51 protein-coding genes and 1 pseudogene (2 of these 52 cut by a window edge) are annotated in these 56684 nt (G+C 72.6%); 32 read left to right on the top strand and 20 right to left on the bottom strand.

The annotated features are described in order from the left end of the window. Together OG875_RS28685 and OG875_RS28680 are read left to right on the top strand one after the other, a co-directional pair. A protein-coding gene (locus OG875_RS28685) for an alpha-mannosidase (protein WP_330177134.1) crosses the window boundary here: on the top strand, positions 1-153 show its 3' portion. It extends 3039 nt beyond the left edge of the window; 153 of the gene's 3192 nt are visible here — the last part of the coding sequence; the start codon falls outside the window, past its left edge; it ends in the stop codon at positions 151-153. Then, entirely contained in the window at positions 146-2536 is a 2391-nt protein-coding gene (locus OG875_RS28680) for an ROK family protein (protein WP_330177133.1), read from the top strand. The genes OG875_RS28685 and OG875_RS28680 overlap by 8 nt, the downstream gene beginning before the upstream one ends. A 98-nt stretch (positions 2537-2634) precedes the next feature. On the opposite strand, the gene OG875_RS28675 is transcribed toward OG875_RS28680, so the two are convergent. After that, on the bottom strand, positions 2635-3906 hold the full coding sequence (locus OG875_RS28675; RefSeq protein WP_330177132.1) for a glycoside hydrolase family 71/99-like protein: 1272 nt from the start codon (positions 3904-3906) through the stop codon (positions 2635-2637). A gap of 486 nt (positions 3907-4392) precedes the next feature. Between OG875_RS28675 and OG875_RS28670 the strand changes: the two genes are divergently transcribed. From OG875_RS28670 to OG875_RS28650, 5 genes are all read left to right on the top strand, one after another. Beyond that, the gene (locus OG875_RS28670; RefSeq protein ID WP_330177131.1) at positions 4393-5076 is read left to right on the top strand and encodes a DUF5134 domain-containing protein; all 684 of its coding nucleotides are present in this window, start codon (positions 4393-4395) and stop codon (positions 5074-5076) included. Between the two features lie 149 nt (positions 5077-5225). Beyond that, the gene (locus OG875_RS28665) at positions 5226-6161 is read left to right on the top strand and encodes a M56 family metallopeptidase (protein ID WP_330177130.1); all 936 of its coding nucleotides are present in this window, start codon (positions 5226-5228) and stop codon (positions 6159-6161) included. A gap of 56 nt (positions 6162-6217) precedes the next feature. Further along, positions 6218-6922, top strand: coding sequence for a phosphatase PAP2 family protein (locus tag OG875_RS28660; protein WP_330177129.1), 705 nt, complete (start codon positions 6218-6220; stop codon positions 6920-6922). A 19-nt stretch (positions 6923-6941) separates the two neighbouring features. Beyond that, positions 6942-7637, top strand: a complete 696-nt coding sequence (locus tag OG875_RS28655; protein WP_330177128.1) for an HAD family hydrolase — start codon at positions 6942-6944, stop codon at positions 7635-7637. Between the two features lie 711 nt (positions 7638-8348). Then, the gene (locus OG875_RS28650) at positions 8349-9698 is read left to right on the top strand and encodes a M14 family metallopeptidase (RefSeq protein WP_330177127.1); all 1350 of its coding nucleotides are present in this window, start codon (positions 8349-8351) and stop codon (positions 9696-9698) included. Between the two features lie 141 nt (positions 9699-9839). Here OG875_RS28650 and OG875_RS28645 read toward each other — a convergent pair whose 3' ends face one another. After that, positions 9840-10748 carry an aminoglycoside phosphotransferase family protein gene (locus OG875_RS28645; protein WP_330177126.1) on the bottom strand — a complete coding sequence of 303 codons (909 nt, stop codon included), beginning with the start codon at positions 10746-10748 and terminating at the stop codon, positions 9840-9842. Between OG875_RS28645 and OG875_RS31080 the strand changes: the two are divergent. The 5 genes and pseudogenes from OG875_RS31080 to OG875_RS28625 all read left to right on the top strand — a co-directional run. After that, a pseudogene (locus tag OG875_RS31080) lies at positions 10714-11226 on the top strand (AfsR/SARP family transcriptional regulator); the annotation flags it as partial. The gene OG875_RS28645 and the pseudogene OG875_RS31080 overlap by 35 nt on opposite strands. Before the next feature lie 36 nt (positions 11227-11262). Next, positions 11263-12417 carry a BTAD domain-containing putative transcriptional regulator gene (locus OG875_RS28640; protein ID WP_330177125.1) on the top strand — a complete coding sequence of 385 codons (1155 nt, stop codon included), beginning with the start codon at positions 11263-11265 and terminating at the stop codon, positions 12415-12417. A 304-nt stretch (positions 12418-12721) separates the two neighbouring features. Further along, entirely contained in the window at positions 12722-13156 is a 435-nt protein-coding gene (locus tag OG875_RS28635) for a hypothetical protein (protein WP_330177124.1), read from the top strand. A gap of 30 nt (positions 13157-13186) precedes the next feature. Further along, complete coding sequence (locus OG875_RS28630) at positions 13187-13594, top strand: hypothetical protein (protein WP_330177123.1); 408 nt, start codon at positions 13187-13189, stop codon at positions 13592-13594. Between the two features lie 457 nt (positions 13595-14051). Beyond that, on the top strand, positions 14052-14597 hold the full coding sequence (locus OG875_RS28625) for a TetR/AcrR family transcriptional regulator (RefSeq protein WP_443079217.1): 546 nt from the start codon (positions 14052-14054) through the stop codon (positions 14595-14597). 62 nt (positions 14598-14659) lie between these two features. Here the strand turns inward: OG875_RS28625 and OG875_RS28620 are convergent, their stop codons facing one another. Then, on the bottom strand, positions 14660-16159 hold the full coding sequence (locus OG875_RS28620) for an LVIVD repeat-containing protein (RefSeq protein WP_330177121.1): 1500 nt from the start codon (positions 16157-16159) through the stop codon (positions 14660-14662). A 187-nt stretch (positions 16160-16346) separates the two neighbouring features. Here OG875_RS28620 and OG875_RS28615 point away from each other — a divergent pair, with 187 nt between their 5' ends. Continuing rightward, positions 16347-17027: a DUF305 domain-containing protein gene (locus OG875_RS28615; protein WP_443079216.1), complete on the top strand. Its 681-nt coding sequence runs from the start codon at positions 16347-16349 to the stop codon at positions 17025-17027. Positions 17028-17076: 49 nt separating this feature from the next. Here OG875_RS28615 and OG875_RS28610 read toward each other — a convergent pair whose 3' ends face one another. Next, complete coding sequence (locus tag OG875_RS28610; RefSeq protein WP_443079215.1) at positions 17077-17856, bottom strand: DUF6214 family protein; 780 nt, start codon at positions 17854-17856, stop codon at positions 17077-17079. Positions 17857-18208: 352 nt separating this feature from the next. Between OG875_RS28610 and OG875_RS28605 the strand changes: the two genes are divergently transcribed. The 4 genes from OG875_RS28605 to OG875_RS28590 all read left to right on the top strand — a co-directional run bounded on the left by OG875_RS28605 (position 18209) and on the right by OG875_RS28590 (position 21964). Beyond that, complete coding sequence (locus OG875_RS28605; RefSeq protein ID WP_330177120.1) at positions 18209-19123, top strand: aldo/keto reductase; 915 nt, start codon at positions 18209-18211, stop codon at positions 19121-19123. 146 nt (positions 19124-19269) lie between these two features. Continuing rightward, on the top strand, positions 19270-19932 hold the full coding sequence (locus tag OG875_RS28600; RefSeq protein WP_330177934.1) for a uracil-DNA glycosylase: 663 nt from the start codon (positions 19270-19272) through the stop codon (positions 19930-19932). Continuing rightward, the gene (locus OG875_RS28595; RefSeq protein ID WP_330177119.1) at positions 19929-20948 is read left to right on the top strand and encodes an N-acetylglucosamine kinase; all 1020 of its coding nucleotides are present in this window, start codon (positions 19929-19931) and stop codon (positions 20946-20948) included. Before OG875_RS28600 ends, OG875_RS28595 begins: the two co-directional genes overlap by 4 nt. A 95-nt stretch (positions 20949-21043) precedes the next feature. Beyond that, entirely contained in the window at positions 21044-21964 is a 921-nt protein-coding gene (locus tag OG875_RS28590; RefSeq protein ID WP_330177118.1) for a sirohydrochlorin chelatase, read from the top strand. Between the two features lie 91 nt (positions 21965-22055). Here OG875_RS28590 and OG875_RS28585 read toward each other — a convergent pair whose 3' ends face one another. Together OG875_RS28585 and OG875_RS28580 are read right to left on the bottom strand one after the other, a co-directional pair. Beyond that, entirely contained in the window at positions 22056-23147 is a 1092-nt protein-coding gene (locus tag OG875_RS28585; protein ID WP_330177117.1) for a lactonase family protein, read from the bottom strand. A 274-nt stretch (positions 23148-23421) separates the two neighbouring features. Continuing rightward, entirely contained in the window at positions 23422-24354 is a 933-nt protein-coding gene (locus OG875_RS28580) for an SDR family oxidoreductase (protein WP_330177116.1), read from the bottom strand. A gap of 137 nt (positions 24355-24491) precedes the next feature. Between OG875_RS28580 and OG875_RS28575 the strand changes: the two genes are divergently transcribed. Together OG875_RS28575 and OG875_RS28570 are read left to right on the top strand one after the other, a co-directional pair. Then, entirely contained in the window at positions 24492-25172 is a 681-nt protein-coding gene (locus OG875_RS28575; protein ID WP_330177115.1) for a TetR/AcrR family transcriptional regulator, read from the top strand. A gap of 328 nt (positions 25173-25500) precedes the next feature. Further along, positions 25501-26223 (top strand): HAD family hydrolase, encoded by a 723-nt coding sequence (locus OG875_RS28570; protein ID WP_330177114.1) that lies wholly within the window; start codon positions 25501-25503, stop codon positions 26221-26223. Between the two features lie 53 nt (positions 26224-26276). On the opposite strand, the gene OG875_RS28565 is transcribed toward OG875_RS28570, so the two are convergent. The 5 genes from OG875_RS28565 to OG875_RS28545 all read right to left on the bottom strand — a co-directional run bounded on the left by OG875_RS28565 (position 26277) and on the right by OG875_RS28545 (position 28696). Then, positions 26277-26687, bottom strand: coding sequence for a cytidine deaminase family protein (locus tag OG875_RS28565; protein WP_330177113.1), 411 nt, complete (start codon positions 26685-26687; stop codon positions 26277-26279). A 10-nt stretch (positions 26688-26697) separates the two neighbouring features. Continuing rightward, positions 26698-27180, bottom strand: coding sequence for an SRPBCC family protein (locus OG875_RS28560; protein ID WP_330177112.1), 483 nt, complete (start codon positions 27178-27180; stop codon positions 26698-26700). Further along, positions 27177-27542 (bottom strand): ArsR/SmtB family transcription factor, encoded by a 366-nt coding sequence (locus OG875_RS28555; protein ID WP_330177111.1) that lies wholly within the window; start codon positions 27540-27542, stop codon positions 27177-27179. The genes OG875_RS28560 and OG875_RS28555 overlap by 4 nt, the downstream gene beginning before the upstream one ends. Positions 27543-27593: 51 nt before the next feature. Then, entirely contained in the window at positions 27594-28070 is a 477-nt protein-coding gene (locus OG875_RS28550; RefSeq protein WP_330177110.1) for a VOC family protein, read from the bottom strand. A gap of 206 nt (positions 28071-28276) precedes the next feature. Then, complete coding sequence (locus OG875_RS28545) at positions 28277-28696, bottom strand: TOBE domain-containing protein (RefSeq protein WP_330177109.1); 420 nt, start codon at positions 28694-28696, stop codon at positions 28277-28279. Positions 28697-28894: 198 nt separating this feature from the next. On the opposite strand from OG875_RS28545, the gene efeO reads away from it, so the two are divergent. The 3 genes from efeO to efeU are packed head-to-tail and all read left to right on the top strand — an operon-like array spanning position 28895 to position 32273. Beyond that, positions 28895-30046 (top strand): iron uptake system protein EfeO, encoded by a 1152-nt coding sequence (efeO, locus tag OG875_RS28540; RefSeq protein WP_330177108.1) that lies wholly within the window; start codon positions 28895-28897, stop codon positions 30044-30046. Positions 30047-30055: 9 nt separating this feature from the next. Then, positions 30056-31402, top strand: coding sequence for an iron uptake transporter deferrochelatase/peroxidase subunit (gene efeB / locus OG875_RS28535; protein WP_330177107.1), 1347 nt, complete (start codon positions 30056-30058; stop codon positions 31400-31402). A gap of 34 nt (positions 31403-31436) precedes the next feature. Beyond that, the gene (gene efeU / locus OG875_RS28530) at positions 31437-32273 is read left to right on the top strand and encodes an iron uptake transporter permease EfeU (protein ID WP_330177106.1); all 837 of its coding nucleotides are present in this window, start codon (positions 31437-31439) and stop codon (positions 32271-32273) included. A gap of 76 nt (positions 32274-32349) precedes the next feature. Here the strand turns inward: efeU and OG875_RS28525 are convergent, their stop codons facing one another. After that, entirely contained in the window at positions 32350-32760 is a 411-nt protein-coding gene (locus OG875_RS28525; RefSeq protein WP_330177105.1) for a cold shock domain-containing protein, read from the bottom strand. 134 nt (positions 32761-32894) lie between these two features. On the opposite strand from OG875_RS28525, the gene OG875_RS28520 reads away from it, so the two are divergent. Then, entirely contained in the window at positions 32895-33875 is a 981-nt protein-coding gene (locus tag OG875_RS28520) for a YihY/virulence factor BrkB family protein (RefSeq protein ID WP_330177104.1), read from the top strand. A 194-nt stretch (positions 33876-34069) separates the two neighbouring features. Here the strand turns inward: OG875_RS28520 and OG875_RS28515 are convergent, their stop codons facing one another. Then, on the bottom strand, positions 34070-34645 hold the full coding sequence (locus tag OG875_RS28515) for a TerD family protein (RefSeq protein ID WP_330177103.1): 576 nt from the start codon (positions 34643-34645) through the stop codon (positions 34070-34072). A 277-nt stretch (positions 34646-34922) separates the two neighbouring features. Here OG875_RS28515 and OG875_RS28510 point away from each other — a divergent pair, with 277 nt between their 5' ends. The 5 genes from OG875_RS28510 to OG875_RS28490 all read left to right on the top strand — a co-directional run bounded on the left by OG875_RS28510 (position 34923) and on the right by OG875_RS28490 (position 40886). Next, the gene (locus tag OG875_RS28510) at positions 34923-35393 is read left to right on the top strand and encodes an ATP-binding protein (RefSeq protein ID WP_330177102.1); all 471 of its coding nucleotides are present in this window, start codon (positions 34923-34925) and stop codon (positions 35391-35393) included. A gap of 95 nt (positions 35394-35488) precedes the next feature. Next, positions 35489-36106: a 2Fe-2S iron-sulfur cluster-binding protein gene (locus tag OG875_RS28505; protein ID WP_330177101.1), complete on the top strand. Its 618-nt coding sequence runs from the start codon at positions 35489-35491 to the stop codon at positions 36104-36106. After that, positions 36103-37131 carry an FAD binding domain-containing protein gene (locus OG875_RS28500; protein ID WP_330177100.1) on the top strand — a complete coding sequence of 343 codons (1029 nt, stop codon included), beginning with the start codon at positions 36103-36105 and terminating at the stop codon, positions 37129-37131. The genes OG875_RS28505 and OG875_RS28500 overlap by 4 nt, the downstream gene beginning before the upstream one ends. Further along, the gene (locus tag OG875_RS28495; RefSeq protein ID WP_330177099.1) at positions 37128-39227 is read left to right on the top strand and encodes a xanthine dehydrogenase family protein molybdopterin-binding subunit; all 2100 of its coding nucleotides are present in this window, start codon (positions 37128-37130) and stop codon (positions 39225-39227) included. Before OG875_RS28500 ends, OG875_RS28495 begins: the two co-directional genes overlap by 4 nt. A gap of 153 nt (positions 39228-39380) precedes the next feature. Beyond that, the gene (locus OG875_RS28490) at positions 39381-40886 is read left to right on the top strand and encodes a phosphoesterase (RefSeq protein ID WP_330177098.1); all 1506 of its coding nucleotides are present in this window, start codon (positions 39381-39383) and stop codon (positions 40884-40886) included. On the opposite strand, the gene OG875_RS28485 is transcribed toward OG875_RS28490, so the two are convergent. From OG875_RS28485 to OG875_RS28465, 5 genes are all read right to left on the bottom strand, one after another. Beyond that, complete coding sequence (locus OG875_RS28485; RefSeq protein WP_330177097.1) at positions 40887-42854, bottom strand: helix-turn-helix domain-containing protein; 1968 nt, start codon at positions 42852-42854, stop codon at positions 40887-40889. A 7-nt stretch (positions 42855-42861) separates the two neighbouring features. Further along, positions 42862-44268 carry an MFS transporter gene (locus tag OG875_RS28480; protein ID WP_330177096.1) on the bottom strand — a complete coding sequence of 469 codons (1407 nt, stop codon included), beginning with the start codon at positions 44266-44268 and terminating at the stop codon, positions 42862-42864. 144 nt (positions 44269-44412) lie between these two features. Further along, a complete protein-coding gene (locus OG875_RS28475; protein WP_330177095.1) occupies positions 44413-45189 on the bottom strand; it encodes a 3-hydroxybutyrate dehydrogenase in 777 nt (258 codons plus the stop codon). 119 nt (positions 45190-45308) lie between these two features. Further along, positions 45309-46772, bottom strand: coding sequence for a 3-hydroxybutyrate oligomer hydrolase family protein (locus OG875_RS28470; RefSeq protein ID WP_443079214.1), 1464 nt, complete (start codon positions 46770-46772; stop codon positions 45309-45311). 71 nt (positions 46773-46843) lie between these two features. Beyond that, positions 46844-48409: an extracellular catalytic domain type 1 short-chain-length polyhydroxyalkanoate depolymerase gene (locus OG875_RS28465; protein WP_330177094.1), complete on the bottom strand. Its 1566-nt coding sequence runs from the start codon at positions 48407-48409 to the stop codon at positions 46844-46846. 383 nt (positions 48410-48792) lie between these two features. Between OG875_RS28465 and OG875_RS28460 the strand changes: the two genes are divergently transcribed. Continuing rightward, on the top strand, positions 48793-49494 hold the full coding sequence (locus OG875_RS28460) for a beta-glucanase (RefSeq protein WP_330177093.1): 702 nt from the start codon (positions 48793-48795) through the stop codon (positions 49492-49494). A 24-nt stretch (positions 49495-49518) separates the two neighbouring features. On the opposite strand, the gene OG875_RS28455 is transcribed toward OG875_RS28460, so the two are convergent. Beyond that, positions 49519-50922 (bottom strand): HEXXH motif domain-containing protein, encoded by a 1404-nt coding sequence (locus OG875_RS28455; RefSeq protein ID WP_330177092.1) that lies wholly within the window; start codon positions 50920-50922, stop codon positions 49519-49521. Between the two features lie 246 nt (positions 50923-51168). On the opposite strand from OG875_RS28455, the gene OG875_RS28450 reads away from it, so the two are divergent. Genes OG875_RS28450 through OG875_RS28440 form a run of 3 tightly spaced genes read left to right on the top strand, consistent with a single transcriptional unit; the run spans position 51169 to position 56339 of the window. Then, positions 51169-51417: a hypothetical protein gene (locus OG875_RS28450; RefSeq protein WP_330177091.1), complete on the top strand. Its 249-nt coding sequence runs from the start codon at positions 51169-51171 to the stop codon at positions 51415-51417. 43 nt (positions 51418-51460) lie between these two features. Beyond that, positions 51461-55300 (top strand): FxSxx-COOH system tetratricopeptide repeat protein, encoded by a 3840-nt coding sequence (gene fxsT / locus OG875_RS28445; protein ID WP_330177090.1) that lies wholly within the window; start codon positions 51461-51463, stop codon positions 55298-55300. A gap of 40 nt (positions 55301-55340) precedes the next feature. Then, positions 55341-56339, top strand: coding sequence for a hypothetical protein (locus tag OG875_RS28440; RefSeq protein ID WP_330177089.1), 999 nt, complete (start codon positions 55341-55343; stop codon positions 56337-56339). On the opposite strand, the gene OG875_RS28435 is transcribed toward OG875_RS28440, so the two are convergent. Further along, positions 56320-56684, bottom strand: partial view of a hypothetical protein gene (locus tag OG875_RS28435; protein ID WP_330177088.1) — the final stretch only. Its footprint extends 2008 nt past the window's final position; only the last 365 of its 2373 coding nucleotides appear in the window; its start codon lies off the right edge, out of view; it ends in the stop codon at positions 56320-56322. The genes OG875_RS28440 and OG875_RS28435 overlap by 20 nt on opposite strands.

Raw genomic sequence — 56684 nt, 5'->3', positions numbered from 1 at the left:
GTCACCGCCGTGCACGAGACGGACCTGCTGGAGGACCCGCTCACCGAGCGGGCGCACGAAGGCCGTTCGGTGGCGCTCACGTTGCGGCCCTTCCAGATCCTCACGCTGCGGCTGGCCCCCGGGGGCGGCCCGAAGGGAGGCGCGGGTGGCTGACACCGGACCGGACGGGCCCGCCGACGGCGGGTTGTCGCCCGATTCGCGCGCCGTCCTGCGCCGCTGGGCGGACGAGGGCGGTCCGCTGGCGACGAGGGCGCGGGTGGTGCTGCTGGCGGCCGACGGGCTGCGTGACGCGGAGATCTCGCGCCGGCTGGGGGTGTCGCGGCAGACCGTGGGGAGCTGGCGTCAGCGCTGGACGAGCGCGGGCATCGACGGTCTGGAGCACCGGCCGCGCACCGGCCGGCCGGCCACGGTCGACGAGGCCGAGGTCGTCACGCGGACGCTGCTCGCCCCCGGCGGCAGCGGCGCGTCACGGGCGGTGGCACGGGAGTTGGGGCTCTCGCACGCGACGGTCGCCGGTATCCGCCGCCGCTGGCGGCTGGTCCCGGACGAGCCGGTGTCCCCTTCCGTTCCGACCCGGCCACCGCTGCCGGGCGCCGACGTGTGGGTGATGGGCCTGTACGTGGACGCCCTGCGCGGTGTGCTGCTGGCGGGCACCCGGCTGAACCCGGGCCCTCCGGCGACGGCGGGCACGGTGATCGGCGCGGACGTCCTGGCGGGCATCGACCGCTCCCTTGACGCGGCCCTGGCGTCGACAGGGGCCGGGACGGGCGGGCGTACGGCGCAGGCGGGAGCCCGCACGGGCGGGGGTCACGGCACCACGGGGGGAACCGAGTTCATCGTCGTCCGGGCAATCCCGGACGCCGCCGGGCGCGAAACGGCCTGTGACGGCGCCGCGTCCGACCGTGCGCTGGCCGGGTATCTCGCACAGGCGAGCCGACGGCACCCGGAACTCGCGCTGCACGCGATCACCTTGTGGGACGGCGCCCCCGACGGTGCTCCCGCCCCGGCCGACCGGTCCTCCCAACCTCCCGACGGTGGAACGGACGTGACGCTCCATCAGCTGCCCGCCCGGTCCACCTGGCGGACGTTCCTGCGGGCCATGATCGCTCTCGACAGCACCAGTCATCCGGAGTCCTCGCGGCGCGTCTATCTGGATCTGGCCGCCGAGTTGGAGCGGTACGCGTCGGGCCGGCCCGACGACCCGTACCGGGGGGTGCGCTGGCTGCGCGAGAACGTGGCCGGTCATCTGGGCACCGGCGCCGGTGGCCCGGCGGCCGGCGCCGTACGCGGCCACACCTGGAGCGGCGTCAACCAGATCGACCTGGGGTCGTTCAACGAGTGCGTGGTCATCGAAACCGTCCGGCTCTCCGGCACCATCACACGCGGCGAGATCGCCCACCGCACCGGCCTGACCCAGCAGTCCGTGTCCCGTATCGCGCGTTCCCTGCTCGACCGGGGCATCCTGATCGAGGACGCGCAGCTGCGCGCCACCTCGGGCAAGCCGCGTACGCCGGTACGGCTGCGCGGCGCCGCCGCCCACGCGCTGGGCATCCATATCGACCCCGAGCTGCTGACGGCGGTGGTGATCGACCTGGACGGGGCGATCGTCCACACCCGCACCCGGTCCGTCAGCGCGGACACCGACCCGGCGGAGTTCGTGGAGCGGGTGGCCGCGCTGGGCCGCGAGACGCTGGCCGACGCGGCGGACACCGTACGGCCCGAGGGGTTCCTCGGCGTCGGGGTCGCGGTGCCGGGCCCGGTGGACATCGCGTCCGGGACCGTGCTCGGCCCGCCCCTGATGTCCGCGTGGGGCGATCTGCCGCTGCTGTATCTGCTGAAGGACCACTTCCCGTGCCCGGTCATCATGGAGAAGGACTCCACGGCCGCGGCGGCGGGCGAGCGCTGGATCGGCCGGGACCGGCGGGCGAGGGACTTCGCGTACCTCTACCTCGGTACGGGCGTCGGCACCGGCCTCTATCTGAACGGTGACCTCTACCGGGGTGTGAGCGCGAACGCGGGCGAGTTCGGGCAGCTCTGCGCGATCTCCCTGGGCCGGGTGGACGAGGACGGCCGTCCGGAGATGATGCCCGAGTGCAATCCGCCGGTGTCCGTGCCGGAGCTGGCGGCACGCGGCGGGCTGCGCCCGGCGGCCGCGGCGAGCGGCGGCACCGCCGCGTACCGGGCGGTGGGCCGGGCCGCGGCGGCGGGTGACGCGGCGGCGGTCGCGGCCGTACGGGAGGTGGCGCGGGCGGTCGGACGGGGCGCGCTGGGGCTGGTCGACCTGCTGGACATCGATCTGATCGTCCTCGGCGGGCCGTTCTTCACGGACGACGTGGCGGATTTCTACCTCACGGAGATCGCCCGCACGGTCAACGAGTTCCCGACCGCCCGGCGGCTGCGCCGGGTCGAGGTGGAACCGTCCGTGCTGAGCGCGGGGGCCGCCGCCGTCGGGGCCGCGTCCACGATCTTCCACGCGACGTTCACGCCGAGACTGCGGGGGCGGGAGAGCCGGGCGCGGCAGCCGCCCACCGGCTGAGGGCGCGCCCCACGGGGGCACGGCGGGACGCGAGTGCCGCCGGGAGGTCCGAGGTCCCGGCGGCACACGCGCGGACAGGGCCCGCTATCGCGTCGGCGTCACCGGGTCGGCGTCGGCCGGGTCGCGGTGAGCGCGATCTGCTTCTTCAGCATGCGCCCGCCGTCGCCGGTGAGCCGCAGGTAGTAGTCCGAGGAGCACGGGGTGCCGTCCTCGTCCAGCGCCCAGATGCCGGATCCGGACGGAACCTGCGACCCGTTCTCGGCGGTCTTGGCGATCTGGTTGCCCTCGTTGTACTCGTCGAACATGGAGATGTAGATCCCCGCGACGTTCAGCCGGCACATGTTGTAGAACTGCCGCCACATGAAGTCGCCGTGCGCGCGGTGCCGGGACTGGAGGTCCCCCGGCATCACACAGGGCTGGTAGTCGATCCCGTGGGCGTTGCAGTCGGCCTGGTCGGGGGTGTTGACGTCCCGGTAGAACTGGTCGGCCTGGGCGACGGTGCCCATCCGCCCCACCATCCACGGCGAGATCATGTTGAACGCGTGGTAGACGCCGGAGAAGCCGGGCCGGGAGTCGCTGACCCCGGTGCGCCAGTGCGTCGGCACCCCGCCGATCACGTAACAGCCCTGGGCCTTGAACCAGTTGACGACGTCCAGGCACTCCGCGGGGGCGAACGGGCGCTGGTTGTCGGCGAAGCCGAAGCCCCAGATGCAGACGACGGGCTTGCCGTTCTGCTTCGCGTACGCGCCGGACGACGTGTACGCCCTCATCTTGTTCGTCCAGTCCTGCTTGATCTCCGACTGCATGGCGCGCCAGTCGGAGACGTCGTACATGATGTAGAACTTACGGCCGTTGGCCTCCGCCGACTGGCGTACCTTGCGTGCCATCGCGTCCCGGGTCGGGCCTTCGCCGCCCATGGGATTGAACCGCTGGAGCGCGGCGGTGTCGCAGTTGTTCTCCCGCATCCAGCGGAAGTGCGTGTCGACGGTCTGCTGGTCGTGCGACGAGAACAGCGTGGCCGGCTGGCCATTGTTCAGATTCGGATACGCGGTGGGGAATGTGCGGGTGTACTCCCGCATGTCCGGCCACGACTTGATGGTCGTATTGCCGAGCGACGGGGGCTGGCCGGCGTTCTGGCTCCAGTGCCACCAGCTGTCGATGGGTGAACCGTCGCCCTTGCAGGCGAACCAGCCCTGGTACCCGACGGTGATCTTGCCGACCACGTCGCCGGGGGGACTGGCGAGCGGTGCCGCTTGTGCCCTGCTTCGCGGTACGGGCGCGGCGCCCGCCTGCTGGCTGCCGAGGACTCCGCCGGCCGCTGCGGTACCGGCCAGCGCCGATGCGATGACGGCGCGTCTTGAAATACTCATGGAGTATTTCCTCCCACTAGAAATCTGCCTGAAATACGCGGATCCACGGCGGTGGGGGGAATTACAGGCGGCGGCAGCCCGCCCGCCTCCGTGGCGCACCCTCGAAAAGTAACCGCTTTCCGACGGCTACCACAAGGGCTGCGGAGGCATTGTCCAGACCAATTCGAAGGAGTTCGCCGGCCGGGTTGTCAGCCCATTTTCTTTACGTTTTCCGTTTCCAGCGGAATGCGAAATGCGGGCGGTTTCCGCGTCCACCGGTCGCGGACCGCGTCCCCCCGGTGCGCTCCCCCCGTGTCTCCCTGCGCTTGCGTGCGCCTCGAACGACACGGGCATTTCTCCGTTGACACCGTTTGTGTGGACATTGGTCGTTCACCGCTCATGGCTCACGACCGACGGCCCAGGATTCATGGTTCACGGCTCATGGCGTGCGGCTCGTGGTCGGGGCTCACGGTTCGGGGCTCACGAATCACGGCGAGGAGGTGCGGGGTGCACGGACCGGCGACCGCCGGCTGGCTGGTCGTGGCGCTCTGCGTGGCGGCCGGGACCTGTTGCGCCCTGCGGCTGCGCCGTCCCGCGCGCGGGGGACGCGGCACGGCGGGCGGCGAGGCACTGATGGGGTTCGGGATGGCGGCGATGGCCGTGCCCGCGACGGCGGTCACACCGCCGAGCTGGGCGTGGACGGCGTACGCGGCGGTCTTCGGCGCCGGCGCGCTGCGGGCGCTGGGCCCGGCCCGGCGGGCGTCGCACCATCTGCACCACCTCGTGGGGATGCTGGCGATGGTCTACATGTCGGTGTCGATGGCCCTGCTCCCCGGCGGCACGCACGCCACGCACGCCGGGGACGGTCCGGGAAGCGCGGGAGGCACCCCCCTGGCGACGGGCGTCCTGCTGATCTACTACGCGGGCTACGTGCTGTGGACGGGCGCGCGGCTGCTCCCGTTGCAGCCCGTGCCCGAGCGGGACGGCGCGGGCGGGGGCGGGCACAGGACGGGTGTCCTCGCGAAGGAGGGCGGCGGGGCGGCGACCGCGGTGCCTCCCGGCCGGGGCACCGGGACGGTGACGGAAGCGCTGCCGGACACCGTGGGCGGTGATCCGGACGACGCCGAGCTGACGCTCGCCTGCCGCCTCTCCATGGGCATCGCCATGCTCGCGATGCTGCTCACCCTCTGATCCCCGCACGGCGCCCCGCGCGAGGCGACCGCCGCACGGGCGCCGGGAATGCGCACGGGGCGCCACCGGGACCGGTACGACCGTGTCGTGCGTCACTTGGGGTGTCCGTCCGGCTCGGCGGGCCCCGTCGCGCTCATAAACTGGGCGGCATGACGGTCTCCCTGGTGCTGCTGACGCTCGGTGCGCTGGCCGCCGTGATCGCCCCCCGGCTGCTGGCCCGCGCCGACTGGCCCGAGCGGGAGCCGGTGGTCGCCCTCTGGGTGTGGCAGTGCGTGGTGGCGGCCGTGCTGCTGTGCTTCGCGCTCGCCATGACCTTCAGCGCGGCGGCGGCCTGGGTGGACGTACGGGGTCATCTCTTCGCCCCGGCCCCGAGCGAGGTCGTCGAGGCGTACGCGCTCGGTGCCCGCCGTCCGTGGCCGGCGGTGCTGGCCGCGCTCCTGGCGGCGGGCGGGGTGTGGACGGGCGCGATGCTGGCCCGCGAGATCCACCGGGCGCGCCGGCAGCGCAGGCGGCGCCGCGACGAACTGCTCGTCCGCGCACCGCTGTTGCCCGGCGAGGAACCCGGCGACGGCCCGCTCGTCGTGCTGGAGGGCGAGCGTCCGAGCGCCTCGTGGCTGCCGGGCGCCGCGCCCCGGCTGGTCGTCACCACGGCCGCCCTGCGGCGGCTCAAGGGCCGCCGGCTCGACGCCGTCCTTGCCCATGAGCAGGGCCACGCCCGCGCGCGGCACGACTGGCTGCTGCACTGCTCGTCGGCGCTGGCCAACGGCTTCCCGCAGGTGCCGGTCTTCGCGGCGTTCCGGGGCGAGATGCACCGGCTGGTCGAACTGGCCGCCGACGACGTCGCCTCCCGCCGTGTCGGCCGGCGCACGACCGCGCTCGCGCTGGTCGAACTGAACGAGGACCGGGGGGTGTTCGGGCCCTCCACGCCGCCCGGCGCGGAGTTGCCGCGCCGGGTGGACCGGCTGCTGGACCCGCTCCCCCGGCTCACGCCGGGGCGTCGGCTGCGGCTGACGGCAGCGGCGGCGCTGGTGCCCGCAGTGCCGCTGGTGGTCGCCTTCGTCCCGGCGCTGCGCGCGCTGGGATAGCGTGGCGGGGCTCTCCGGGCCTGTTTGCGGGGCCCCGTTCAGGTAAGGATCAGCCGATGCACTCCCCCGCGGTCCCCCCGGCGCCCCGTTCGGACTCCCCGTCGCCGTCCACGCCGCCAGGAGCCGTGACGGCGGGCCGGGTGGCGGCCGTGCTGGGCGCGGCCTCCGTGCTGCTGCTGGTGCTCGTCGCGGCCGGGTGGGGTCCGCTGGACTCCTGGGACCGGTCCGTCGCCAACGACCTGCACCGGTGGGCGGTGGCCGACCCGGGCCTGACCCACGCGAACCGGGTTCTCAGCGACTGGGTGTGGGATCCGTGGACGATGCGCCTGCTGACGGCGGTCGCCTTCCTGGTGCTCTGGTTCCGGGGCTCGCGCCTGCTCGCCGGCTGGCTGGCGCTGACGAGCCTGGTGGGCGCGCTGGTGTCGCAGGGTGTGAAGGCCGCCGTCGGGCGGGAGCGCCCCCACTGGCCGGATCCGGTCGACTCGGCGCACTTCGCGGCGTTCCCCTCCGGCCACGCGATGACCGCGACCGTCACCGTCGGGATGCTTCTGTGGCTGCTGCGACGGCACGGGACGAGTGGTCAGCTGTGGCATCTCGCGCTGGTGGTGGGGATCGTGTCGGTGGCCGGGGTCGGTTTCACCCGTCTCTGGCTGGGGGTGCACTGGGCGTCGGACGTGCTGGGGGGCTGGCTGTTCGGGGGGTGCCTGGTGGCCCTGTCGGTCGCCACGTACGAAGGACGGGCCTTGTCCCGGTGGCGGTGACCCGGCGAGGATCGGGACCATGAAGATCAAGGGTGTGCTTTTCGACTTCTCCGGGACCCTGTTCCGCATCGAATCGGCCGGTTCCTGGCTCCGGGCCGTACTCGACGAGCTGAGTGTGCCCGTGCCGCCCGAGGAGGTCCGGCGGTACGCGGTCCAGCTGGCCGTCGCGGGGGCCCTGCCCGGCGGGTCGTCGCCGCAGCAGCTCCCGCCGGAGCTGGCCGCGCTGTGGGCCACGCGCGACGAGAGCGCGGAGCGCCACCGGACCGTCTACACCGGACTCGCCCGGCAGGTCGCCCTCCCGGACCCCCGGCTGTACGACGCGCTGTACGAGCGCCACCGGACGCCGGACGCCTGGCGGCCGTACGCCGACACGGCGGAGGTGCTGGGCACCCTGAAGCGGGACGGCATCGGTGTCGGCGTCATCAGCAACATCGGCTGGGACCTGCGTCCGGTCTTCCGCGCGCACGGCCTGGACGACCTGGTGGACGCCTATGTGCTGTCGTACGAGCACGGCGTGCAGAAGCCGGACCCCCGGCTCTTCGGGGCGGCCTGCGAGGCCCTGGGGCAGGACCCGCGCGACGTGCTGATGGTCGGGGACGACCGTGAGGCGGACGGCGGCGCGACGGAACTGGGCTGCGCCGTGCACTTCGTGGACCACCTCCCCGTCGAGGAACGGCCCTCGGGTCTGCGCCCGGTCCTCGCCCTGACCCGCTGACGCGGCGGGCGCGTCACCTCACGGGCCACCGGCCGGATCCCGCCCGGTGAGGTGACGCGCCCGCCCGGAACTTCCCTCCTTGGGCTCAACGGCCCAACGGCCGGGCGTCTCCGGCGTGGCGGGTCAGGCACGCGCGGACCGACCGGGCCACGGCGGTGCCCGCCCGCGCCGTTCGAATCGCCCGCGGCCCCCTTCGTACGCCCGCGCGGGCTCAACGGCCCAACGGCCGGGCGTCTCCGGCGTGGCGGGCCCGGCACGCGCGGACCGACCGGGCCACGGCGGTGCCCGCCCGCGCCGTTCGAATCGCCCGCGGCCCCCTTCGTACGCCCGCGCCGAGCGCCCCGGGGGACGCCGCACCGGCTCTCCCGGAGGCTGGTCGCGCGTACGCGTGTACGAGACCGGCCCCGGACACGGCCGGACGGCTCTCGGCGGCCGGGGCCCGGACTGCCCGGCCCAACTCCCCGACGAATCAGGGCGACCAGGCCGGTTGGACTGCCAAGTCGGCGTTCATGCACCCTCGGTTGGCGCGCCCGCGCCGTCAACCTCCTCCAGGAACAACCGCGTTGCGGGACAACCCTGTCCGCCGGACGGGCAGCCGTGGCCGAAGTTCGACACTTGACCCGGTCATGCCAGAGCCCCACGATGTGCGCGAACAACGCCGCGCCACACGGCGCGACCGCACCCCCCATGCCTCCCCACCCAGGAGAAACCATGCGTCTTCGCATACGCGAGAGCAGATGGAAGGCCGCCACCCTCGCGGCCGTGCTGTCACTCGCGGTGGCCGTCCCCTTCACGGCCGAGGCCGCGCCCCCGGACCCGGGAGCAGCCGAACGGCCCGCCGTCGCCGCCGAGGAGCCGATCCGGCAGTACGAGGTCGCCGGCGCGGACGACGTCGCGGCCCGTACCGCCCTCGCCGCCACCGGCGTGGCCGTGGACGCGGCGCGCGAGAGCTCGACCGTCGTCAGCGCCACCGGCTCCCAGGCGAAACGGCTGCGCGCGCTCGGCTACGAGCTGGACATGCTGGCCGCGCCGCCGGCCCGGACGAACGGCGGGCCCGCCCGGCCGCTCGACTTCCCCTCGGCCGACTCGCGTTACCACAACTACGCCGAGATGAACGCGGAGATCAACCAGCGGATCGCCGCCCACCCGAACCTGATCAGCAAGCGCGTCATCGGCCGGAGCTACGAGGGCCGGGACATCATCGCGGTCAAGATCAGCGACAACGTGGCGACGGACGAGAACGAGCCCGAGGTTCTCTTCACCCACCACCAGCACGCCCGCGAGCACCTCACCGTCGAGATGGCGCTCTATCTGATCCGCGAACTCGGCGACACCTACGGCAGTGACTCACGGGTCACCAACGCCGTGAACGGCCGCGAGATCTGGATCGTGCCGGACGTGAACCCGGACGGCGGCGAGTACGACATCGCCACCGGCACCTACCGCAGCTGGCGCAAGAACCGTCAGCCCAACTCCGGTTCCTCCGCGATCGGTACGGACCTCAACCGCAACTGGAACTTCCAGTTCGGCTGCTGCGGCGGCTCCTCGGGCAGCCCCAGCTCCGACACCTACCGCGGCGCGCGCGCCGAGTCCGCGCCCGAGGTCAAGGTGGTCGCCGACTTCGCGCGCAGCCGGGTCGTCGGCGGCAGGCAGCAGCTCAAGGCGGCCATCGACTTCCACACGTACAGCCAGCTGGTGCTGTGGCCGTACGGGTACACCACCGCCGACACGGCTCCCGGCCTGACGGCGGACGACCGGAACGCGTTCGCCACCGTCGGCCGGAAGATGGCCGCGAGCAACGGGTACACCGCCGAGCAGGCGAGCGACCTCTACATCACGGACGGGTCGATCGACGACTGGCTGTGGGGCAACCAGAAGGTCTTCGCGTACACCTTCGAGATGTACCCGGGCAGTTCCGGGAGCGGCGGCGGGTTCTACCCGCCCGACGAGGTGATCGAGCGCGAGACGAGCCGCAACCGCGACGCGGTGCTGCAACTGCTGGAGAACGCCGACTGCATGTACCGCTCCATCGGCAAGGAGTCGCAGTACTGCGCGGCCTGACGCCCGGCGGCGGGAGTTGAGCGGGCGGACGCGGCCGGGCGGGACCCGGCCGCGTCCGCCGACGTGCCCCCCGGCCGCGTCCCCGTCCGGTCCCCCGCCGGGGTCGGGCGATGTGGGCCGGCTCCCTGCCGGGTGAGGTGATCAGGCGAACTCGTCGTGGTCCGCGAGGACTTCGGCGATCACCCGGCGGTTGACGTCGGCCACGTCCTCATCGGTGCCGATGTTCTCGGACAGGACCAGCAGCGACTTCCACAGGGCCCACCCACGGGCCCGTGCCCACGCGCCGTCGTCGTGCGCGACCGCCCGCCGGAACGCGGCCCTGCTGTCCCCGGCGAACATGGTCCAGGCGATCACCAGATCACAGGCGGGGTCCCCGACCCCCGCCGTGCCGAAGTCGATGACGGCGGCCAACTCCCCTTCCGCGACGAGCAGATTGCCGGACGCGATGTCGCCGTGGAACCAGACGGGCTCCCCCCGCCACTCGGCCGCGAGAGCCGCCTCCCACACGGCGGTGGCCCGGTCGGTGTCCACCCGGCCCTTGAGCGCGGCCAGGAGGCCGCGTGTCTCCTCGTCGTAGAAGGCGGGCGGCGTCCCCCGGTAGAAGCTGTGCTCGCCCGCGACCGGGCCGCCGTTGGTGTCGCAGCGCTGGAGGGCGAGCAGGAACCCGGCGAGCGCGACGGCGAAGCGGGACATGTCCCCGACGCGGTCGGGCCGCGCCGTCTCACCGGGCAGCCAGCCGCGCACCGACCACGGGAAGGGATATCCCTCACCGGGAACGCCGTGGCCGAGCACCGGCGGTACGGCGACGGGCAGCGCGGGCGCCAGCCGGGGCAGCCACTCGTCCTCCTTGGCGACCGCCGGTACGTAGCCGGCGGCGGTGGGCAGCCGGGCGGTCATACGGTCACCGAGCCGGTAGGTCCGGTTGTCCCACCCGTCGACCTCCACCGGGGTGACGGGCAACGCGCTCCACCGGGGAAACTGCGCGGCGATCAGACGCTTCACCAGAGCGGCGTCGATGCCGGCGCGTCCGTCGGGGGGAGTCGGAGTCATCCCGCGATCATCGCCGCGGACGACGGGACGGGCAACGCATTATCGGCGGGCGGTACGAACCCGGTCGAAAGCCGCTGCGTGCCCCGCTGCGCCGACGCCGTCACCCCGGCGCGCGCGGAACCGGGAGGCGCGATCCGGCCCCGCTTCCGCGCGTAGGCTCGAACCGGCCGAAGACGGCTGCAATTCCAGGGGGAAAGCGTTTCAGATGGCACAAGCGCAGGCAAAGATAGAAATTCTGGGCAGATTGCGTGTCCAGGTGGACGGAAAAGAAGCGGCGGTGACACGGCCGGCCGTTCGCAACGTGCTGGGGGCCCTGCTCCTGCACCCCGAGGAGCCGGTGAGTCCCGCCCGGCTGGCGGAATGCGCCTGGGGGCCCGACGGTTGCACCACGGGGACTTTGCACACGACGGTGTCGCGACTCCGCGAATGGCTCAGGACGCATTGCGGGTCGTCTGCCACCGTCACACGTGAAGGGCACGGCTATCGTCTCGAAATCGAGGCCGAGAACGACTTCATGGAGTTTCGGCGAATCGCGAGGGCGCCCCGGGCGGCGGCGTCCGAGGAACGGCTCGACACACTGAACAAGGCGCTCGGTCTCTGGTGCGGGCCGCTTTTCGCCGACGGACCGGAATGGATACGCACGGATCCTCTGGTACGCCAGTGGGAGGACACGCGCATCACCATGGCGCTCGAACTCGCGGACACGGCACTGGAAGCCGGAAAAGCGGAACTGGCCCTGGACCATCTGGAGCGGATGGCCGCCGAATCGCCGTACGAGGAAAGGCTCCACGCCCGTCTGCTGATGCTGCTGCGGGCGTGCGGGCGGCGGGCCGAGGCGCTGCTGCGGTACGAGATGGTGCGGCACCGGCTCGCCGACGATCTGGGCGTGGGGCCGGGGAGGGCGCTCACCGAGGTCCACACGCAGTTGCTCCGGGAGCCGCGCCCGGTGCTTCGGGCCCTGCCGCCGAAAGCCGGCGACCTGGTGGTCGGCACGCTGGAGGCCATGGTGGCCCTGCCCCACATGCGCGCCCTGCTGGCGGAGATGCGGATCCGCTACCCGGCGCTGGCCATCAAGGTCCGTCACCTCGATTTCGTCGAGCAGGTGAACGCGCTGCCCCGGGGGGAGGTCGACGTCGTCGTGCTCTATCTGCCGGTGCCCGCCGGGGTGGAGGTGGAGCCTCTCGCCGTGGAGCGGAGGGTGATCGCGGTCAGCGAGACGCACCCGTTCGCCACCCGCGACCGGGTGACGCTCGCGGATCTGGCGGACCAGGCCGTGGTGAGCGTCTCGCAGGCCGTACCCGAGGAATGGCGGTCCTTCTGGGCGGTGGACCCGCGTCCGGACGGCACGCGCGTCACGTTCACGGACGACGAGGCGTCGAACCTCGAAGCCCTGTTCTCGGCCGCCGCGCTGGGCCCGAACATCACCATCGTGCCCGCCGCCTGCCGGGAGTTGTATCCCCGTCCCGGCATCGTCTACGTGGACGTGACGGACATGGCGCCCATCACGTCGGTGCTGGCGTGGCTCCCGGGCCGGGAGAGCCCGGCCGTCACCGCCCTCGTGCGGGAGGCCCGCCGGCAGCGTGAGGAGACGCTGACCGGCGGGACGGACCGGCCCGACGGGTGCGACGCGTGCGACGAGTGCGGGGCCGAGGTTCTTCCGGCGTCGTAGCGCGCCGCCCGGCGATCCGTCCGGCGCGCCGCCCGGCGATCCGTCCGGCGATCCGTCCGGCGATCCGTCCGGCGGAGTTCGCGTTCCCCGAGCGCCCGCGCGCGCTCGGGGAACGCCCCGAAAGCAAGAGAAATCACGACACATGAGCCCGGTAAGCGATCGGTAAGAGGCGAACCGCAGAATCATCCTCAGAACGACGGCGCAGCGATTCGCATATTCGGAGAAAGGGAATCCGGATCCGCGAGAAGAAGCGGAGCGTGGATCGCCGGTTGTTGTCCGTCGTGCCGTCAGAAAAGAGGAAGCTGTGATTCGAGCAAGAAAGCACCTGTCCCGGCGCGGACTCGCGGTGGCGGCCATCGGCGCCGCTGTCGCGACCCTGATGTCCGGATCGCCGGCGGCGGCCGAGACCGGCGGCGGGTGCACCCCGATTCAGGGCGGAGCGGGGATTCTGTGCGTGGACTGGGACGCCCGCAATCTGGTGGACTTCCAGACCATCAGCGGTGATTTCCAGTCCCCGCTGTTCGGGGTCGGAAATCCCCGGATTCACGTCCGCATTCTGGACGACCAGAATCGGGAACTCTTCGGAAGAGAGCGCTCGTGGGGCGGGAGCAGGCTCTCCGAAGAGGCGATATTTCCCGTCAACGTCCTGATGCAGCGGAACGCGTCCCGCGTCTGCGCGACGCTCTACGAGGCCGGTGGCTACATGGACACCGCCTGCGCCCCGGTCATCGCCTCCTGAATCGCCTGTTTCTCCAAGAAAGGGCCCGGAATGAAACTGAGACTTGCCGCGACGGTGGCGGCGGCGATCGCACTGTCGGGGACGGTGTCCGCGTCGGCGGAGGCGAAACCCCTGGACCGTACGCGGTGCCAGTCCGCCACCAATTTCAACCACCAGATCTGTGTGGACTTCGAAGGCGACATGTACGACGCCGACGTCGTCAAGATGGAGGTCCGCGCGTCCGGCTGGACCGGGACGGGCCACTGGGAGCTGTTCGGGCCGCACGGCACCGTCTCGAACAGCAACGACGGCGAGTGGCAGAACAGATCGCACTGGTGGACCGGGTACCAGGACGGTGCCCACGGCGACCTCTGGTGCGCCGTCTTCTGGAAGCCGAGCCTGAACGGCGGCTACGTACGGGGCACCCAGCCGGTGTGCGTGACGTCCGGCGGCGTCTGATCCCGCACGTCCCACCGGTCGGTCTCCGGCACCCGGGCTCCGGCCCCGCGCTCCCCGCGCGGCCGGAGCCGGGGGACATCACCAGCGGTCCGGACAACCGGGCCCGACGCGGCCGGGGCGAGTGACCACCCCTCCGGCGGCACCGGGGCGCGCGGCACGGTGACGAGAGAGCCGGTAGCCGCGCATCCGCTTCGACCGTCCCCTGTTCCGGCCCGCGAACTCGCGGGCCGGAACAGGGAGACGACGAGCACGCTGCCTGTCTTGGGCGATCCCCCGCGTCGCCCAAGACAGGCAGCCTCCACCCACACCCACCAAGCCCTGCGGGCCGGTCGGCGAGGACGTGCCGAGTATACTGGCTAGGAGCCAGTCAACGCAGGAGTCCAGCATGTCCCCGCGGAGCCCATCGGTCAATGAAGAACTTCGTCGGCGTTCCCGCGAGCGGCTTCTGCAGGCCACCGTGGACCTGGTCGAGGAGCACGGTTACGACGGCACGACCCTCGCCGACATCGCCGACCGGGCAGGAGCGGCACGCGGACTGGTCTCGTACTACTTCCCCGGCAAGCGCCCGATGTTCCAGTCGGCCGTGCACCGGCTCATGCACCGTACCTTGCAGGCGGCCATGGAGCGCCCGCCGCGTACGGACGACGGAAGAGAGGTACTGGCGCGGTCCATCGACGCCGTCCTGGGTCTGACGGTCGATCACCCGGTGCTGATGCGCGCCCACATGGCGGGCATCCTCCAGGCCGAGGGATTCGTGCAGTGCGCCGAGCAGCAGCGGCTCGCCGAGTTGCTGCGCGAGGCGATGGAGCGCTACGGGTCGGACGACGTGGAGAGCGACTACCGCATGCTGCGGGCGCTGATGATGGGCGCGGTGTTCGCGATTCTGCTGCCGGGGGCGGGCATGCCGCTGGTCAAGCTGCGCGAGGAGTTGTTCCAGCGGTACGGCCTGGATCCGGGGTACGCGGATCCGCCGGGCGGGGAACCCGCCCGGCGGAACGTCTGACGAGGTCGGTGGGGTCAGGTCCCCACCGGTCCGGCCGCCCGCCGTGGCGGCCGGCAGCGCCGTCAGCGGCGGAAGTCCTCGAAGTAGTCAGGCTGCGTCTGGACGTTGAGCTCGTCCATCCGCACCTTCTTCGCCTCGTCCGTCCGGGGGTCGTCGAGCTTGACGACGTCCAGACCCAGGGCGATGTCGTTCGAGTAGATGTAGCCGTTGTAGTAGTACGCCGACCAGGGACCGGCCGTCGTGACGCGGTCGAGGGTGACCGGGCCGCGCTCGAAGTAGCCGATCTCCTTCGGCTTCGACGAGTTGGTGAAGTCCCAGACGGAGATGCCGCCCTGGTACCAGGCCTGGACCATGATGTCCTTGCCCTTGACCGGGATCAGCGAACCGTTGTGCGCCACGCACACCTCGGTGGCCGCCTGCGGGCGGTCGATCTTGAAGTAGCTCTTGAACTTCATCGTCCGCTTGTCACCCTTGCCGACGATGTCGTAGATGCCGTCCGCACCGCGGTTCGGGCCGATCTCGTCGTTGCAGGTGGCCGCGCCGCCGCCACCGAGCTCGTCGGTGAAGACGACCTTGTTGGCGCCCTGGTTGAACGTCGCGGAGTGCCAGAAGGCGAAGTTGACGTTGTCCTGGACGCGGTCGATGACCCGCGGCTGCTCCGGGTTCTTGATGTCGAACAGGATGCCGTCACCCATGCAGGCGCCGGCGGCCAGGTCCTTGGACGGAAGCACCGTGATGTCGTGGCAGCCGGTGGTCGCCGAGACACCCGGGTTGGTGGGCGCACCCGGGTTGCCGCCGTCCGGGAACAGGATCGGGAAGTCGACGATCTTCGACTTCTCGGGCGCGTTACGGGGCACCTTGATGATGCTGATGCCGTCGTGCGGCGGCTGGCAGTCCGGGAAGGACGCGCTGGGCGAGTACGAGGAGACGTACACGTACACGTTCTTGCGGTCCGGCACCAGCGTGTGCGTGTGCGAACCGCAGGCGGTCTCGACAGCCGCGACGTACTCCGGGTTGCGCTTGTCGCTGATGTCGAAGATCTTCATGCCCTCCCAGGACGACTTCTCCGTCGCCGGCGCCGAGGCGCTGGAGCAGGAGTTGTCGCTGCGCGAGGCGTCCGTCGACAGGAACAGCAGGTTCCCGGAGACGGAGATGTCGTTCTGGCCACCGGGACACAGGACCTGCGCGACGGTCTTCGGCTTCGACGGCTTGCTGATGTCGAAGATCCGGAAGCCGTCGTAGTTCCCGGAGAAGGCGTACTTCCCCTGGAAGGCCATGTCCGAGTTGGTGCCCGGCAGGTGTTCCTTGGGGACGTTGACGACGTGCGACATGTTGTCGCTGTGAACGATCTCGTTCACGCCGGGTATGTCGTTGTTCTGGATGGCCTTCTTGGCCTCGGCCTGCTGGCTCTTGGAGGTCTGCTCCTGGGCCGGCACGTCACCGGGGTCGGGTGTGGCGACCGCCGGTCCGGCGGCGAGCAGCGTCGCGATCAGTCCGGCGGCAGCGGCTGCGGCCACTCCCAGACGTCTGCGTCGCACCCGGGGGTTGAGCAACGAAGTCACTGCGTCCTCCCTGTGTATCCGTTCCTAGTTGAACGGTTTACGGTCGGCAGTATCGTCCTTCACATGTACATCTCAACAGATGGCAACCTAGATGTAATGAAAGTTTTTGATCACCTGCCTCCGGATGCGTGTTAGGAAAGGGCCAGACCGCGTGCCCGATACACGTCAAGTTCTCCAGGAGGTCATCGTGTTGATCCGGATCAGGAGCCCGCGTGCCCTCCGGCCCGTCGTGACGGCGACGGCCCTGGCCGCCCTACTCACCCTGGGGGCCTGCGAGTCGGGCGACGACGACGCGAAGAGCGCGTCGGCGGGCAAGCCCGCGGGGCATGTGGTCGCCCCGGGCAAGCCCGGCGAGAAGTCCCGCACGCTCTCCCCCGAGGAGGCGAAGAAGGAACTTCCGGACAACACGCCCAACGCGTCGGACTACAACTACGCGACGATGATGATCCAGCACCACAGCCAGGCGCTCGTGATGACCGAACTCGCCCCGGACCGCGCCGCGTCGGGCCAGGTGAAACGGCTCGCGGAGCGCATCGCCGCGTCGCAGAAACCGGAGATCGGCGCGATGGAGGGCTGGCTGGATCTGAACGGCGGCGAGGAGAAGGCCAAGAAGGAGGGCGGTCACCACGACCACGACTCCATGGCGATGCCGGGGATGGCGACCGAGGCCCAACTGGCGAAGCTGCGCGCGGCGAAGGGCAAGGCGTTCGACACGCTCTTCATCGACCTCATGGTCACGCACCACCAGGGCGCGGTCACGATGGCGACCGACGCCCTGTCGTCGAGCAACAACGTCCAGCTCGAGGAGATGGCCAACGAGGTCATCGCGCAGCAGACGTCCGAGATCAACCGGATGCGCTCGCTGTGACCGTCCGCCGGGGCCGTGCCGCGCAAGGCCCCCGGCCGGCCGGTACGGGTCAGCCGCGACGGTGCCGCGGTGCCAGATAGCCGCCGTCGCGGGCGCTCGCGATGAGGCCGAGCGACTTGCGGCGCCCGTAGCCGGTCGCGCACATCACCGCGAGGACCGGGTCCTGGCCCAACTGCTCGGCCCTGCGGTACGTCTCCGCCACCCCGCGCCGCTCCGCGTGCTCGGACGACGCGGGGTCGGCGGCGCGGTGCCGGCCGGAGGGCGCGGGTTCCCTCTCCATCAGCGGCCCGTCGCCGTCAGGATCGGTGTCCGGGTCGCCGCCGCCGTGCGGGAGACCGTCTTCGTACGGGTCGCCGCCTCCGTACGGAAGGTCACTGCCGTACGCGGCGGGCTCGGCGTCCCGCGCCCGGTCGGCGTCCTCGTCGGTGGCCGTCGCCGACGCGTCCCGGGGGGCGGGGTCCGACGCGTCCCGGGGCTCCTGGTCCGGCGCCAGTCGGTGCTGCGCGGCCACCGCGCGGGAGGCGTACGCGAGCGGTGCCTCGATCCAGGCGGCCAGCCCGGACAGGTCGTCGAGCGGCAGGGGCGGATCGGCCTGCGCGTCCTCGACGGCGATGACGCCGTCCCGCAGCACGGCCAGCACGTCGACCCTGGCGCCGTCGGCGAAGGTCAGTCGGATGTCGACCCAGGGCGGCACCAGTTGGTGCGGCGGGAGGGCGCACGGGTCGCCCGGTGGTGTGGCGCAGGTGACCGTGCCGTACCCCTGCACCTCCCACCGGGGCCAGACGGGTGTCGTGGGCTCGGCGGCGGAAGTCATCTCAAGTTCTGACACATTCACCACTTAATCAGGCAATTTTCGGAGGCCCTCGTGGCACACCCGCCGGGGCCGCGCATCGCACTCGGTCAGCGCACTGGGACAGTGCGCCCGGTCGGTACGCCCGGTCGGTGACCGGGTCCGCGCGTGACGGGGCGGGCGGGGCGTCCGCCGTGAGGCGGCGGCCTCGGTCCGGCAAGCGCGGGCCGCCGGAGCCGGAATGCTAAGGTGCTCTGCCGTCGACGCCTCCCCCGGCGCGGGTCTCCGATCCGCCAGGGAGGCTTTTTTCGTTTCCCGGTACGGGCCGCCGACACGTCCCCGCGTGGGCACACCGCCGGAGAACCCCGTTCCCTTCCCGCGGAGGAGATCCATGTCCGACACCTCAGCACGCCCCGCGACCGCGGCGGGCAGCCGACGGCTCGGTGACCTGACGGTCAACCGGATCGGGTTCGGCGCCATGCGCCTGACCGGCGGCACCCCCTTCGCGGCGGACAGCCGGCCGAGCGACCGCGACACTGCCGTCGCCGTGCTCCGGCGCGCCGTCGACCTGGGTGTGAACCACATCGACACCGCCGCGTTCTACTTCTCCGCGACCCGGTCCGCCAACGAGCTGATCAACCGGGCGCTCGCGCCGTACGCCGACGATCTGGTCATCACCACCAAGGTGTGGCCGGCCCGCGACCCGTCGGGCGTGTGGTGGTGGGCGAAGCCGGAGCAGTTGCGCGGTCAGGTCGAGGAGAACCTGCGCCAGCTCGGCCGGGACCATCTCGACGTGGTGAACCTGCGGCTGCCGCGCCGGCGGGCGGACGGCTCGCTCGCCGAGCACTTCGGCGCGCTGGCCGACCTGCGCCGGGCCGGGCTGATCCGGCATCTCGGCGTCTCCAACGTGACCTCCGCCCAGCTCGCCGAGGCCCGGTCGATCGCACCCGTGGTCTGTGTGCAGAACGCCTACGGCGTCGGGGCGCCGGACGAGTCGCGGGACCTCCTGCGGGAGTGCGGGGAACAGGACATCGCGTTCGTGCCGTTCTTCGCGATCGCCGGGGAGCGGGCCGAGATGGGCGCGGGCGGCTCCGACGACGAGGCGGTGCTCGCCGTCGCGAAGGCGCACGGTGCGTCGCCCGCGCAGATACGGCTGGCCTGGACGCTGGGGCAGGGCCCGCACGTACTGGCGATTCCCGGGACGGGCGATCCGCACCACCTCGACGAGAACGTGGCGGCGGGCGCGATCCGGCTGTCGGACGAGGAGATGGCGTCTCTCGACGCCGTCGGCGGGTCGGCCGGTTAGGGCGTCGGCCGGAGCGGGTCCGGACGGGAGGGGACGGCGGTCACCGTTGCGTACGCAAGGGGCGCAACGGCGGCCGGCCGGCGTTGGCCGATTCGTTGATCACGAAGACCGGCGCCGCATTAGAGTGACGCCCCGTGGCACGTGAACTGAAAGAAATCGTCGAGTCCGGATGGGCCGACGCCCTCGCCCCGGTCGCCCCGCGCATCACCGCGATGGGCGACTTCCTCCGCGCGGAGATCGCCGCCGGACGCACCTATCTGCCCGCGGGCGCGAACGTACTGCGCGCCTTCCAGCAGCCGTTCGACGAGGTGCGTGTCCTGATCGTGGGCCAGGACCCGTATCCCACACCGGGACACGCGGTGGGGCTGAGCTTCTCGGTCGCGCCCGAGGTGCGGCCGGTGCCGGGGAGCCTGGACAACATCTTCCGGGAGATGCACGCGGACATCGGGGCGCCCCGGCCGTCCAACGGGGATCTGACCCCGTGGACCCGGCAGGGTGTCCTCCTGCTCAACAGGGCCCTGACCACCGCTCCCCGCAAACCGGCGGCACACCGGGGCAAGGGCTGGGAGGAGGTCACCGAGCAGGCCATCCGGGCGCTGGTGGCGCGGGACAAGCCGCTGGTGTCGATCCTGTGGGGCCGCGACGCCCGCAATCTGCGTCCGCTGCTGGGGCCGCTGCCCGCGATCGAGTCGGCGCACCCCTCCCCCATGTCGGCGGACCGGGGGTTCTTCGGGTCGCGTCCGTTCAGCCGCGCCAACGAACTCCTCGTTCAGCAGGGCGCGGAGCCCGTCGACTGGCAACTGCCGTGAGCCTGGTGCTCGGTGTCGACTCGGGCGGGTCCGGACTGCGGATCGCGCTCGGGTCGGCGGCCGGTGCCCCGGCCGGGGACGGGGCGGAGACGGCGGTCCGGACGATCGGCACCGTCGTGTCCACCGAGCCCGTCCGGACGGGCCCTTCGGGCATCGATCCGGACCAGCTGCTGGAGCGGCTGCTGCCCGCCGTGGAGACCCTGCGGGCGCGCGCCGGGTCCACGTCGGCGGAGGAGCCGGAGGCCGTCGACACGGTCGCGATCGGCGCCGCCGGGATGGCCACGCTCGGCGAAGGGCTGCGCGCGGAGCTGCCCCGGGCCCTGGAACGGGCCCTGGGAGTAAAGCGGTTGGCGCTGGCCGCAGACGCCGTCACCGCCTACGCGGGGGCGCTCGGCCAGCGTCCGGGCGCCGTCGTGGCCGCCGGTACGGGCATGATCGCGCTCGGTACGGATCTGACGGGCTGGCAGCGTGCCGACGGCTGGGGCCACTTGCTCGGCGACGCGGGCGGCGGTGCCTGGATCGGCCGCGCCGGGCTGGAGGCCGCGATGCGCGCGTACGACGGGAGGCGGGGCGGTTCGGCCGCACTGCTGTCCCGGATGGAAGCCGTGTTCGGGGCGGCGCCGGAGCTGCCGGGGCTGCTCTATCCGCGTACCGACCGGCCTGCCGTACTCGCCTCTTTCGCGCCCGAGGTGGCCCGCTCGGCGGCCGGGGACCCGGTCGCGGCGGCGATCCTCGACGAGGCCGCACGGCACATCGCGGACGCCGCCGTCGCGGTGTGCCCAACGGCCGAGGGGTGTGAAGTCGCCCTGACGGGTGGGTTGTTCGCCATCGGGGAGCCGCTGCTGGGGCCGCTGCGGGCGGAGTTGGCCGAGCGGTTGCCGTTCGCCCGGCCGGTGCGGGCGGGGGGTGATCCGCTGGCGGGGGCGCTGCGGATCGCCGCCGCGCTCGCCACCGGTTCGCTGCGACTGCCGTGCGACGGGCGGCTGTTGTCGACCCCGACAGAGCGGGACGAATAAGCAGTAAGCTGCAAAACCAAAGAATAGGGACAGATGGCGCGCGACCGGCCCCTCCCCGAACAGCCGACCCCACGAAACCAGTAGCATTCGACGCCATGAGCTCCCCCACTGGGCCGGCACCCGGCCTGCCTGTACGAATGCCTCGACCTCGACAGTCGGGGCGGCACCGTCGACCCGAGCCCGTGGCGGCGCCCGAGGGCGCGCCCACACTCGTGCTGGCCATGCCCGGCACCCCGAGCGCCCAGGTGCGGAACCTCGGCGACGAGGTCGTCAGCATCGCGCGTTCCGAGCTGCCTGGCCTCGACGCCCGGATCGGCTATCTGGACGGTGACGACGACGAGTACCCGGCGCTGGGCACCGTTCTGGCCGAGAACGCGCAGCGGCGGGTCGAGCGCCACGAGCTGGCCAAGGCCGCGGGCCGGGAGACCAGCGAGCCCGAGGGCATCTCGGCCGTGGTCGTGCCGCTGCTCGCGGGTCCCGACAACTCCCTGGTCAGGCGGATACGTCAGGCCGTGGTGGACAGCAAGGCCGTGGCGGAGATGACCGAGGTCCTCGGTCCGCACCCGCTGCTCGCCGAGGCACTCCACGTGCGTCTGTCGGAGGCCGGGCTGGCCCGCGCCGACCGGGCGAGGCTGTTCACGGTGGCCACGGCCGCCGACGGCATCATCCTCGCCACGGTGGGCGGCGACGAGGCCGTCCAGGCCGCCGGGATCACCGGCATGCTGCTGGCCGCGCGCCTCGCCGTGCCGGTCATGGCGGCGGCGCTGGACGACGAGGGCGCGGTCGCGGCCATCGCCGAGCAGCTGCGCGAGTCCGGTTCGACGCAGCTGGCGCTGGCCCCGTATCTGATCGGCCCCGAACTGCCCGAGGGCGTGCTCGACGTCGCCCTCAAGGAGGCCGACTGCGCCGCTTCCGAGGCGCTGGGCGCGTACCCGGCGGTCGGCAAGCTGGTGCTGTCGCAGTACACGAGCACGCTGGGCATCTCGGCGCAGAACCAGAACTCTCCGGCGCGCTGACTCCGGGCGTACACCGCACGCGAATCGCCGGACGGTCCGGTCTCCCCGGCCCGTCCGGCGATTCGCGTGCGGTCCGCCCCGGCGACGGCTCTCAGCCGAAGACCACGCAGGAGGCGGCGGGGGCCTCGAACGCGCCCGCGCGGGACGGGATTCCGGTGGCCGGGTCGATGTCGAACCAGGTCACGTCGCCGGAGTGCTCGTTCGACACGTACAGCCTGCGTCCGGCCGGGTCGAGCGTCAGGTCGCGCGGCCAGCGACCGCCGCAGTCCACCGTGGTGACCAGGGCGGGCTTCTCGCGCGAGTCGTCCAGCGCCAGGACGGCGATGCTGTCGTGCCCCCGCATGGCGGCCCACAGATACCGGCCGTCGGGCGAGACGACGATCTCGGAGGCGTAACTCGCCACCTCGACGCCCTCGGGGAGGACGGGCACCTCGCCGACCGGCTCCAGCCTGCCCTTGCCGGTGTCCCAGCGGCAGACCGTGAGGGTCGTGTCCAGTTCGTTGAGGACGTACGCGTGGGTGCCCGCCGGGTGGAGGACGAGATGGCGCGGCCCGCTGCCGGGGCGCAGCGCGGTCTCGCTGTGCGGGGCGAGGGCCCCGCTGTCGGGGGCGACGGCGCTGATCCGTACGGAGTCGGTGCCGAGGTCGACGGCGAGCAGCCACCGTCCGCCCGGGTCGGGCACCACCTGGTGGGCGTGGGGCCCCTCCTGCCGTTCGGCGTCCGGCCCGCCGCCCTCGTGCTGGAGGACGCCGGCGGCGGGGCCGGGGGTGCCGTCGGCGTGGAGCGGCAGGAAGGTGACGCTGCCGGAGCCGTAGTTGGCGGTCACCAGGTGTCCGGCGGTGAGGGCGAGATGGGTGGGGCCCGAGCCGCGCACCGGTACCGGCCCGCCGATCAGGCGCGGCGCGGCGTCGCCCGGTGCGACGTCGAAGGCGGCGACGGCGCCCTCCTCGGCCTCGGAGACGGCGTAGAGCACGGTGCCGTCGGGCGCGAGGGCCAGGTAGGAGGGGTCGGCGAGGGCGTCGGTCGCGCCCAGTTCGGTCAGTGCCCCGGTCTCCGTGTCCACGGCGGCGGCGATGACACCGCGGCCTCCCGCCGAGGTGAACGACCCGATGTAGGCCCGCCCTTCACCCCTGGCCTCGCTCCTGTCGCCCACTGACTGTCCCCTCGTCGTGTCTGTCGTCATCGCTGTTGTCGTTGTGGCCGTTGTTGTCGTCGTGCTTGGTGTGTCGCGTCGCGTTGTCGTGTCGCGTCGTGCGCGTCGCGCGTTCGCTCGTTCGGTGTGCCCGTGAGCGGCGCGCGTGCGTCTCCGCCCGCGCGGGTGCCGTACTCACGGAGGTGTCGCGGCCGACGGTAGCAGGGGGTCTAGACCAACTGGGAGTGTCGGGCGGCTGACGCGTGGACTACCCGTTTCCGGCGCCCGGCTCACCTTTTCGGAGGACCTGGCAGCACAAGCCGGTTCAGACGGCGTGCGCGGGGAGCGTGACTCCGGTCAGCCGCTCGGCCTCGGCCCACAGACGGGCGTTGACCTCCAGGTCCCGCGCCCTGCGGGTCGTACGGGTGACTGCGGTGGGGCCGACGAGGCCGAAGCGTCCGCCGGGGCCGTAGTAGCCGGCGGCGACGGCGTCGGGGCTGGTCGCCGCGTGGAGCAGGGGTTCGGTGCCCTGTTCGACGCCCTGCGAGGGAAGGAAGTCGAGCCGGGTGAGCAGAAGTGTGCCGAGGGACGGCTTCCCGGTGCCGAGGCTCGCGCCCGCCGTCTGGAGATTGGTGCGGGTGTAGCCGGGGTGGGCGGCGGTGCTCAGCAGGTTCCAGCCGCGTGCGGCGGCGATACGGGCGAGTTCCCTGGTCATGATGAGGTCGGCGAGCTTGGACTGCGCGTACGAACGGTTCGCGCTGTACTTCCTGGTCGTCCACTGGAGGTCCGCGAAGTCGATCCGGCCATAACTGGCGGTGCCGCTGGTCATGGTGGCGACGCGTGGGGCCCGTGCGGCGAGCAGCAGCGGGAGGAGCCGGACGGTCAGGGCGAACGGGCCGAGGAAGTTGCTGCCCATCTGGAGTTCGAAGCCGTCCGGTGTCTCGATGCGGGAGGGCGGGGCCATGACTCCGGCGTTGTTGACGAGCAGGTCGAGCGGGGTGCCGCCGGCGACGAGTCCGTCGGTGAACTCCCGGACGGACGCGAGGTCGGCGAGGTCGACGCGGCGCACGTCGAGGCGCGCCTCCGGATGGCGCGCCAGGATCTCGTTCCGGGCTTGCTCGCCCTTGGCGACCGTACGGACGGCCATCACCACGTGCGCCCCGGCGGCGGCGAGACGGCGGACGGCCTCCTTGCCGGTGCCGCTGTTGGCACCGGTGACGACGGCGTGCTTACCGGTCTGATCAGGGACCTGGTACATGGCGATTTCCTTCGGACGGCGTGGAGGGGGTGGGCGGGGAGGCACGGCGACCATATAAGACCGCCGGTCTCTTCCACTTCCAAGCTAGCAGACCGACGGTCCGATAACAAAGGACCGGGCGTCCGTAGAATTGGCCCATGGCACAGACCTTCCAGCGCGCCCGCAGCGAGGAGCAGCGCGCCCAGCGCCGGCAGGCGATCCTCGACACGACGGCGTCGATGCTGACCGAGATGCCGGTGGCCGGGGTGAGCCTCAACGAGCTGAGCCGGCGGGTGGGGCTGGCGAAGTCGAACGTCCTGCGCTACTTCGAGTCCCGCGAGGCCGTCCTCCTCGAACTTCTCGACGCCGCCAGCCGGGAGTGGCTGGCGCATCTGGAGGGCGCGCTCGCGACGGACGTGGACGCGGGGGCCCCGCTGCCCGCGCGCGGCGACCGGGTGGTGGCGGTACTGGCGGCGTCCCTGGCGGAGCGCCCCGTGCTGTGCGACCTGACGAGCGCGCAGGCCGCGGTGCTGGAGCGCAATGTCTCACCGGCCGTCGCGGCGCAGTACAAACGCGCCGCGATCGCCAACGTCGGCACGCTCGCCGGCCTGGTCCGCACCCGGGTGCCCGAACTGGGCGAGGAGGACACGGCACGGTTCGCCGCCGTCTGCGTCATGACGACGGGGGCGGTGTGGACGCACGCGCAGCCCTCGGCCGCGATGCTCACGGTCTACGAGACGGACCCGGAACTGGCCGCCCTGCGGCTCGACTTCACGACGATGCTGCGACAGGTGCTGGAGGTCGTGCTCTCGGGACTGCTCGCGCGGGCGTCCCGCTGAGCGCGGACCCGGGGGTCAGGCTGCGGGGAGCCGGGGCGCCGGGAGAACCGGTCGCCCGGCCCCGGGTGACCGGGGCCGGGTGACCGGGGCCGGGTGACCGGGAGACCGGGCGACGGGAAGCCCCGGGGCGGGGAGGCCGGGGCTGGAAAACCGGCGGGAAGCCCCGGGGCGGAGAGACCGGGGGCGGGAGAACCGGGGCGGGAAGACCGGCAGCGGAGCGGTTGGGAGCGGGGGCAGCAGTAGCGGGGGAAGCGGGCACGCGCCCGACCGGGCGGTGGCACGGCGGGCCGTCCCGGCGCCGGTGACGGGCGGTTGGCATGCTGGGGCCATGAGCACCGCGCGCGCCGCCGCCTACCCCAGCGCCCTCTCCCCCGCCGTCGTCTTCGATCTCGACGGCACCCTCGTGGACAGCGAGCCGAACTACTACGAGGCGGGCCGGCGGCTGCTCGCGGGCCACGGCGTGCCCGACTTCAGCTGGGAGCAGCACACCCGGTACATCGGCATCAGCACCCGCGAGACGCTGGAGGCGTGGCGGACGGAGTACGGGATCGGGGCGCCGCTCGACGAACTGCTGCTCGCGAAGAACCGGATCTACCTCGAACTGGCGCGGGCCTCCACCGAGGTCTTTCCGGAGATGCGGGCACTGGTGGAACGGCTGCACACGCGTGGGGCGCCCATGGCGGTGGCCTCCGGCTCGTCGCGTGCCGCCATCGAGGCGGTGCTGGACGGGACGGGGCTGACGCCGTACTTCACCCTCGTCGTCTCGGCCGAGGAGGTCCCGCGCGGCAAGCCGGCGCCCGATGTGTTCCTGGAGGCGGCGCGGCGTCTGGGCGTGGACCCGGCGGACTGTGTGGTGCTGGAGGACGCGGCGCCGGGCGTGCGGGCGGCGCGCGCGGCCGGTATGCGGTGCGTCGCCGTGCCGTACGTACGGAGCACGGCCGACGATCCGGCCTTCCGGGAGGCGGAGTTGCTGTTCCCTCGGGGGCAGGAGGAGTTCACGGCGCGGGCCGTCTACGCCTGGCTCACCGGGACACGGCAGGACACGGCGTAGAACTGACGATTCGTCAATTTGACCTGGAACGGGCCGAGTTGAGTCTCGTACGGTCAGTCGAGCGGCTGGGGCCACTCGTGAGCGGGCAGCAACTCCCGCAGGCTCGCCGAGAAATCCCGCCCCAGAACCACTTCCGCGTCGATGTTGGCGTGGTCGATCTGCCGGACGAACTCCCGGCACCGTCCGCAGGGCGGCAGGACGTGCAGGGCGCCCTCCTCGTTCCGCCACACCGCGACGATCTTGACGATCCGGTACTCACGGGCGGTCACCATCGCGGCGATCGCCGCGTGCTCCGCGCAGAACCCCGTCCCGCAGCCGGTGTCGATGCACACACCCGAGTAGAGCGTCCCCGAATCGGTCACCAGGGTCGCCGCCACATCGCCGAACAGGCGGTCCTCCACCCGGTGCGGGTGGAGGACCGCCTGCGCGATGTCGATCAGTTCGCTGTTCGTCGGAGTCCCCATCCCCCGGACGTTACCCGGCCGCGCCCTCCCCCGTCCCGGCCAGGTAGGCGCCCAGGGCGTCCAGCCAGTCCCCCGTGCCCTGTTCGCGCCATTCCGGCTTCTCGTGGCCGTCGAGGTAGCTGCCCTGCTCGGTGAGGATCAGCCGGGTGCCGTCGCCGTCCGCCTCGAACTCCACGGTGGTGAGCGAGGCGGTCGCCAGCGCCTCCCCGCCGTGCAGGGTGGAGCCGTAGACGACCCGCCGGTCCGGCACGATGTCGTGGTAGACGGAGGCGAAGGTCATGACGGTGCCGTCCGGGAGCGAGCCCCGGTTGAGTTCCGTGCCGCCGACCCGGAAGTCCAGCTCGTACGTGTGGGCCGGGCCCGCGAACCAACTGCCCTTCGCGGACGGGTCGGACCAGGCGGCGAACACCCGGGCCGGCGGTGCGGCGTAGGCGCGTTCGAGGGTGAAGGTGGCGTGGGTGACGGTGCTGTCCGTCGTGTCGCGGTCGGTCATGATGCGCTCCCTTGCTCTGTCGTTCCCGGCTCCGCCGGACGCTCCCGCTCCAGCTGGTCGCCGAGCCGGTCCAGGCGGCGCTCCCATACGGTGCGCTGCCGCCCGATCCAGTCCTCGGCCGCCCGCAGCCCGGCCGGCTCGATGTGACAGGTGCGGACCCGGCCGGTCTTCTCGGACCGGACCAGGCCGCACTCCTCCAGCACCCGGAGGTGCTGCATCACGGCCGGCAGTGACATCTCCAGCGGCTGGGCGAGCCGGCTGACCGAGAGCGGGCCCTGGATCAGCCGTTCGACCATGGCCCGCCGCGTGGGGTCCGCCAGCGCCTGGAACAGCGCGTCCAACGAGCCTTCATAGTTAGGCACGTACTTAACTATGACGCCCTGGACCACAACAGTCAAGTGAACGCTTAACTATCAGGCGACCCCGTCGGCCGCCGCGCGCAGGGCGGCGATGTCGATCTTCTTCATGCCGAGCATGGCCTTCATGGCCCGCTGGCCGCGCTCGCTGTCCGAGTCGTTCAGGACGTCCTGCATGCCGCTCGGCACGACCTGCCACGACAGTCCGTACTTGTCCTTCAGCCAGCCGCACTGGCTCTCCTCGCCACCGTCGACGAGCTTGTCCCAGTAGCTGTCGACCTCGTCCTGGTCGGCGCACTCGATCATGAACGAGACCGCCTCGTCGAAGGTGAAGTGCGGGCCGCCGTTGATGCCCACGAAGGGCTGGCCGTCCAGCTCGAACGCCACCGTCAGCACCGTCCCGGCCTGGCCGGGTCCGGCTTCGCCGTAGCGGGTGACGTCGGTGATCTTCGAGTTGGGGAAGACCCCGACGTAGAACTCGGCCGCCTGCTCCGCCTGCGTGTCGAACCAGAGGTTGGGGGTGATTGTCGGCATCGCCGTCTCCCGGTGTCGTGGGTGTGCACTGCTTGTCCCCCTTCCGACTGTCGCACCGCCCGGAACTCATCGCAGCGGCGGAAATCCGCACCGCCGGCACCGGGGGCCCCGCCGGACACCTCTTCCGGCGACACCGACACCGACGGACACTCCCCCGCCGACGACCGGCGCACCTCACGACACCCGGCGCGCCTCGCGGCGTCCGCTCACTCCGTGGCCAGTGCGATCTCCGTCGACTTGATCAGCAGTGTGACGTCGGTGCCGGGCGCGAGCCCCAGTTCCTCCACCGCCTCCCGGGTCACCACGGCGGTCAGCTCCACGTCGTCCACGGCCACCTTGACGTTCGCCAGTCCCGAGCCGAGCACGATCTCCATGAGCGTGCCGGTGAGCCGGTTGCGGATGCTCAGCCCCTCGACCGGGCCGGTGGCGAGGGACACCTCGGTCGCCTTGGCCAGTACGCGCACCGCCGAGCCCACCCCGATCCCGAGCTCCCGGACGGCCTCCAGGGTGACGGCCGCGATGATGTCCTGACCGCCCGGCAGATGGACCCGGACCGTGGCCATCACCTCTCCGGGTGTCACACCGGTGACGGTGCCGGGGATCTGGTTGCGGATGCTCAGCTGCATGACGTTCTGCCTCTCGCTGGTGGGGCGCGGGGAGCCGGCGTACGTCAAACCATTCAAAAGGATCGGTAAAGGCGAAACGTCCATTGACGCAGGTATCTTGCTGTTTCCCCTGATTTCGCATGAGTGAGGTAGGGCTAACTTAGGCTCGCCTCACCGCGAGGCCGCGCCCGCACACCTTTCACCGCCGCTGGAGCCCTCATGCGACCCGTCCGCCTCTCCCTGGTCACCGCCCTCGCCACGGTCGCCGCCCTCACCGCCGTCACGGCGTGCTCCGAGAAGAGCGACGCGGAGGGGGACGGGGCGATCGAGGTCACGGCCACGGACACCTCCTGCGAGGTGTCGAAGAAGGAGTTCCCCGCCGGTCACGTCCAGCTCGCGGTGGAGAACAAGGGCTCCAAGGTCACCGAGGTCTACGTGCTGTTCCCGGACGACCGGATCGTCACCGAGCGCGAGAACATCGGCGCGGGCACGAAGGCGAACATCACCGCGGAGATCAAGGCCGGTGACTACGAGATCGCCTGCAAGCCGGGCATGACCGGCAAGGGCATCCGCCAGCGGGTCAAGGTGACCGGTGGCGGCACGGTGGCCGAGCGCGACCCGAAGCTGGACGCCGCGGTCGCCGCGTACCGCCAGTACACGCTGGAGCAGGCGGAACAGACGCTGCCGAAGGCGAAGGTGTTCGCGGAGGCCGTCAAGGCCGGTGACATCGAGGCCGCGAAGCGGGCGTACGCGGACTCCCGCATCGGCTGGGAGCGCACCGAGCCGGTGGCCGAGTCCTTCGGTGACATCGACCCGAAGGTCGACCTGCGCGAGGACGGTCTGGAGGAGGGCCAGGACCTCGAAACGGACTGGACCGGCTGGCACCGGCTGGAGAAGTCGCTGTGGCAGGACAAGAAGATCACCCCGCGCGACAAGGAGCTCGCCGATCTGCTGATCGCCGATCTGACCGTCTGGCAGAAGAAGGTCGGTACGGCGGAGATCACCCCGACCTCCATGGCCAACGGCGCCAAGGAACTCCTCGACGAGGTCGCCACCGGCAAGGTGACCGGTGAGGAGGAGCGCTACAGCCACACCGACCTGGTGGACTTCAAGGCCAACGTGGAGGGCGCCGAGAAGTCGTACGCGCTGCTCAAGCCGGTGGCGTCGAAGAACGACGCCGGGCTGACGGCCGAGCTCGACACCCGGTTCGCCGCGCTGAACACCCTGCTCGACACTTACCGCGAGGACCCGTCGAGCTATGTCTTCACCTCGTACGACAAGGTCGGCACGGCCGACCGCAAGGACCTGTCCGACGCGGTGAACGCGCTGGCCGAGCCGCTGTCGAAGCTCGCCGCCGCGGTCGTGAAGTAGCGCGTGCCCATGAACGACGAGACCCACCCCGGCAACTCCGCCTCCGACGCCGGTGCCGCTCCCGGCTCCGGCGCTGGCTCCGGCGACGAGTCCCGCGCGCCGTCCCGCCGGTCGGTGATCGGCTGGGGCGGCGCGGGGCTCGCGCTCGGCGCCGCGGCGGCCGGTGGTACGGCGCTGGCGCTGGGCGCCGCGGACCGGACGGAGCCCGCCGGGCCGGCCGGACCGGCCGTTCCGTTCCACGGCGCGCACCAGGCCGGTATCGCCACCGCCGTCCCCGACCGGCTGCACTTCGCCGCGTTCGACGTGACCACCCGGGACCGGGACGAGCTGATCCGGCTCCTGAAGGACTGGACCGCCGCCGCGGCGGCGATGACCGCGGGACGCCCGGTCGGCGAGGGCGCGTTCGGCGGCACCCCGGAGGCGCCGCCGGACGACACCGGTGAGGCCGCCGGTCTCAGGCCGTCCCGGCTGACGCTGACCGTCGGCTTCGGACCGTCGCTGTTCACCGGCGCGGCCGGGAAGGGAGCGGACGCGGGGAGGGGCGGGGACCGGTTCGGGCTGGCGGACCGCAGGCCCGAGGCCCTGGTGGAGCTGCCGAGGTTCCCCGGCGACAACCTGGACCCGGCGCGCAGCGGCGGCGACCTGTGCGTCCAGGCGTGCGCCGACGATCCGCAGGTGGCGGTGCACGCCATCCGCAACCTCGCCCGGATCGGCTTCGGCCGGATCGCCGTCCGCTGGTCGCAGCTCGGCTTCGGCAAGACCTCGTCCACCACGCCCGAGGCGCAGACCCCGCGCAATCTCTTCGGCTTCAAGGACGGCACCCGCAACATCGCGGGCACCGACACGGCCGCGCTCGACCGGCACGTGTGGGTCTCCTCCGGGGCCGGACCGGCCTGGCTGGCCGGCGGCTCGTACCTGGTGGCGCGCCGCATCGCGATGCGGATCGAGACCTGGGACCGGACGTCCCTCCGGGAGCAGGAGGACATCGTCGGCCGGGACAAGCGGGAGGGCGCGGCGGTCGGCAGGGCCGGGGAGCACGACGAGCCGTTCCTCAAGTCGATGCTGCCGACGTCCCACGTACGTCTCGCGCACCCCGACTCCAACGGCGGGGCGCGAATGCTGCGCCGCGGCTACTCCTACACCGACGGCACGGACGGACTCGGCCGGCTCGACGCGGGCCTGTTCTTCCTGGCGTACCAGCACGACGTGCGGGAGGCGTTCATTCCCGTGCAGCGGAGCCTGTCGCGCGGGGACGCGCTCAACGAGTACATCCAGCACGTGGGTTCGGCGGTCTTCGCCGTACCGCCGGGCGTCCGGGACACGGACGACTGGTGGGGACGGGAGCTGTTCTCGTGACCCGCGCGGTGACAACGGCGGAAGGACGCCCGGCATGTTCGGCAATTATCTGATCGGCCTGCGCGAGGGGCTGGAGGCCGGACTGGTCGTCTGCATCCTCGTCGCGTACGTGGTCAAGACCGGGCGCCGGGACGCGCTGGTGCCCGTGTGGCTGGGCATCGGTATCGCCTGCGCCGTCTCGCTGGCGTTCGGCGCGGCGCTCGAATTCGGTTCCCAGGAGCTGACCTTCGAGGCGCAGGAACTGCTGGGCGGGTCGCTGTCCATCCTCTCGGTGGCCCTGGTCACCTGGATGATCTTCTGGATGCGGCGTACGGCGCGGCATCTCAGGAGCGATCTGCACGGCAGGCTGGACGAGGCGCTGCGGATGGGTACGGGCGCGCTGGTGGCGACCGCGCTGCTGGCGGTGGGCCGGGAGGGGCTGGAGACGGCCCTGTTCGTCTGGGCGTCGGTACGGGCGGGCGGCGAGGGCCGGTCGGGGCCGCTGGTCGGGGTGCTGCTGGGGATCGCCACCGCGATCGTGCTGGCCTGGCTGTTCTACCGGGGCGCGCTGCGGATCAATCTGGCCAAGTTCTTCACCTGGACCGGGTCGATGCTGGTGGTCGTGGCGGCGGGCGTCCTGGCGTACGGCGTGCACGATCTCCAGGAGGCACGGTTCCTCGGCGGTCTGGGGACGAAGGCGTTCGACATCTCCGCGACGGTGCCGCCGGACAGCTGGTACGGCACGCTGCTGAAGGGCGTCTTCAACTTCCAGCCCGATCCGACGGTCCTCCAGCTGACGGTGTGGGCGCTGTATCTGGTCACGACGATGATCTTCTTCCTGGCGCCGCGCCGGGCGGGCACGGGGCGGCCCGCCCCGGCGAAGCCCGCGTAGGCCCTGATCCGCCGGGCCCGTGTGGACCCGTGTACGCCGCCGTGGTGGGCGGAGGTCCGCCCACCACCGGCCGGGTTCAGGATTCGAGCCAGCCGTGCGAGCGCGCCAGCTCGATCACGGAGCTCCGCACCCGCTTGATCTGATCACCCGTCAGGGAGCCGTCGGCCTGGAGGAGGGCCTCGGTCAGCTCACCGCGCAGCTCGGCCGGGGACAGCACGTCCGAGTAGTCGCCGTGCGGGTCCGGCGGGGTGCTCTCCCTCGTGCCGCCGGACGACGCCGGGGCGCCCAGCAGTCTGATCCGTGACGCCTTGGGACCCTTGTCCCCCATCTCCAGCTCGTACTCGACCTCGCTGCCCGCCTTGTACTGGTACTTCTCGTCCAGCAGATCGTTGGCGTGCATGAACACGTCCTCGTCACCCTCGTGGGGGACGATGAACCCGTATCCGCGTACCTCGTCGAACCTCAGCACTCGTCCTGCGTGCAACACAGCCCCTACTTTCACGGCCTACCTCTACCTCGGCCACCTCATCCGGGGTCCACAGCGAACCCCCCGAGCAACCTCTCACATCCGCCCGCCTGCGAGAATCCGTTCTCGGCAGATCAACACGAGTCGGGGGCACGATGGGCACGGTGGTGCGGGTACCGCAGACCCGGGACATGATCGGGGACGAACTCTCCGGCGACGAGGCGTGGGCGGCGCTGCGCACGTACGGCGGGCGGAAGCTGCTGACCGACGCGTTCCTGCGGTTCCGCTTCGCGGACGGGTTCAGCATCGCGCGGGCGCTGGCCTTCCAGGTGGTGCTGGCGCTGGTGCCGTTCTGCATCGCGCTGGTGGGGGTCGCGACGTCCCTGCACACGGAGAGTGTGGGGCGGGTGGTCGAGTTGACGCTCACCCGAATAGCACCGGGGCCGAGCGCCGAACTGATCCGGACGTCGCTGGGCCGGGTCGGGGAGGGCGCCGGCTCCGGCGCGGCGGGTGAGCTGGCGGTCTGGCTCGGTCTGGGGTTCGCGACGCTGAACCTCGCGTCGGCGATGGCGCAGATCGAACGCGGGGCAAACCGTATCTACGGGGTGGAACGCGACCGCCCGTTCCTGGCGAAGTACTCGCGCGCCCTGGTGCTCGCGGTCGCCGCCGGGCTGCCGCTGATCGGCGGGTTCCTCATCCTGCTCGGCGGCACGGCGGTGGGCGGCGCGCTCGCGGAGACGTTCCACTGGGGGGAGACGGCGCGGGACGCCTGGGGGTGGGCGCGGATTCCGGTGGGGGTCCTGCTGACCTGGCTGGCCTCGGCCGTGCTGTTCCGCTGGGCGCCCCGGCGTGACCAACCGGGCTACACCTGGCTGGCGTTCGGCTCCGCCGTGCATCTGCTGCTGTGGGTGGGGGCGACCTGGCTGCTCACGCTGTACGTCGGGTTCAGCGGGTCGTTCGGCTCGGTGTACGGGCCGCTGACGGCGTTCGTCGCGCTGCTGTTGTGGTCGCAGCTGGCGGGCATCTCGCTCTTCCTCGGTCTGTCGCTGGCCGCGCAGCTGGAATCCGCGCGCGCCGGGCAGCACGATCCGGTCCATCCGGACCCCGGCCACGGCGGCGACCCGGACCACGTCTGAGGGCGGTGTGCCCGGCAGCGGGCGGCGGCGGCCCCGAAGGGTGCCGCCGCCGCCCCGTCGGTGCCCGCTCCCGTGCGCGTGCGCGGGCCGGTCTCCGTACCCGTACCCGTACGGGGTCCGTCACCCGCGGGTGGACCCGCGGCCGTACGTGCGCCCGTGCCGCTGCGCGGACGCGCGCGCGTCCGATGGACGTCTCAGACGTTGACGCCGAAGTCGGCCGCGATGCCCGCCAGACCGGAGGCGTAACCCTGGCCCACCGCGCGGAACTTCCACTCGGCGCCGTGCCGGTACAGCTCGCCGAAGACCATCGCGGTCTCGGTGGAGGCGTCCTCGGTCAGGTCGTAACGGGCGAGTTCGGCGCCGCCCGCCTGGTTCACCACGCGGATGAAGGCGTTGCGGACCTGGCCGAAGCTCTGACCGCGTGAGGCGGCCTCGTGGATCGAGACCGGGAAGACGATCTTGTCGACATCGGCGGGCACCCCGGCGAGGTTCACCTTCAGCGACTCGTCGTCGCCCTCGCCCTCACCGGTCAGGTTGTCACCGGTGTGCTCGACCGAACCGTCGGGGCTCGTCAGGTTGTTGTAGAAGATGAAGTGCTGGTCGGAGAGGACCTTGCCGGCGCCGTTCACCAGCAGCGCGCTCGCGTCGAGGTCGAAGTCCGCGCCGGTCGTGCTGCGCGCGTCCCAGCCGAGACCCACGAGCACGGCGGTCAGGCCCGGAGCCTCCTTGCTGAGCGAAACATTGCCACCCTTGCCCAGGGAAACGCCCACGATCTCCTCCTGCTGTTCGAGACTGAAAAGTGGATCAAAATCTATAACACCGGAGAACTGTCGGTCCCGGTATCCACCAGGCTCGTACGGTTCGTTACGGCCTCCGGCGAGACCCCGTCGCGGAGGGGGACGCGAGAGGCGGCCGGGACGTTCCCGGGCCGCCCGCCGGATTTCCGTCGCGCACCGGGACTGAATCGGCGAAAGCGGGGCACCGGGAACAACGAGCACGGGAAGGCCCGATCCTGCGGGCCGCCCCAGGGGGAACGGATCGCACGGCATGGGACATGTCATGGACCAGCGGGTGGGAGAGTCCGAGGGTCGCTGCCCGGACTCGGGCCGCGTCCTCAGCCGCGGCGCGGTGTTCGACGGCGACTCCGGGATGATCGGCGAGGCGCGCCGGTTCGCGGCGGACTTCCTCACGGAGATCCGGACCGCCGACGACCACCCCGTCCCGGCGCGCGTGATCGGCACCGCGCAGCTCGTCGTCAGTGAACTGGTGACCAACGCGTGCAAGTACGCGCCCGGCCCCTGTCTGCTCGACGTCGTCTTCGACGGGGACATCGTGGAGATCACCGTGTGGGACACCGATTCCACGCTGCCGGTGCCGCGCGCCGCCGAGCCGGGACGGATCGGGCAGCACGGGCTGGAGATCGTCATCGCGCTCTGCGAGGGCTACGACGTCCGCCGGGAGCCGGTCGGCAAGCGCATCAAGGTCCGCCTGGCGGCGGGGACCGACGGCCGGGCGTAGGACCTGTCCGCCGGGTCCTCGCGGGCCCGGAGACCGATCGGGTGGCCGGCCGCCGCGCGCGTTTGCCGGGCGGTGCCTGCGGTTAACGGACGGTGATGCCCCACACCTCCGAAGTCACGCTCGACGTCAACGGCGCCCCGCACCGGCTGACCCTCGACAACCGGACCACCGTGCTCGACGCGCTGCGCGAGCATCTGCGTCTCACCGGGCCCAAGAAGGGCTGCGACCAGGGCCAGTGCGGTGCCTGCACCGTCCTCGTGGACGGGCGGCGGGCCAACAGCTGTCTGATGCTGGCCGTCGCCCAGAGCGGCGCCCGGATCACCACGATCGAGGGTCTGTCCGGCGGTGCGGGCGCCCCGGACGGCGCGGTCGCCGACGGGCTTCGTCCCGCGCACCCGCTGCAACAGGCGTTCCTCGACCGCGACGGCTTCCAGTGCGGCTACTGCACCCCCGGGCAGATCTGTTCGGCGGTCGGTGTCCTCGCCGAGGCCGCGGGCGGGCACCCGTCGCTGGTGACCGGCGCGCACGGGCCGCCGCCCGGTGAGCCCGTGCCGCTCGGCCCCGAGGAGATCCGTGAACGGATGAGCGGCAACATCTGCCGCTGCGCCGCGTATCCCCGCATCGTCGAGGCGATCGAGGACGTCGCGGTCAGAGGCGGCCGTGTCCCGGCGGTCGCCGGTGGGGCGCCGACGACCGCGGAGGTGGCCTCGTGAAGTCCTTCACCTACGAACGCGCCACCGACCCCGCGCAGGCGATCGCCCTGCTCACACATCGTCCGGGCGCGCGCTTCCTCGGTGGCGGCACCAATCTGGTCGATCTGATGAAGCTCGGCGTCGAGTCCCCCGAGCACCTGGTCGACATCGCCCGGCTGCCGCTGGACCGGGTGGAGGGCACTCCCGAGGGCGGTCTGCTGATCGGCGCCACCGTGCGCAACAGTGATCTGGCCGCCGACCCGGCCGTCCGCATCCGCTACCCGGTGCTGTCGCAGGCCGTGCTGGCCGGGGCCTCCGGGCAGCTGCGCAACTCGGCCACCACCGGCGGCAATCTGCTCCAGCGCACCCGCTGCCTGTACTTCCAGGACGTCACCAAGGCGTGCAACAAGCGGGAGCCCGGTTCCGGGTGCCCCGCGCGGGAGGGCTTCCACCGCGATCTCGCGGTGCTGGGGCACTCCGAGGCGTGCGTGGCGACACATCCCTCCGACATGGCCGTGGCGCTCGCCGTGCTCGACGCCGAGGTCCTGCTGCTGGGGCCGGACGGCGAACGCGTCGTACCGCTCGTGGACTTCCACCGGCTGCCCGGTGACCGCCCCGACCGGGACACCGTGCTCCGCCGGGACGAACTGGTCACCGGCGTACGGCTGCCCGCGTCGGCCGCCGGGCTGCCGTCCGCCTACCGCAAGGCGCGCGACCGTGCCTCGTACGCCTTCGCGCTGGCGTCCGCCGCCGTGGTGCTCGACGCCCGCGACGGTGTCGTACGGGACGTCCGGATCGCGTTCGGCGGGCTGGCCCACAAGCCCTGGCGGGCCACCACCGCCGAGGCCGCGCTGCGCGGCGGGCCGGCCACCGCGGACGCCTTCCGTTCCGGCGTCGACGCGGAACTCGCCGCTGCCCGGCCCCTGCGGGACAACGGCTACAAGGTCCCGATGGCCCGCAATCTCGCCGTCCGGCTGCTCACCGAACTGGCCGACCCGGGCACGGCCGCCGCCGACCCCGCCGACCCCCGCCGAGGAGACCGATGACCACCAGCCGGGAGCGGGTCCTGGGATCCGCCGCCGTACGGATCGAGGGCCCGGCCAAGGTCTGCGGGACGGCCCGGTACGCCGCCGAGTACACCCCGCCCGGCTGTCTCTACGCCTGGGTGGTGCCGGCGACCGTCGCGCGTGGCCGGGTCGTGTCGTTCGACACCGCCGCGGCCCTCGCGGAACCGGGTGCCGTCGCCGTCCTGACCCATGAGAACGCGCCGCGCACCGAGGAGCCCGAGGACCCCACACTGGGCGTGCTGCGCGACGACCGGGTGCCGCACCGGGGCTGGGTCGTCGCGCTCGCCGTCGCCGAGACGCCGGAAGCGGCGCGCGCCGCCGCCGACGCCGTCCGTGTCACCTACGCGGCCGAGGACCACGACATCGTCCTCACCGCCGACCACCCCGGTCTCTACGTCCCCGAGACGGTGAACGCCGGCCACCCGGCCGTCCGTGAGCGCGGTGACGCCGACGGCGCGTACGCCGCCGCCCCGGTCCGCGTCGACGTCACCTATGCCATGGAGCCGATGCACAACCACCCCATGGAGCCGCACGCCGCCGTCGCCCACTGGGACAACGGGCGGCTGACGGTACGTGACTCCAGCCAGGGGTCCAGTGGCGTACGGGAGGCGCTGGCCGCGATGTTCGCCGTGGATCCGGCGCTGGTCACCGTCACCAGCGAGCACGTCGGCGGCGGTTTCGGTTCCAAGGGGAGCCCGCGCCCGCAGCCGGTGCTCGCCGCGCTGGCGGCCCGGCACCTCGGACGCCCCGTCAAGCTGGCGCTGCACCGCTCCCAGCTTCCGGCGCTGGTCGGGCACCGCCCGGCGACGATCCAGCGGGTGCGGCTGGGCGCGGGCCGGGACGGGGTCATCACCTCGCTGACGCACGAGGTGGTGACGTACACGTCCACGGTCAAGGAGTTCGTGGAGCAGGCCGCGACACCCGCCCGCACCATGTACACCTCGCCGCACAGCCGCACCGTCCACCGGGTCGCCGCGCTCGACGTGCCGACCCCGTCGTGGATGCGGGCGCCCGGCGAGGCGTCGGGCATGTACGCGCTGGAGTCGGCGATGGACGAACTGGCCCTGGCCGCCGGGGTGGACCCGGTGGAGCTGCGGGTGCGCAACGAGCCTTCGCACGAGCCGGACTCGGGCCGCCCGTACAGCAGCCGCCACCTGGTGGAGTGTCTGCGGGACGGGGCCCGCCGGTTCGGCTGGCGCGACCGCGACCCGCGCCCGGGGGTACGGCGGGAGGGCCGGTTCCTGGTGGGCAGCGGGGTCGCCGCCTCCTCCTACCCGGTCCTGGTGCTGCCCGCGGCGGCCGAGGCGCGCGCCGACGCGGACGGCGGGTTCCTGGTCCGGGTCAACGCGACGGACATCGGTACGGGCGCCCGTACCGTGCTCACCCAGATCGCGGCCGACGCGCTCGACGTGCCCCTGGACCGGGTGCGGGTCGAGATCGGCGACAGCGGCCTGCCCGCGGCCTCGGTGGCGGGCGGCTCGTCGGGCACCGCCTCGTGGGGCTGGTCGGTGCACAAGGCGTGCGGGGCGCTGCGGGAGCGTATCGACGAGGCGGGCGGCGCGGTGCCGCCCGGCGGGCTGTCCGCGACCGCCGACATCGCCGAGGAGGTGCGGGCGGGGTCGGAGTTCGCCCGGCACGCGTACGGGGCGCAGTTCGTCGAGGTCCAGGTCGACACGGACACCGGCGAGATCCGGGTGCGCCGGATGCTGGGGGTCTTCGCGGCCGGGCGCATCCTCAACTCCCGTACGGCGCGCTCCCAGTTCATCGGCGGGATGACGATGGGGCTCGGTATGGCGCTGATGGAGGGGGCGACGCTCGATCCCGTCGCCGGTGACTTCGCGGAGCGAGACCTCGCCTCCTACCACGTCCCCGCCCACGCGGACGTGCGCTCCGTGGAGGCGTACTGGATCGAGGAGGACGACCGGCATCTCAACCCGATGGGCAGCAAGGGCGTCGGGGAGATCGGCATCGTCGGGACGGCCGCGGCGATCGGCAACGCGGTGTGTCACGCGACCGGGGTCCGGCTGCGGGAGGTGCCGATGCGGCCGGACCGGCTGCTGCCCCACCTGCGCTGACGGCCGTTCCGGGGAGGGCGCGGCGGCGGGTGCGGCGGGCAGTGTCCGTTGTTCCCGGTGGACCTCACGGTTGTTCACCGGGCGTTCGGTTTGTGGGCCGAGACTTTGCGGTCGGCACCCCCCGCGCCGGACGTTGAACGAAAGGCTTCAACCGTGAAGGACAAGAACACCGAGGACCCCGAGCGCTCCGCCCTCTCCCGGCGCCGGCTCGTCAAGTACGCGGGCGTCGGCGCGACCCTCGCCGCCGCCGCGCCGATCGTCGGCGCCGGCGTCGCCTTCGGCAACGAGGACGACGAGCGCCGTTCCCCCGGTCACTCGGGCGACTCCGGCAGACGTGCCTGGCGCGCCGGCGACCACCACGTGCACTCGGAGTACAGCGGTTCCTTCGACACGACGAAGAACCCGCCCGTGTTCAAGAAGGGCGGCGACGCCGTCTACCCGATCGTGACCAACGCGATCATGGCGAAGAACTTCGGTCTCAGCTGGGCGATGTGCACCGATCACGGTGGCCCGACGCACTCCAAGGTGAACCTGGAGCAGGCCTACCCCGACCTGCTGCGCTCGCGTGTCCTGGTCCCCGAGGTGCTCCAGTTCTGGGGCATGGAGTTCGACGCCCCGGCGCTCGACCACCACACCCTGATGATCCCGCACCACACGGACGAGGCGCGGCAGCTGTTCGAGCTGGAGCAGCGCTTCGCCAAGCTCGACCCGTTCCCCGCCGACCCGGGCCGGGACACCGAGGCCAAGATGGTGGAGTTCCTGAAGGCCGCGAAGGACATGCGCCGCAAGCCGCTGGTGATCGCCCACCACGCGTCCCGTTCGGCGACCGGTCTGGGCGTCTACGGGCAGGACACCCCGCGCGAGTTCCGCAACGGCAACGACGTCGCGCCCGACATCTACGTCGGCTTCGAGGGCGCTCCCGGCCACCAGGCGGGCCCGCTCGTCGGCGGCGCGCGCGGCGGTTACGGCAACTACCCGACGCACGGCGGCTTCGACCAGATGACGGCGCGGGTCGGCGGTCTGTGGGACTCGCTGCTGGGCGAGGGCCGGCACTGGTGGATCACCGCGACGTCCGACTCGCACGTGCACTGGACGCGCGGCGGCTCCGACTTCTGGCCGGGCGAGTACAGCAAGACGCACGTGCTGGCCCGCCAGGACTACGCGGACATCATGGACGGTCTGCGCAACGGCCGGATCTGGGTCGGCACCGGTGACCTCATCCGCACCCTGGACGTCACGGCGGGCAACCGGGGCAGCGTGGCCGCCTCGGGCGAGACGATCACGGTCACCAACCGGGGCCGTACGGACGTCGAGATCGAGATCCGGTTCCGCCCGCTGAACGGGAAGAACGCCAACGGCGACCGTCCCGAGGTGCGCCGGGTCGACCTGATCACCGGTGAGGTCTCCGGCAAGAGCGGCAACCGCGACTCCGACACCAACCCGACCACCAAGGTCGTGGCGCGGTTCGGCAGGCGCGACTGGCGCAAGCAGGGCGACGAGTACGTCATCAAGCACACCCTGCGCGACGTGGACCACGACATGTACGCGCGGGTCCGCGGCACCAGCACGGACGAGGCCGAGCCGCTCGCGGACGGCCTGGAGAGCCCGTGGGACGACCTCTGGTTCTACTCGAATCCGGTCTTCGTCAACGTGCGCTGATCAGCTAACGGCGGGTCGGTCACCCGCCGGACGGGCCTCGGTCCGTCCGGCGGGTGTCGTCGTGTGCGGGCCGTCCGTCAGTCCGTGCAGCCGCAGGGCCAGTTGGATCTCCAGGGCGCGCGCGGGTGAGTTCCAGTCGTCGCCGAGGAGCCGTCCGACCCGTTCGAGCCGCTGGACGACGGTGTTCACATGGACGTGCAGCGCGCTCTTGGTCCGGGTGAGGCTCGCGCCCTCGGCGAAGTAGGCGCCCAGTGTCCCGACGAGGTCGGTGCCGCGCTCGGCGTCGTAGTCCAGTACGGGGCCGAGGGTGGCCCGTACGTAGCCGCCGAGGTCCGCCCGGTCGCCCAGGAGCACGCCGACGAAGCCGAGGTCGCCGGCCGCCCCGCCGTGCCCGGTACGGCCCAGGACCCGCAGGGCGGACAGGCAGCGGCCCGCCTCGCCGTGTGCGGTGGGCAGTTCGGCGGGTCCGGCGGCCGGGCCGGCCGCGCCGACCGTGACCGGGGCGCCGACGGCCTGGCCGAGTTCGGCGGCGAGCCTGCGGGCGTCCGGTCCGGGGGCCTCGCCGGGGGCGACCAGCACGACGTGGCCCTGGTGGAGACCGGCCAGCCCCTTGTCCGCCTGGGCGTGTCTGGCGGCGACGGCCAGCAGCCGGTGCCGGTCGGCCGTCTCGCTGTCCGCGACGAACACGCAGTGCCGGCGGGCCAGGTCGACGCCGAGCCGCCGGGCCCGCGCGGTCAGGGCGCCCGGGTCGCCGGAGCGGGACAGCAGGTCGCCCAGCAGTTCGCCGCGTACCCGGTCCTCCGCCTCGGCGACCGAGCGGCGCAGCAGCAGGAGCAGGGCGGTGACGACTCCGGCCCGTTCGAACAGCAGCCGCTCCACGTCCGGGAGCCGGGCGTGCCCGGTGAGGGCGATGCTGCCGAGGAGTTCGGGGCCGGCCACGACGGCGCAGACCCAGGTGCCGTCCAGCGGCACCGCCCGGCCGCCGGCCCGGGACGCGGCGACGGCCGGGGCGGGCGGCGGCACCGATCCGGTGCGGGCGCGGGCGAGTTCGGCGCCGTCCGCGTCGTGGATGAGGATGCCGCCGTCGAGGATGTCGGCGAGGGCGGCGGCCACGTCCTGGGGTCCGCCGCCCCGCAGCACGAGGTCGGTGAGCTGGTCGTGCGCCTCCTCGGCCCGGCGTATCTCCGCGCTGTGCGCGCGGATCGTCTCCGAGGCCGCGTTGAGGTCGACCAGCGCGGCCCGGGTCTCCTCCAGCAGCCGGGCGCCGTCGATGGCGATGGCGGCGTGGTCGGCGAGGGAGGAGAGCAGGGCGACCTCCTCGGCGGCGAACTCTCGGGGCGCCCGGTCGGCGGCGTACAGGACACCGATGACCCGGGCGCCGACGCGCAGCGGTACGCCGAGGATCGCGCGCAGGCCCTCGTCCCGCACGGCACTGTCGATGGTGCCGGTGTGGTGGAAGCGGGTGTCGCGCTGGTAGTCGCCGGTGGCGTACGGGCGGGCGGACTGTGCGACGAGTCCGCCGAGGCCCTCGCCCATGCCGAGCCGCACCTGCTGGAAGGCGGCGGCCACGGATCCGTCGGTCACCCGCATGTAGGTGTCGCCGGCCGCCTCGTCGTTGAGGGAGAGATATGTGACGTCCGTGCCGAGCAGCAGTTTCGCCCGGTGGACGATGGCCCGCAGGACGGCGTCGAGGTCGCGCAGCGCGGCCAGGTCGCTGGCGGTGTCGAAGAGGGCGGTGAGCTGTGCCTCGCGGCGCCGGTGCTGGCTGAGGGTACGCCGGATGCGCAGCGCGACCTCGGTGGCGTCGGTGAGCGCGGCGAGCTCGCCGCCCCGCACGCCGGCCGCTCGGGCATCGGCGGCGGGGCGTGAGAACTCCTCGGCGGGCGCGCCCCGCGCCAGCAGGTCGAGCAGCCGGCGCAGGGCGGTCGTGGCGTGCCGGGTGCCGGGAGCTGTCACGTCGGCGAGCATACGGTGATCACCTCCGGGTGGGCACGGGTGCGGAGGCGGGCGCGGGTACGGAGCCGACGAGGCCGTCCTTGGCGAGGTCGCGGCCGCGGGTCTCCTTGGCCACCCACACGGTCGCGACGGTGACGAGCGCGGCGGCGGCGAGGTAGAGGGAGACCGGGACGGACGAGTCGTAGTCCTTGAGGAGTTCGACGGCGATGAGCGGGGCGAGTGCGCCGCCGATGATCGAGGCGAGCTGGGAGCCCATCGAGGCGCCCGAGTAGCGGACCCGGGTGTCGAACATCTCGGAGATGAAGGCCGCCTGCGGCCCGTACATCGCCCCGTGGAACAGCAGGCCGACCGTGACCGCGAGGGCGATGACGGGGAACGACTCGGTGTCCAGCAGCGCGAAGAACGCGAACGCCCAGCCGACCATGCCGACGGCGCCGATCTGGGTCACCGGGCGGCGGCCGAGCCGGTCGGAGAGGGCGCCCCACAGGGGGATGGTGACGAAGTGGACGGCCGAGCCGATCAGGACGGCGTTGAGGGCGTCGCTCTTGGGGAGTTCGAGGTGCACGGTGACGTAGACGAGGACGAAGGCGGTGAGGATGTAGTACGAGACGTTCTCGCCGAACCGGGTGCCGATGGCGACCAGCACCTCGCGGCGGCTGGTGCGGAAGACCTCGACGACGGGGATGTCTCCCTTGGGGGCGGCGACGGCGCCCTGCTGCGTGCGCGCCGCCTCGGCGGCCTCGGCGTCGGCCTTGCGGCGGGCCTCCAGGAAGACGGGTGACTCCTCGACGGAGATCCGTATCCACAGGCCGATCATGACGAGCACCCCGGACAGCAGGAACGGGATGCGCCAGCCCCAGGCGAGGAACGCCTCGTCGGACTGGACCGCGGCGAGGAGCGCCAGTACGCCGGTGGCCAGCAGGTTGCCGCCGGGGGCGCCGGCCTGGGGCCAGGAGGCCCAGAAGCCGCGGCGTTCGTCGCCGCCGTGCTCGGAGACGAGCAGGATCGCGCCGCCCCATTCGCCGCCGAGGGCGAAGCCCTGGACGAGGCGCAGCAGGGTCAGCAGGATCGGCGCGCCGACGCCGATGGTGGCGTGGGTGGGGAGCAGGCCCATGGCGAAGGTGGCGCCGCCCATCAGCAGGAGGCTGAACACCAGGAGTTTCTTGCGGCCGATCTTGTCGCCGTAGTGGCCGAAGACGATGCCGCCGAGGGGGCGGGCGGCGAAGCCGACGGCGTAGGTGAGGAAGGCGAGGAGGGTGCCGACGAGGGGGTCGCTGCTGGGGAAGAAGAGGGTGTTGAAGACCAGGGCGGCGGCGGAGCCGTAGAGGAAGAAGTCGTACCACTCGATGGTGGTGCCGACGAGGCTGGCGGCGACGATGCGGCCGATGCCGGTGCGGCGGGGTGGGGTGGTGGTGGGGACGTTCATGGTGGGGTCACCGCGTTTCGTCGGTCGGTCGGGGACGGAGGTGCGGGTAGGGCGGGTGCGGGTGGGGCGGGAGCGGTCGGGCTGATTCGGGTGGTGCGGGTGGGACGGGTGGAGCGGGCCGGGCTCGTACGGGTGGGCCCCGGGTCAGCGGGCGCCCCACCCGCCGTCGACGGGGAGCGAGGAGCCGGTGATGTACCCGGTGTCGGGGCCGCAGAGCCACAGGCACACGGCGGCCACCTCGGCGGGTTCGATCAGCCGCTTGATCGCGGAGCGGTCGAGCAGGACGTCGCTGACGACCTCGTCCGGGGGGATGCGGTGGGCGGCGGCCTGGGCGGCGATCTGCCCTTCGACGAGCGGGGTGCGCACATAGCCGGGGTTGACGCAGTTGCTGGTGACACCGTGCGGCGCGCCTTCGAGGGCGGCCACCTTGCTCAGCCCCTCCAGGCCGTGCTTGGCGGCGACGTACGCGGACTTGAAGGGGCTGGCGCGCAGTCCGTGCATGCTGGAGATGTTGACGATCCGGCCCCAGCCGCCCGCGTACATGTGCGGCAGGCAGTGCCGCATCAGCAGGAACGGGGCCGTGAGCATCACCTTCTGGATCAGTTCGAACCGGTCGGGCGGGAAGTCCTCGATGGCCGCGACGTGTTGCAGCCCGGCGTTGTTGACCAGGATGTCCACGTCGGCGGGGAGCCGGCCGATCGCGTCCGCCTCCGCGAGGTCCGCGGTGTGGCTGACGCCCCCGGTCGCGGCGGCGGCGGACGCGGCCCCGTCGGCGTCCCGGTCGACGATGTGGACCAGCGCCCCGGCGTCGGCGAGCGCCTCGGCGCAGGCCCGTCCGATGCCGCTGCCGCCTCCGGTGACGAGGGCGGTGCGGCCCCGGAGCGACCGGCTCCCGGGGGCTGTGTGACGTGGCCTCTTCATGGCCGGAACGGTAGAGACACCTGAACCGACATCCCATGTGATGGTTCACCACAGTGGACGCCGGCCAGGTGTCGTCGGCCACCACAACTCCCCTTCTGGGCGTACGGGTCGGGCCCCGCTCACCCGTCCAGGGGGCAGCGGGTGAGCAGGGTGGCCGGATCGGCGCCCGCGGGCAGGGGCAGGGTGCGGCTCGCGGGCGGGCGGCGGCCGTCGTCCAGCCAGCGCTCCAGGGCCCGGACGGCGGAGCGGTGGCACGGCACCAGGGGGCGCAGCCGGTCGGGGAACGCGTCGACGAGCGAGTCGACATGGGTGCCGCCCTCGACCCGGTAGTAGCGGTGCAGCGGGCCCCTGCCCTCGCGGCGCACCATCGCCGCGTACACGTCCGAGGTCTTCGACGCGGGCAGCAGGACGTCGAGCGTGCCGTGGAAGGTGATCAGCGGTCTGCCGATCCGGCCGGTCAGCGCGACCTTCGCGAGGGCGTCGCGGACCTCGCGCGGCCGGTCCCCGTAGGCGTAGTCGGCGTCGCAGGCGGGTGTTCCCGGGGCGCAGAAGGGCGTTCCGGCCTCGGTGGCGCCGTCGTACCCGGGGTCGAACTCCTCGCGGTAGATGCGCTGGGTGAGGTCCCAGTAGTACTGGTGGTGGTACGGCCAGAGGAACTCCGAACCGGCCGGGAACCCGGCCCGTACGATCTCCCGGTGCGCCGCTCCGGCGTCCGCGCCGCCCGCCGCGTAGGCGGGGTAGGCACGCAGGGTGGGCGGCAGGAAGGTGAGCGGGTTGGGGTCCCGGGTACGCCAGAGGGTGCCCTCCCAGTCGACGCCCCCGTCGTACAGCTCGGGGTGGTTCTCCAGCTGCCACCGGACGAGATAGCCGCCGTTGGACATGCCCATCGCGAGGGTGCGGGAGACCGGCCGCCGGTAGCGCTGTTCGGTCACCTCGCGGGCCGCGCGGGTGAGTTGGGTGACCCGGCTGTTCCATTCGGCGAGGGCGTCGCCGGGCGCGGCGCCGTCGCGGTGGAAGGCGGCGCCGGTGTTGCCCTTGTCGGTGGCGGCGTAGGCGTAGCCGCGCGCCAGTACCCAGTCGCCGAAGGCCCGGTCGTTGGCGTACTGCCTGCGGACGCCGGGCGATCCGGCGACGACGAGACCGCCGTTCCAGCGGTCGGGCAGCCGGATCACGAACTGCGCGTCGTGGTTCCAGCCGTGGGTCGTGTTGGTGGTGGACGAGTCGGGGAAGTGGCCGTCGATCTGGATGCCCGGGACGCCGCTCGGGGTGGCGAGGTCCTTCGGGGTGAGGCCCGCCCAGTCGGCCTCGTCGGTGTGGCCCGAGGCGACGGTGCCGGCGGTGGTCAACTCGTCCAGGCAGGCGATGAGTTGGCGCTCGGCGCCGGGGACGGTCAGGGTGTCCGCCCGCGCGCAGTGGCCGGGTGTCCGGCCGGGCGGGGCGCCGTCGGCGGCGGAGGCGGGGACCATCGGGGTCAGGGCCGCCACCAGGGCTCCGACGGTGGCGAACACCGCGCGCGGACGGCGGACCGCCCGGCCCCGGGCGGCGGTTGGGGCGGGCAGGGCGTGGGGCGGGTCAACTGGCATGAGTTCATTGCTCCGTTGTCGGGTCACCCGGCACGCGGCCGGTGCGGGGGCTGCGGGACGCTACCCAGCCGTCAGGGGCAGCGAGCGTCGGCGAGGACGTAGTAACCCGTCGGTGACTCCTTGAGCGTGCGGGTGACGAACGTGTTGTTGAGGCCCATGTTCTGGTTCGATCCCTTCGCGTACGCGTAGCCGCCCGCGGTGGTCGCCCGGCCCGCCCGTACGTGTTCGTAGGTGCTCGACGTCCAGCAGAGCGCCGCCGCCCCGGTGGTGGTGACGGTGACCGGTGCCGAGCGCGCCCCCTCGGCGCCGTCCGGGCCGCGCGCCGCGACGGTGTAGGTGTGGGTGGTGCCGGCGCCCAGACCACTGTCGGTGTACCGGCTGTCGGCGGGCAGGCCGACCCGGGTACCGCCCCGGTGGACCGCGTAACCGGTGGCGCCGGAGACGGGCTCCCACGCCAGCGCGACGGAGGTGCCGGTCACGCCCGTGGACCGCAGCCCGGCGGGGGCGGGCAGACCACCGGGCTCGGGCGCGCCGGTGTCGAGGCCGAAGAAGCGGACGACCCAGTAGCTGGAGCAGATCGAGTCGATGAAGTGCGCGGTGCCGGTCGCCCCGCACTGCTCGGGCCCGGACCCGGGGTCGACGGGGGTGCCGTGCCCGATGCCCGGGACACGGTTGACCTGCACGGCGACGGCGCCGTCCGGGGCCAGGTACTCCTCCCGGCGCGTGCTGTTGGGGCCGATGACGGAGGTACGGTCGGGACTCTGGTCCAGCCCGTGCACCTGGGTCCACTGGTCGCGCAGCTCGTCGGCGTTCCTCGGGACGACGGTCGGGTCGTTGGCGCCCTGCCACACGGACACCCTCGGCCAGGGGCCGGCGAATCCGGGATGGGCGTTCCGTACGCGCTGCGCCCAGTCCTGCGGGGTGCGGTCCGTGCCGGGGCTCATGCAGCCGAACGCCGAGACGACATCGGTGGCGCACTCGTACGGGAGTCCGGCCATCACCGCGCCGGCCCGGAAGACGTCGGGGTACGCGGCGAGCATGACGGCGGTCATGGCGCCACCGGCGGAGAGCCCGGTGACCTGGACCCGTCCGGCGTCGGCGCCGTAGGCGGAGACGGCGTGGGCGACCATCTGCCGGACGGAGGCGGCCTCGCCCTGGCCGCGCCGGATGTCGGCGCTCTGGAACCAGTTGAAGCACTTGTTGGCGTTGTTGACGGTCGTCGTCTCGGCGAGGACGAGCAGGAAGCCGTGCCGGTCGGCGAAGGCGGGCAGGCCCGAGTTGTCGGCGTAGACCTGCGCGGACTGGGTGCACCCGTGCAGGGCGACGACCACGGGCGCGTCGGCCGGGAGGGACGCGGGCCGGTACACGTACATGGTCAGGGCGCCGGGGTTGGCTCCGAAGGAGGACACCCGTTCGAGGGCGACGGCGGCCTGAGCCTGCGGCGCCGGCGGGAGCAGGGCGATCCCGGTGGCCAGGGCGAGCGCGGCGGCGACCCGCCCGAGAGCCCGGCGCAGCCGCCCCCGGGTACGCGCGGACCGCTCGGACCGCTCGGGACGCGACAACGGGGAGGAGGGCGGCGGCGCGTGGGACGACGACGGACGGGACAGGGGCGGACGGGACGGCGACGGGTGAGACATGGGGACCTCCCGCGACAGTGGCCCGGCGGCCGTCCTCGCCGGGTACGGCGGCCGGAGTGGGGTGCGGTCACGGTAGGGAGGGAACGACCCGCCGCGGAATGTGTCGCCCCACCACAGCGCCGCCGCCGAAACGGCGCCCCGACCCGTTGCCGGGAACAGGGCACGGTGGTACGCCGCTTGCGCCCGGCGCGCCCGCCCGTTCGGTGCCGGGCCGGTACGCGCCCCGGTGAAGACCCGGACAACTGTGCGGTCTTTTACGGCGTTTCGCCCGGGTCCGTGACAGGTACCTATTCCAGGGTCACCGCGGTCACGGTCCCGGCCGACCGGAACGGCCCGGGGCCCGTGGGCGCGTGGTGCGGTGCGACTTCGAGGCGGTAGACGACATGGTCGGCTCCACAGGCACGGCGGACGGGTCCGCGAACTTCTCCTCCCCCTACGGCCGGCCGGTCTTCACCGCCGACTTCTCCTCCCGGGACCAGTGGGTGGCGGGCCGCTCCTGGGCCTATCCCGACGGTGGACCCACCAACCCCGGCGACGACAAGCTGGACCACCTCACCGAGGACCCCGCGTACAGCCGGTCCGGGATCTTCCGCGCCACCCGGATGCCCCAAGGCACCTGGTACACGGGGCTGCTGACCACCGAGGGCAGCGACGACGGCTTCCTGCTGCGCACCGGCGACATCCTCCAGGCCCGGGTCCGGCTCCCGCGTGAAACGGGGGCCTGGCCCGCGATCTGGACCTGGCGGGACGGCGGCAACGAGATCGACATGTTCGAGTACCACCCGGACAACCCGGATCTCGTGGAGCTCTCGAACCACGTCAACGGCGGCCACCGTTACTACCGTCATCCGTCGATCCGCCCCGGCGCCCCGATGGACGTCGAGGTCACCCTCGGCGCCCGTTCGGTGGTGTGGAGGATCAACGGCGCCCGCGCGTACGCCGACCGCGCGGGCGTCGGCCGGGACTGGCGGGCCCACCTCATCGTGAACCTCTCGGTGTGCGCGGGCCGTTACCACCCGCCGCCGGAGCCGGACACCGCACGGATGTCGTACGAGGTGTCCCGGCTGCGCGTGTACCGCCCCTGACACCCGGGCGGGCCTGCCGCCCGGTCAGCCGGCCCGCTCGGGGGTGCCCGGCACGGCCCCGTTCGCCTCGACCCAGCGGCGGCGGTGGTCCGCGGCGAGATCACGGGCCTGTGCCACCACCGCCACCGGAAGCCGCTGCGCGGCCAGTTCGCCGAGCGCCCCGCGCATCCCCGCCACGAAGCGCCGCCCCGTCGCCGTGAAGACATGACGATCCGTCAACTGATCCGCCAACTGGTCGACACCGATGCGCACCGCGTCCCGCCAGCGCGCCAACTCCAGCTGCGCCGTGTGCAGTTCGGCGGACCCCCGCGCCGTGCTCCGGCACCGGTTCCAGAACTGGGCGACGCCGAGGAACGCGTACACGCCCTGGAGAAGCCCGGAGACGGGCCGGGGGTCGCCCCGCCAGGGCGCGTAGTAGCGCGCGGTCGGGTCGTCCGTCTCGAAGAAGTCGAAGAGATGGAGCAGCGCGCTCAGTTTGCCGTGCTGCGTCTCGTGGGTGATCGCGAGCGCGGCGGCGTGCGCGGTCGCGGGCGTCGAGAGCGCCACACAGCCGAAGGCCTCGGCCGAGCTGCAACTGGTCCCGGCGGCGCCGGGCGACCGGAGCGGCACGAGCGTGCGCAGTCCGCGGGCCGCCTCCGCCGCCGTCTCCGGGTGGTCGGAGCCGAGCAGCCGCAGCCCCTCCCGGACGGTCGTCCGCCAGTGGCCGTACTGCCGTTCGGTCAGGCGCGGGGCGCGCTGCCCGGACGGGAAGGCGTACGGATCGAGGTCGTCCAGCAGCAGGGACTCCCGGTCGCCCATGACCGCGAGACGGCGCACCGCGAACCAGTCCGCGCCGTCCAGCCAGGGCCGGGCGGGGACGCGCGTACGCCGTCCGGCCACCTCCACCGCGGGCTCCGGTCCGCCGTGCACCAGGGCCGTGTCACCGTCCCGGGCACCGGGGAACCGGGCGAGCCCCGTCGCGGGGAGCAGCACCCCTTCGTCGCGGACGGGGAGGGCGACGGTCCGGGCCAGTCCGGTGCGTACGACCGCGGCGGCGGACAGCGCGGTCAGCGGCTCCGGCGACGGACAGGGATACGGATACGGCGAGCCGGACTGCGGATACCCGGCCGGGCCGGACGGCGCGTCGCCCCCCGCGTCGAACGCGCGCAGGCAGTGCAGAAGCCCGAGGCCGGTCGACGGACGGCAGAGCAACTCACGCACCACGGCGGGCGCGGTGCGCCGCGCGGCGCTCAGCACCGACCGGGCACGGCGCGCCTCGGCCCCGGGCGCCCCGCCCCATTCCTCGGCCCGAGCCACCACGGCGCGCAGCAGTACGAGGCGTCTGCTGTGCTCGGAGCCGGCGAGGACGCCGACCGCCTCCGCCCCGCCGCCGCCTGCGGCGATCCGGTCGAAGAGCGCTCCCGTCACGCGGTACGGGGAAAGGGTCACACCGCCGTCGTGCAGCACTCTGTGTCTCCCCGTGACGATCATTCGGCCCCTGCACGCCAAGGATTCTGGCCGCGCGGTTCGGGAGTCAAGGGCGCGAATTGGCCGGGGGGTGGTACTCGTCCCCCAATCGTTCTCCGCCACGCCCTGGTAGCCGATCTGACGGTCCGTTACCATGCCCGTCCGGTACTTCTTCGCCTCGGTGACGCATTCCTTCCGAATTCCGTCGGACGGTGAGGGTGATCCACAATGACCGACCCCGGTGATACGCATGGTGACGCGCGTGACGACGTGCACTCTCTGATGCTGGATCTGTCGGAGCTGTCTTTCGAGGAAATCGCTCATCTGCCCGACGGCGTACTCGCCTACGCACTGCGCAGTGTGCGTCTGTCCGCCGATCGGCCCGATTTCCTGCTCAATACAGACACGCCGGATGACCCGACAACAGAACGGGGCACCCCGATTCCGCCACGTTCCTTTTCCCCACTCATATACTGAACCCGCTCACGCGAGGGATTCCGCGGCCAGAAGTGGAGCGACGATGTCCGAGGCCGAAGTCGCCAGCCGCGGAGCGCGGGTGGCCATGTTCTGTTCCACGGCGGAGAATATCGGGCAGACGTCGACGCTGCTCAGCGTCGCCGTGACGCTCGCCGCGGGGGGCCACCGGGTGCTCGTGGTGGACGCCCGCCGGGCGGGGGTCCGGGCGGCCGACATGCTCCGCCGGCTGCTGCCGCCCGGCGCGGAGCCCGACAGCGGACGACGGGACGGGAGCGGGCGGCGGGACGACGGCGCGCCCGGTGCGACCGCGACCGTTCCGGCGATCCCCCGCACACCGGGGTCCCTGCCCCCCGAGCACCGGTGGCGGATCTCGCCCGATGCCGACAGCCCCGTCCTGAGCCTGGTCACGCTGGACGAACCCGACGCGCTCAAGGCCCTGCCGGGCCGCGACGCGTTCCCGTTCGGTGCCTACGACCGCGTCCTGATCGACGCCCCCGTCTTCCGTACCGAGGACGAACTCGACCGGTGGGCCCACCTCCCCCACACCCTGGTCACCTGTTTCTCGCTCAACTCCTGGTCGATCCAGGCCGCGGCGGCGCTCGCCGCGGGCGTCCCGGCCGCCCACGCGAGCCGGATCGACGTCGTCGCGGTGGGCCTCCAGGCGAACCCCCGGATGGAGGACCAGCTGCGGCTGGCCCGTGACCGGGTGCGGCGCAGCTTCCAGCCGCTGTGGCGGCCGGGCCGGACCAGGTACGTGGAGATCCCGTTCAACGCGGAGTACCAGCGCGAGGCCGCGCTGACGACCGGTCAGGGAGCCACCCCCGACGACCGGTCGCTGGCTCCGAGCTTCACCCAGCTCGCCGACGTGCTCGGCCCCGGCGCGGCCGGCGGCGCCGGGCAGGCCCTGGTGGTCCACGCGCCGCACCACATCGCCTGGGCCGAGTGGATCGAGGCACAGCTCGCGGCGGCCGGAGTCACCGTCGGCAGACGCAAGTTCACCGCGTACAACGGGCAGCGCCCCTCCCCGGACACGATGGTCCTGCTGGTCTCCCCGACCGGCCTGCGGCCCGAGCGCGTCGACTTCCTCGCGGAGCTCTCGCATCCCAACGTGCGGCTGGTGCTGGTGGAGGAGGAGGCGCCGCCCCGGCGGCTCTCCCATCACCAGCAGATCGACCTGCGCCGGCTGTCCGAACCGGGGGCGGCCGAGGCGCTGCTGCGCGGTCTCAACATGACGGCCGGCGCGCCCGTGCGCGGTTCCCGCAGGCTCGCCTTTCCGAACCGGGACAGGAGGGAGAACATCGGCGCGCGCAGCCCCTCCTTCGTCGGGCGCGAGGACACCCTCGACCGCCTGCGCACCGCGCTCGGCACGGCGGGCCGGACCGGCGGCGTCTGCCGGGTGACGGGCCGTCCGGGAGCCGGGAAGAGCGAGATCGCCCGGGAGTTCTGCCACCGCTTCGGCGGCGGTTACGACGTGGTGTGGTGGCTGCGCGCGGGCAGCGCCAAGGAGCTGGACCGGAGCCTCACCGGTCTGGCGCGGGCCTTCGGCCACGACGGGACCGGCGATGCCGTGACGACCGTCCGGGAGCTCCAGCACGCCGCCGCGAGCCGGGCCGAGCGGTGGCTGCTGATCTGCGACGACATCGTGTCCGAGGACGAACTGGACAAGATCGGGGGCCTGTTGCCGCCGCCCTCGGAGCGGTGCCACGTCCTGGCGACCGTCCGGTCCGCCGACGGCGCGGCGGACTCCGGCGCGGTGCTGGTCGAGCCGTTCACCGACGCGGAGAGCGAACTGCTGCTCTCGGTCATGGTGCCCAACCTCCCCCTGGCGTCCGCCCGCCGGATCGGCCAGACGATCGGTCTGCTGCCGCTGAGCGTGTATCTGGCCGGAGCGTGGCTGGACGCGCGGACGGGCCGCGGTGTGGACGCGGACAACCTCATGCGTACGGAGGCGATCAAGCAGGCCGTGGACGGCTTCCTCGCCGAGTTCGACGCACACCAGAAGCGGCTGCTGGGCGTCATGCCCGCCGTGCCGCTGCCGAGGGTCCTGCTGGACATGGCGTTCGCCTCGCTGGACCGGACGGCGGCGGCCCGTGTCTGGGCGCGGGCCACCGCCGGCGGCGACACCCTGGTCTGGCTGGCGGAGGTGTGCGCCCTGCTGGCGGGCGCGGGGATGGACCTGCCGCTGCTGCGCTCCTCGCAGATGCAGGAGGCCCTGGTCCGGCCGCGCCGGGACCCCCCGTACCCGGGCGACGCGCCGCTGGCCGCCCCGGACCCGGGATCCGGCGACGCCGGGACCACTCCGGCTCCCGGCCCCGGCACCTATCTCAACGAACCGCTGATGGTGGACGTCGCCCTGTGGGCGCTCCACCGCTACGGCCTGGTCGACTTCGACTTCGCCCGCCCCGACGAACCGGTGCGCATGCACGGCCTCGTCAAGGAGCTCGTGGTCCAGCGCCTGGGGACCCGGCGCACGGCCCGGGAGGCCGAGCTTCGCGAGGTCGTCAGCCGGTACGAGCCGGGCGCCGACACCGCCGGGCACCGGGAGGGCGCGCCGGCCCGGAAGTACCGCGACCGCAGGGCGCGTCAGGTCGAGGCCCTGAGCCTGTGGGAGGACACCCGTCCGCATGTGCGCGGCTGGCTGCTGGGCCATCTCCACGACCTGGTGCGCTCGGGCGACAAGGTGTCGCTGGAAGAGGCGCTGCGGATAGCGGAGTTCGCCGTCCACTCCTGGGACGACGGGCGCACCCCGGAGTATCTGCGGCTGCTCACGCTGAAGTCCCAGGCCCACCGGCGCCTCGGCCAGTACGGCCACGCGGGCCGCCTGGCGCGCAGGGCCCTCCAGGGGTACCGGGCCCTGCTCGGCCCCGAGCATCCGCGCGCCCTTCAGACGAACCGGCTCTACTCGGCGGGCCTGCGGGCCGTGGGCGAGTTCTCCGAAGCGCTCAACGAGGACGACACCGCCGCGCAGGGCGTGCACGAGCTGCTGGGTCCCCGGCACGAGGCGACGGCCCTGGTGGAACACACCCTGGCCCTGTCGCTGGCGCTGAACGGCAACTACCGCAAGGCCCTGCGGCTCGTACAGAATCTGTACGACCAACGGCAGGCGATCGGCGGCCCGGACAGTCCGCGCGTGCGGGACCTGGTGCCGTTCCTCGCCGCCATGCACCGCAACGTCGGGCAGAACGCGGAGTCGTACGACCTGCTGTCGCGGGCCGGGCTGCGCCGCCCGCCGTCCGGCACGCCCGAGCCCGGGATCGCGATGCGGGTCGACACCGAGAACGGGCTCGCGGTGAGCGAACGCCGGCTCGGCCGTCCCGACCAGGCCCGTGAGCGCGACGAACGGATGCGGAGACTGGCGCTCCAGGGGCTCGGGGAGCAGCATCTGGCCACGCTGCGCTGCCGGTTCAGTCTGGCGACGGATCTCGCCGCCCTCGGCGAGGACGAGGAGGCGGTGGCGGAGTCCGAGCGCTGTCTCACGCAGCTGGAGAACACCCTGGGAGAGGCGCATCCGTTCGCCCTTCTCTGCCGGGTGCGGCTCGCGGTGCATCTGCGGGGCGCCGGCCGGTACGGGGAGGCGCTGGAGATCGGCGACGCCGCGCTGGAGGGGCTGAGGCAGCGGGTGAACACCGGTCACCCCTGGGTCATGGCGGCGGCCGTCGGGGTCGCGGGCACGCTGTTCGTGTCCGGACGACTGGACGAGGCGGCGGCCCTGGAGAAGTTCGCCCGCGACGGTTACGACCAACTGGAGATGTCACGGCACCCGTACCGGGCTGTCGCGGCGGACAACCTGGCCATCACCGAGGCGGAGCTGGCGAGCAAGCCGCACACTCCGGGGATGGCCCGGCGGCGCGGGGACATCGACCTGGAACTGCCCGGCGTATGACATCGGCGGGCAGCCGCCCTGGGGAGGGGACGGAGTGACCATGACAGAGCGAGCCGGCCTGGACGAATCCGCCGAGACCCGGTCCGAGCTGCTGAAGGCGGACCACTGGACCGACGACTACCAGCAGTTCGCGGCCCTCTGCCGGAGCACGGCGGAGGCGACGACGTCCTTGCGGTCCGTCGCGCACTTCAGCAACAACGTCGTGGACTTCGCGATCCGGCCCCCGGGCGCGCCGCCGTTCCGGACGGCCGGCGGTCTGCCCTGGGACGAGGAGGTCGAGACCGAAGGCCGCCCCGGTCGCCAACTCCTGCGCTGCGTGGCCGAGTTCAGCAGGACCATGGACGATCTGGACACCGGCTATCTGATGCGTGTCCTGGCGGTCGCGCCCGGCGGGGCGATGCACTACGGCCGGGTCAAGCGCGGACAGCACCTCGTCTCGGTGACCTTGTCGGACGCCGGGGTGGCGGAGCTCGACCGGACGATGAACGACACGGTCTCCCGGATCCGCGGCGAGATCCTGCATCAGCCGAACGAGCACATGGGCGGCATGGAGGGCGCCCCGCTGCGGGTGCTCGACGGCCCTCAGAAGGTCACGTTCAACGCGGACCGGACGACGGACCCGGCGGTGATCGCCGCGCTGCGCCAGGGCTGGCAGTCCCTGGTCAACCGGTACGACCTCCAGTACGCCGCCTACTACCGCGACTGGGCACCGGTGTGCGCGGGCGACGCGCTCGGCGACCGGGGGATCGGCCCTCAGCAGGTCGGTGTGCTGTCCCAGGCGAGACGGGCGATGTACCACGATCTCGCGTTCCGGCTGCGCGCGAGTGTCGCGAGTCTGGCCGAGCCGCTGCGGTCGATCGGCCTGTCCGGGCTCACCCGTCTGGTGCTGGACGTCCAGGAGGGCGCCGTGTACATCCACTGGCTGGACGGAAAGGAGGGGGACTTCGTGCTGGGTGTCACCATCGACCAGTTCGAAGTGGCCAACGCCGAGACACGGCTGCGGGAGCTGATCGGCGTGATCACCGCGACCGGTTCCTGACGGCGGCCCGCATCTCGCGCTCCACGTCGTTCGCCAACTCGATCAGCGGGGCCGCCAGATCGGTGTCGGGCCCCATGGCCTGATCCTCCCGACCGCCCGGCCAGGACGGACTGCCGAAGCCGTCGGCGGGCGATCCCGCCGCGCCCGGCGGCGGCAGGACCTCGACGGAGATGCCGAAGCTGCGGCAGATGACGAAGAGACTGTTCAGCTCCTCCTGGCCGGCGGGCTCGCCCCCGGCTCCCTCCACGGTGCGCCACCAGTCGGCGAGGGACCGCTGGAACGCCCGGAGAAGGTTGCGCGCGTGCGCGGCGGTGCCCAGCAGTTCCAGCGTCCGTGCCTGGACGT

The organism is Streptomyces sp. NBC_01498 (genome assembly GCF_036327775.1).
Classification (GTDB): Bacteria; Actinomycetota; Actinomycetes; order Streptomycetales; family Streptomycetaceae; genus Streptomyces.
This window is presented reverse-complemented; position numbering and strand designations above follow the sequence as displayed.

What these genes read in the sequence shown, in the direction of transcription:
- OG875_RS28675 (WP_330177132.1), bottom strand. Translation starts at nt 3,906, where the DNA reads ATGAGTATTTCAAGACGCGCCGTCATCGCATCGGCGCTGGCCGGTACC.
- OG875_RS28665 (WP_330177130.1), top strand. Translation starts at nt 5,226, where the DNA reads ATGACGGTCTCCCTGGTGCTGCTGACGCTCGGTGCGCTGGCCGCCGTG.
- OG875_RS28660 (WP_330177129.1), top strand. Translation starts at nt 6,218, where the DNA reads ATGCACTCCCCCGCGGTCCCCCCGGCGCCCCGTTCGGACTCCCCGTCG.
- OG875_RS28655 (WP_330177128.1), top strand. Translation starts at nt 6,942, where the DNA reads ATGAAGATCAAGGGTGTGCTTTTCGACTTCTCCGGGACCCTGTTCCGC.
- OG875_RS28650 (WP_330177127.1), top strand. Translation starts at nt 8,349, where the DNA reads ATGCGTCTTCGCATACGCGAGAGCAGATGGAAGGCCGCCACCCTCGCG.
- OG875_RS28645 (WP_330177126.1), bottom strand. Translation starts at nt 10,748, where the DNA reads ATGACTCCGACTCCCCCCGACGGACGCGCCGGCATCGACGCCGCTCTG.
- OG875_RS28640 (WP_330177125.1), top strand. Translation starts at nt 11,263, where the DNA reads ATGGAGTTTCGGCGAATCGCGAGGGCGCCCCGGGCGGCGGCGTCCGAG.
- OG875_RS28630 (WP_330177123.1), top strand. Translation starts at nt 13,187, where the DNA reads ATGAAACTGAGACTTGCCGCGACGGTGGCGGCGGCGATCGCACTGTCG.
- OG875_RS28605 (WP_330177120.1), top strand. Translation starts at nt 18,209, where the DNA reads ATGTCCGACACCTCAGCACGCCCCGCGACCGCGGCGGGCAGCCGACGG.
- OG875_RS28590 (WP_330177118.1), top strand. Translation starts at nt 21,044, where the DNA reads ATGAGCTCCCCCACTGGGCCGGCACCCGGCCTGCCTGTACGAATGCCT.
- OG875_RS28585 (WP_330177117.1), bottom strand. Translation starts at nt 23,147, where the DNA reads ATGACGACAGACACGACGAGGGGACAGTCAGTGGGCGACAGGAGCGAG.
- OG875_RS28580 (WP_330177116.1), bottom strand. Translation starts at nt 24,354, where the DNA reads ATGTACCAGGTCCCTGATCAGACCGGTAAGCACGCCGTCGTCACCGGT.
- OG875_RS28575 (WP_330177115.1), top strand. Translation starts at nt 24,492, where the DNA reads ATGGCACAGACCTTCCAGCGCGCCCGCAGCGAGGAGCAGCGCGCCCAG.
- OG875_RS28570 (WP_330177114.1), top strand. Translation starts at nt 25,501, where the DNA reads ATGAGCACCGCGCGCGCCGCCGCCTACCCCAGCGCCCTCTCCCCCGCC.
- OG875_RS28565 (WP_330177113.1), bottom strand. Translation starts at nt 26,687, where the DNA reads ATGGGGACTCCGACGAACAGCGAACTGATCGACATCGCGCAGGCGGTC.
- OG875_RS28560 (WP_330177112.1), bottom strand. Translation starts at nt 27,180, where the DNA reads ATGACCGACCGCGACACGACGGACAGCACCGTCACCCACGCCACCTTC.
- OG875_RS28550 (WP_330177110.1), bottom strand. Translation starts at nt 28,070, where the DNA reads ATGCCGACAATCACCCCCAACCTCTGGTTCGACACGCAGGCGGAGCAG.
- OG875_RS28545 (WP_330177109.1), bottom strand. Translation starts at nt 28,696, where the DNA reads ATGCAGCTGAGCATCCGCAACCAGATCCCCGGCACCGTCACCGGTGTG.
- efeO (WP_330177108.1), top strand. Translation starts at nt 28,895, where the DNA reads ATGCGACCCGTCCGCCTCTCCCTGGTCACCGCCCTCGCCACGGTCGCC.
- efeB (WP_330177107.1), top strand. Translation starts at nt 30,056, where the DNA reads ATGAACGACGAGACCCACCCCGGCAACTCCGCCTCCGACGCCGGTGCC.
- efeU (WP_330177106.1), top strand. Translation starts at nt 31,437, where the DNA reads ATGTTCGGCAATTATCTGATCGGCCTGCGCGAGGGGCTGGAGGCCGGA.
- OG875_RS28520 (WP_330177104.1), top strand. Translation starts at nt 32,895, where the DNA reads ATGGGCACGGTGGTGCGGGTACCGCAGACCCGGGACATGATCGGGGAC.
- OG875_RS28510 (WP_330177102.1), top strand. Translation starts at nt 34,923, where the DNA reads ATGGGACATGTCATGGACCAGCGGGTGGGAGAGTCCGAGGGTCGCTGC.
- OG875_RS28505 (WP_330177101.1), top strand. Translation starts at nt 35,489, where the DNA reads ATGCCCCACACCTCCGAAGTCACGCTCGACGTCAACGGCGCCCCGCAC.
- OG875_RS28495 (WP_330177099.1), top strand. Translation starts at nt 37,128, where the DNA reads ATGACCACCAGCCGGGAGCGGGTCCTGGGATCCGCCGCCGTACGGATC.
- OG875_RS28485 (WP_330177097.1), bottom strand. Translation starts at nt 42,854, where the DNA reads ATGCTCGCCGACGTGACAGCTCCCGGCACCCGGCACGCCACGACCGCC.
- OG875_RS28480 (WP_330177096.1), bottom strand. Translation starts at nt 44,268, where the DNA reads ATGAACGTCCCCACCACCACCCCACCCCGCCGCACCGGCATCGGCCGC.
- OG875_RS28475 (WP_330177095.1), bottom strand. Translation starts at nt 45,189, where the DNA reads ATGAAGAGGCCACGTCACACAGCCCCCGGGAGCCGGTCGCTCCGGGGC.
- OG875_RS28470 (WP_443079214.1), bottom strand. Translation starts at nt 46,772, where the DNA reads ATGCCAGTTGACCCGCCCCACGCCCTGCCCGCCCCAACCGCCGCCCGG.
- OG875_RS28465 (WP_330177094.1), bottom strand. Translation starts at nt 48,409, where the DNA reads ATGTCTCACCCGTCGCCGTCCCGTCCGCCCCTGTCCCGTCCGTCGTCG.
- OG875_RS28460 (WP_330177093.1), top strand. Translation starts at nt 48,793, where the DNA reads ATGGTCGGCTCCACAGGCACGGCGGACGGGTCCGCGAACTTCTCCTCC.
- OG875_RS28450 (WP_330177091.1), top strand. Translation starts at nt 51,169, where the DNA reads ATGACCGACCCCGGTGATACGCATGGTGACGCGCGTGACGACGTGCAC.
- fxsT (WP_330177090.1), top strand. Translation starts at nt 51,461, where the DNA reads ATGTCCGAGGCCGAAGTCGCCAGCCGCGGAGCGCGGGTGGCCATGTTC.
- OG875_RS28440 (WP_330177089.1), top strand. Translation starts at nt 55,341, where the DNA reads ATGACAGAGCGAGCCGGCCTGGACGAATCCGCCGAGACCCGGTCCGAG.